We start from the raw sequence: 57,671 nt of genomic DNA, 5'->3' as shown, positions 1-57,671 counted from the left end.
TGGTGGACGAGGCGGCGGAAATCCTCGGCATCACGCACCTCTTGGACCGCAAGCCCAAGGCGCTGTCCGGCGGCCAGCGTCAGCGCGTGGCCCTGGGGCGCGCCATCGTGCGCAAGCCGGCGGTGTTCCTCTTCGACGAGCCGCTCTCCAACCTGGACGCGAAGCTGCGCGTGCAGATGCGCTCGGAGATCAAGAAGCTCCAGCACCGGCTCCAGGTCACGTCCGTCTACGTCACGCACGATCAGATTGAAGCGATGACCATGGGCCACCGCATCGCGGTGATGAAGGACGGCAAGCTCCAGCAGTTGGGCACCCCGCTGGAGGTCTACGAGAAGCCGGTCAACGTGTTCGTGGCGCAGTTCATCGGCACGCCGCCCATCAACATGCTCACCGCCACGCTGGACGCGGACGGCGCGTCGCTCACCGGTGACGGCTTCAAGCTGCCGGTGGCGCAGAAGCTGCGCGCGGCCACGGCGGGCAAGGGCGGCCGCAAGGTGAAGGTGGGCCTGCGCCCGGACAACGTCCTGCCCGCGGGCACCACCGCGCGCGGCGAGTCCTCGCCCGCGGAGGCGCGCGTGGAGCTGGTGGAGCCGCTGGGCAACGAGCTCATCGTGCACGCCCGCCTGGGAGACAACCCGCTGGTCTTCCGCCTGCCGCCCCAGGCCACCCCGGAGCCCGGCGCCGCCCTTCCCCTGACGGTGGAGCTGGAGTCCCTGCACCTCTTCGACGCTGAATCCGAGCTGCGGCTTTCCGTTTGATATCCCGGAGGATTTTCTCAATGACCCACCTGCGAACGTTGCTCGCGGCCCTCTGTCTGTGCGCAGTCGGCCTGTTGCCCGTCCCGTCCTTCGCCGCCACGGAGCTGGTGCTCTGGCACGCCTACCGCGCGGAGGAGAAGGCCGCGCTGGAGAAGGTGGTCGCCGAGTACAACAAGGCCAACGAGGGCAAGGTCAAGGTCACCACGCTGGCGGTGCCGTACGACGCCTACGCGGACAAAATCAGCGCCACCGTGCCGCGCGGCAAGGGCCCGGACCTCTTCATCTTCGCGCAGGACCGCCTGGGCGGCTGGATTGAAGCGGGCAACACGGTGGAGCCCATCGACTTCTTCCTGGATGACGCGACGAAGAAGCGCTTCATCCCCACGACGATGGAGGCGATGACCTACCGCGGGACGGCGTACGGCCTGCCGCTGAACTACAAGGTCATCACGCTCATCTACAACAAGAAGCTGGTCCCCACGCCGCCCAAGACGTCCGGCGAGATGGTGACGATGGCCAAGAAGCTCACCGACGCGAAGGCGGGCCGCTTCGGTCTGGCGTACGCGTACAACGACTTCTACTACCACGCGGCCGTGATGAACGGCTTCGGCGGCGGCGTGTTCGACGCGAAGAACACCCCCACGATGAACTCGCCCGCCAACGTGAAGTCGGTGGAGCAGGTCCTCAAGTGGAAGAACAAGGACGGCATCCTCCCCGCGGAGCCCTCCAGCGCGCTCATCACCTCGCTCTTCAACGAGGGCAAGGCCGCGATGGTGTTCTCCGGCCCGTGGTTCCTGGGCGAGGTCTCCAAGGACGTGGAGTACGGCCTGGCCCGGCTGCCCACGCTGGATGAGAACAAGGGCACGCCGCTGAAGCCCTGGATGACGGTGGAGGGCGTGTACGTGGCCGCCCCGTCGAAGAACAAGGAAGCGGCGTACGACTTCGCGAAGTTCCTCACCGACGCGGGCCCCGGCAAGACGCTGGCCCTGGAGGGCCGCCAGAGCCCCGCGAACCAGGCGGTGTACCAGGACGCGAAGGTGGCGGCGGATCCGCTGCTCAAGGCGATGAAGGACCAGGTGGACGTGGCGGTGCCCATGCCCAACCTGCCGGAGATGTCCATGGTCTGGACCCCGGCCACCAGCGCGATGAACACCGTGTTCAAGAACACCGCCACCCCCAAGGCGGCCCTGGACTCGGCCCAGAAGAGCGTGGCGAAGGACGTCGCCGGCCTGCGCAAGAAGTAAGTGAGGAGCTGAAGTGAGCCAGAACGCCCCCCAGCAGCCCCCTTCCGCGGCCGGTGCCCCCACGCCGGTCAGCACCTCCCCGAGCGATTCCGTGAAGGACCCTTCGACTCCGGGGCCTTCCGGCCGTGCGGGCGGATACCGGGGGCGCGTGCTGGTGGGGCTCGCCCTGGCGCTGGGCGTGTCCCTGTTCCTGGCGCACGGCCTGCTCGCGCGCGCCAACCAGGAGCGCGCGGCGGAGCGCGAGCAGCGCACGGCCACCGTGTCCCTGCTGGGGTTGACGGACCTGGTGCAGCGCGCGGGCGGCACCGGCGACGGCGTGAAGGCCGTGGTGACGGGCTGGCCGGGCGTGCCGGGAAGCTCCGTGCGCGTCATCGCCTTCAGCGGCATCAAGCTGGAGGCGTCCACCTTCCCGGATGACACCGGGGACAAGGCGGCGCCGCGCCGGCTGTCTCGCGAAGAGAAGCCGCTGTACGACCGCGGCCAGCGCCTGCGCGCCGCGGTGGAGACGAACCGCGAGGAGGGCAGCGCGCGCAAGGCGGAGGTGGAGTCGGAGCTGCTCGACAACGGCGCGAGCCGCCTGTTGTCCGTGCCCGTGGAGGTGGACGGGCAGGTGGTGGGCTCCGTGGAGTCCCTCACCCCGGCGGTGGTGAAGGGTGAAACGCCTTCGTGGACGCCGGTGCTGCTGGCGTTCCTGCTGCCGCTGGCGGCGTGCGCGGCGGCGGTGTTCGCGCTGTCGCGCCAGGGCGCGCGCGTGGCCGTGGCTGCGGCGTTGTTCCTGGCGGGGCTGGGTGGCTACACCGTCTATTCGCTGCGCGCGCTGGACGCGGAGCTGCGGCAGACGGAGGACGCGGTCAGCGCGGAGCTGCGCACGCGCGGCGAGAAGGCCCAGGCGCTCATCGCCGCGAACACTCTCAACGCGGAGCCCGCGCTGAAGCCCGGCGCGTGGGACGCGGACGCCATGCGCCGTCCGCTGGGCAAGCTGACGGAGTCCGGCGCGCCGGATGAGGCCAAACTCTCGGCGGCGGGCGCGCAGGTGCGCGGCAACGCGAGCAAGGCGCTGGGCGCGCTGGGCGTGGTGGGGCTGGCGGTGCTGCTGTTCATAGGCCTGGGTGCGCTGCACCGGGCGGTGGCCACGGCGGTCGAGTTCCGGCAGGCCTACGCGTACATCATGCCCGCCATGGTGGGCATGGTGGTGCTGGTGTTCTTCCCCTTCGCCTACGGCATCACGCTGTCGTTCACGGACGCCAACCTCTACAACAGCAGCCAGCCGCTGTCGGAGTTGTGGGTGGGCTTCCGCAACTACGTGGACATCCTGGGCGACTTCAGCTTCGCGAAGACGGCGGCGGACGGCTCGCTGGTCTTCAACTACCTGAACTTCTACTACACGCTCCTGTTCACCATCGTGTGGACGGTGACGAACGTGACCATCGGTGTGACGGTGGGCCTGCTGCTCGCGCTGGCGCTCAACGTGCCCAATCTGAGGATGCGGCCGGTGTACCGCGTGCTGCTCATCCTGCCGTGGGCCATGCCCAACTACATCACCGCGCTCATCTGGAAGGGCATGTTCCACCAGCAGTTCGGCGTGGTGAACCACGTCATCCGGATGTTCGGTGGGGACGGCCTGGCGTGGTTCGACTCGCCGCTCACGTCGTTCTTCACGGCGCTGGCCACCAACGGCTGGCTGTCCTTCCCGTTCATGATGGTGGTGTCGCTGGGCGCGCTCCAGTCCATCCCGGGTGAGCTCTATGAAGCGGCGCGCGTGGACGGCGCCAACCGGTGGCAGCAGTTCACCGCCATCACGCTGCCGGCGCTGAAGCCCGCGCTGGTGCCCGCGGTCATCCTGTCGGTGGTGTGGACCTTCAACATGTTCAACATCATCTTCCTGGTGACGGGCGGCGACCCGGGCGGCTCCACCGAAATCCTGGTCACCCAGGCGTACAAGTTCGCCTTCGAGCGCTACCGCCACGGCTACGCGGCGGCGTACTCCACCGTCATCTTCGGCATCCTGTTGCTCTACAGCATGGTGCAGAACCGCATGAGCCGGGCCACGGAGGCCGCGTAACCCATGGCGCTCTTCTCTGAACGTCGCGAGGGCATCTCCCACCTGCCGCTGCACGTGGTGCTGGTGACCTTCACCCTCTTCACCATCTACCCCATCCTCTGGGTGGTGAGCCTGGCCTTCTCCGGCAAGCAGAGCCTGGCCATCGCCACGCTGCCGGAGAACCCCACCTTCTGGGACCGGCTGCGCGCGGTGACGCCGTGGCCTGAGACCTTCAGCGTCTCCAACTTCGCGTCGGTGATGGCGGATCAGCCGTTCGCCAAGTGGATGCTCAACAGCGCCATCGTGGCCATTGGCACCACGGTGCTGGGCGTCTTCATGGCGTGCACGGCGGCGTATGCCTTCAGCCGCTTCAAGTTCCCGGGCCAGCGCGCGGGCATGATGGCGTTCCTCGTGTCCCAGATGTTCCCGGGCACGCTGATGCTGATTCCCCTCTACATCATCCTGGTGCAGTGGCTGGGCCTGGGCAGCAGCCGGCTGGGCCTCATCATCGTGTACGCCACCACGTCCATCCCGTTCAGCGTGTGGATGCTCAAGGGCTACTTCGACACCATCCCCAAGGACCTGGAGGAGGCGGCGCTGATGGACGGCGCGTCCCCGGGGCGCATCTTCTGGAGCATCATCCTGCCGCTGGCCAAGCCCGCGGTGGCGGTGACGGCGCTGTTCAGCTTCATGACGGCGTGGAACGAGTTCATCCTCGCGGCGACGTTCATGGACCAGGAAGCCATGTACACGGCGCCGGTGGGCCTGCGCTTCTTCGTGGGCGGCTTCAGCCAGCAGTGGGGCTACTTCGCGGCCGGCTCCATCATCGTGTCCGTGCCCGTCGTGTTCCTCTTCCTCTTCCTGCAGAAGTACCTCGTCTCCGGGCTCACCGCCGGTGGCGTGAAGGGTTAGTCCCGCGGTCGTTCTTCGCAGTCCTTTCGTCTGTCGTTGCAAGGAGCAAGCACCCCCATGATCAACCCCCGCATCGCAGTCCTCACCCTGGCCGCTTCCCTGTCCGCGGCGCCGGCCCTGGCCGACAAGGTGCAGTTCAAGGATCCCACCGGCGACGACAAGGGCCCGGGCAAGTACACCTACCCGACGGACCCCGTGTACAAGGCGGGCTCGTTCGACCTGACCGGCTTCAAGCTGGACCAGGGCGGCAACAAGACGGACGTGGAAATCACGCTGAAGGCGTCGCTGGAGAACCCCTGGAAGATGGCGGACGGCTTCTCCGTGCAGGAGGTCTTCATCTTCATCGACACGGACCACAAGGTCGGCAGCGGCTTCACGGACAGCCCCCCGGGCCTGAACGTCTCCTTCGCGCCGGAAGACGCGTGGGACAAGGTCATCATCATCTCGCCGCAGGGCTCGTCGCGCGTGCGCGCGGAGGCCAACAACAAGGCCGGCGCGATGAAGGGCGCCGTCGTGGTGCCCACCAAGGTGCGCGCCTCCGGCAACAAGATTACCGCCACGGTCATGAACTCCGACCTGGGCGCCGGTGCCCCCTCCACGTGGGGCTACCAGGTCGTGATGCAGTCCAACGAGGGCTTCCCCGCGGACAACGACCTGCTCACCCGCCGCGTCAACGAGTACGAGGGCCAGCACCGCTTCGGCGGCGGCTCCGACTTCAACTGCGATCCGCACGTGATTGACGTGCTCGCGGGCCAGGGCAAGGGCGACAGCTCTGAAATCAAGGCTCAGTACGAAATGCTCTCGTACGAGTGCGCGGGTGACGGTTCCGCGACGAAGAAGGCCACGCTGAAGATGGTCTCCGGCGAGAAGCGCCCGGCGGCGCAGGGTGGCGCGGCGGCGGCGGCTCCGGCTCCCGCGGCTCCGGCTCCCGAGGCGGCTCCCGCCCCGGCTCCGGCGCCCACGCCGGCCGCTCCGGCTGGAACGACGGTCGCTCCGGCGCCGACGACGGCCACGCCGACGAAGTAGCCGGCGGCGGACTGTTCAAAACAGTCTGTTTCAAGGTTTGATGCAGCACGGGGAGGGCTGCCGCGGAGGTCCCGCGGCGGCCCGGGAGAGGGGATGACCCCCCTCTGGTTCAAAGCTTTCGAGAAGGGTTTTCCGGACATCATGAAGAATCGCAAGAACGTGGTGCGGGGAGCGTGTGCGCTCACCGTGGCGGCCGGCCTGATTCCTGGGGCGGCCATGGCGCAGGACAGCGGCCCCAAGCTCACCATTGGTGGCACGACCTATACGAAGTACCTCTGGGGCACGCAGCGCGACCAGGGCGCGCTGTACAACTTCACCACGGTGCCCGGTGAGGGCTACGGCGACAACGGCATCGGCACGGAGCTGGAGCTCCTGCTGAACGCGAAGATCTCCCCGCAGGTGGAGGTCAACGGCCGCATCCACAGCCGCTTCAACCAGAACTTCTGGACGAACTTCGGCGGCTTCGGCGGCAGGAACCCGCCGACGCCGGACTGCACCGCGGGCGACTGCGGCGAGTTCGACCCGCGCTCCAACCAGTACATCAAGCTGCGTGGCATGTCCGTGACGCTGCGTCCGGGCTACCTCATCGACTCGGCGCTCATCGGCGCGACGGACCTGGGCCAGTTCGACCCGTTCGTCATCGGCCGCGTCCGTTACATCGACCGCGACAACGCGGCGGCCATCATGCTGCAGGGCTCCAACTTCGACCGGAAGCTCACGTGGGACGCGGCGCGCATCTCGCTGCCCCGCCTCTGGGCCGGCCCGAACTTCAGCACGGGCGCCTTCCACGCGCGTGACGCGGCGTACGGCTTCCAGGCGAAGGTCACCCCGAATGAGATCTTCGACGTGGGCGGCATCTTCCAGTACGCGAACGACCAGGAGATCAACCCGGAAGACACCAACCTGGACAACGGTCGCGACCTGACGCCGCGCTACCGCAACGGCGTGGGCGGTCTGAAGGCGGCCCTGCACATGGGCTCGTGGCTGGACGTGCGCGGCGCCGCGTACACGTCGTACTCCAACGCGGACCCGGTGCTGTCGCCGAAGAGCTTCGGCGTGGGCGGCTACAGCCCGGTGCTGGCCGGCCATCACACCGACCAGACGTACATGCTGAACGCGTCCCTCAACGACCCGCTGGACATGGGCCTGTCGCTGAACCTGCAGCTGTTCAGCATTGGCGCGGAGTACATGGCGGTCATGGCCAGCCGCCGCGAGGCGGACGTGCTCCTCACGGAAGGCCACGACGGCAGCTTCGCGTTCCCCGGCCCGTCCAACGCGTCCTATGGCGTCTACAAGGGCAACCCCACCCGCATCGGCTATGGCGGCTGGACGAGCGAGGCCCAGCAGGTCGCCACGCTCAACGTGGACAACGACTTCACGGACTTCGACGAGCCCATGGCGGAGACGGCCATCGGTTGGAAGGGCGTGACGGCGAACCCGGTCTACGCGAACGGCGCGCTGGAGGTGGGTGGCGAGTACTCGTTCATCACCTACAACACCAACTGGCAGGCGTACGGGAATGATCAGGCGTCGCTGGGTGACAGCCAGTTCCCCGGCACGGAGTTGGACTCCGGCGTGGGCCACAACTTCCGCACGGCCTACCAGCCCTTCCAGGACAAGAAGACGCACCTGGTCGCGCTGCGCGCCAAGTACGTCATCGACGTGCTGAAGGGCATCGATGTGTTCGGCAAGTTCAAGTACATCCACGAGACGGACAAGCGCATGAACGATCCGCGCTTCCTGCCGTACGCGTCCGGCTCGTGCGCGGGCGGCGGCGCGGCGTGCGACAACTCGCTCCGCCAGGAGTACAGCCCGGGCAACAGCACCGCGGATCTCTACCGCAACCCGGACGTCATCACGAACAGCCAGGGTGACACGGGCTACCAGTTCAAGCCGTTCGACAACATCGCGGACGACGACCGCCTGCTGGACTACACGACGTTCACGGCTGGCGCGGGCTACCAGTTCACGGACGACCTGTACGTGTCCGCCAGCTACTCCAAGTTCTTCGCGGACCTGCTGGACGGCAACACGGCGTTCCAGGCGTACAACAACCACGAGATGGCGTCCGGCAAGCACAACAAGAACCAGGTGCTGGTGAAGGCGCGCTACATCCTGTCTGGCGTGGAGTTCGGCCTGGAGGGCCAGTACGCGTTCGGCTCGTTCCGTCCGGACTTCGGCGACGGCTTCGTGGTGCAGTACGCGGACGACACCATCGCGGCCGACCACAACGTGGCGGTGGGTTCGCGCGGTTTCGTCAACCGCAACACGGGCTGGAACAGCCTGGAAGAGCGCAACTTCGAGCAGATGCGCGTCAAGGCGTTCATGAAGGCGCAGTTCTAGTCACCGCGCGCTCCGCTTCGGGCGGGGCACGGGGTTGATGCAGAGGGAGCCCGGGGCGCCTGTGACAGGCACTCCGGGCTCCTTGCGTTTGGGGCACCGCGCGGTACACCTGACGGGCCGTCCCATCGTGCATGAGGTGCCCTTCCATGTTCGTGCGTTCCCGCGTGTCCGCGCTCCTGCTCGCCTCCACCCTGGCCGCGTGTTCCGGCGGCAAGACGCGCGAGGACGCGCTGCTGTTCCGGCTGACGGATCCGGTGGGGGATGACCACGGCGACGGCGAGCTGCTGTATCCGCGCCGCACGGACCTGGGGCGTGGCGATCTGGACGTGGTGTCGGTGGCGGCGTTCGCGGACGACGAGGCGACGCGGTTCGAGGTGACGTTCGCGCACCCCATCGCGAAGCCCTCGCGCGCGCAGGCGGTGGACCTGGAGGGCGCGACGGTCGCGGAGCGGGCCCGGCACGGCTTCTACACGTTCAACGTGGACCTGTACGTGGACCAGGACCGGGTGCCCGGCTCCGGGCGCACGGACACGCTGCCGGGGCGTGGGCTCACGCTGGCGGAGGACTCAGGGTGGGAGAAGGCGGTGGTGCTGACGCCGCGTCCCTATGAGGCGCGTGAGGCACTGCGCAAGACCTGGCGGCAGGCGGCGCTGGATGCGTACGAGAAGAAGTCCGGCGGGATTGGCGGCAAGGTGGAGTCGGACCTGAACGCGGCCACGGAGCAGGAGCTGGAGGCGCGGGTGTTCTTCCCCACCCTCATCCAGGTGAGCGGGCGCACGGTGGTGTTCCGGGTGCCGGACCGCTTCCTGGGCGGACACGCGAGCGCGGACTGGGGCTACGGCGTGGCGGTGACGGGCGCGACCATCGAGCGGCGCGTGGCGCTGGGCGGGATGTTCGGTGGGGACACGAACGCGAACCCGCGGCTGATGGCGATGGGCATCGTGCCCGGGGAGCCGCCGTCGGGTGACCGCTTCGGTGGTGGGCGCAAGGGAGACCCCTCGCAGTCTCCGGTGGTGGACCTGCTGGTGGCTCAGGGGTCGACGCAGGAGGAGGTGCTGGGGGCCTCGAAGCTGGCGTGGAGCGCGGTGGTGCCGTCGGGGAAGGCCGTGGCTCCGGCGACGGCGGGCACGGTGGAGGACGCCGGTGTGACGGTGGACGCGCCGGATGCGGGGGCCGTGGTCGAGGACGCCGGGGTCGTGGGTCCTTCGTCGCCCGCCCCGTGACGGCCGGTTCCCGCGCTGTGCGCGGGAGGTCCTGGTCGCGGTGAGTCCGCGCGGCCGAGGATGGGTGCTTGGGAGGCATCCATGTCTTCGTGCCGGAGCTGGGTGGTCGCGGTGCTGCTGTTGCTGCTGGGCACGGGGTGTTCAGCGACGCGTGGCGTCCGGCTGAAGACGGAGCAGGGTGCGCCGGTCATCCATGTGCCTCGGGCGGAGGTGGAGCCCGTGGAGTTGGACGGGGACGCGTTCACGGAGGCGGTGCGGACGCTGGTGGAGGATGCGCCGGTGGCTTCGCGTCCTCGTGAGGACGCGTATCGGCTGTTCGCGGGCACGTTCTCCTCGAAGGCCTATGCCCATGTTCGTGGGCGACTGGGGTTGGTCTCCGTGGAGGAGCCTCCTCGTGCCCGGCTGCTGGTGGAGGACGACGGCCGGGAGCTGGCGAGCGCATATGGGCGGTGGTGCCAGCGCAAGCAGACACCGGGGGACTGTCTTCAATTGCTGGAGGCGGGTTCCACGCTGGATGAGGACGGGCGGCGTTCGCTGGCGTTCGCCATCGCGCTGGACTCGGTGTGGGAGGAGACGTCGGAGGCGCTGGTGGGGATGACGGACCCGCGCGCGGTGCTCACCACCATCGTCGCGACGAGCACCGTGTACCTGGCGCTGTGGTTGCTGCCCGAGCCCGTGTCGAAGGGCATCGCGGCGACGATGACGGTGGTGCTCATCGCCTACCTGGGCATCGACACGGTGTGGAACCTCATCCAGGGATGGATCGAGTTGTCTGAACAGGCGCGTGTCGCCCGGACATTCGATGAGCTTCGAGATGCAGGGGAGGAGTACGGCGAGGTGATGGGGAAGAACGCGGCGCGGGCGTTCGTGATGCTGGCGCTGGCGGCCGTAGGGAGCACTGCGGAGACGTTCGCGGCGAAGGTCGCCACGCTCCCGGGTTCAGGGCAGGCCTCGCTGGTGGCTGCGGAGATGGGTGGCTTCCGGCTGGGTGCGGCGGCGCAGGTGGAGTCCGCGGCTGTGTCCTCCGAGGGCGTCGTCACCCTGGTGCTGGCTCCGAACGCTGTGGCCATGTCCGCTCGGGATGAGAAGAGTCCCGTCGCGAGTGGGGCGGATGTGGATGGACCGGAGCACCACATCGCATCCAACAAGTTCTGGACCGCCTCGAATCGCGGTGGCCCGTGGTCACCAAAGTTCCAGAGGATCTTCGACAAGGCTGGGATGTCGCTCGACGATCCCGCGAATAAGGTCCGCGTGCCGGGACACAGAGGGCCTCATCCGGAGGCGTACCACCAGAAGGTGTTTGATGCTCTGGAGAGGGTGTCGAAGCGATGCAGGTCCATGCAAGACTGCAGGGCTGCATTGACGAGAGAACTGCGGAACCTCGCGAAAGTGATCAACGAGAGAGGGACAGACCTGAATCGATGGGTGACCGGCCTTGAGTGATGCACGAGGTTCACTGTGGCGATGAGATACTTCAACCTTTCCGAGAACGTCGCAGAGGGGTTCTGGTGCCTGGGGCATCCTCTTGATGGTCAAAGGCGAGAACTCGACGACCCCTGGCAGTTCACGGTTGGAGAACCCGCGCACTTCAAGGACCCGATTCGGCTCCCGTTGGACCTGGAGGGGGAATCCCGTGACTATTCACATGCAGCGTTCGGTACCCCGGTCGTCAATGCGAAGCTAGCGGCTCTTTTCCGAGAGTTGGCCCCGAATGACATCGAGTTGATCTCCGTTGAGATCGACTCCCACGCAGGGCCTTATTTCATCCTCAATGCCCTCCGCACCATTCCGTGCGTCGACACCGAGGCGTCTTCGGATGTGGTGTATTGGACCGAAGAGGATGGGATTCCGGAGAAGGTCGGCACCCTCAGTTTCATCTCCGAGATGCGCATCGACACGTCGAAAGTGGGCGATGCGAAGGTGTTCCGTCCCTCGGAATGGGATGTCGTCCTCATCGTCTCCGAAGACATCAAGGATGCAATGGAGCGCGCGGGCATCACGGGCGCGGTGTTCGAAGCGGTCACAGGGCCGCCGACCGTCGATCCTGTTCGGCGTGCGCAGACGAAGAGGCGAGGCGAGTTGTGGGACCAGGCTCGCATCGCCCGTCATTCCGTATGGCGAGGGCTTGGCGACATGGCGGATGACCTCTACATCCCTCCTGTCGTGGGCGGGCCTTGGCCCGGAAAACGGCAAGGCTGGAAGGCCATGAGGCACGCTGAAGGACGCATGCTCATCGTCACAGACGGCCTGTCCGATCCGTTCAACGACATCCTGGACCGGCCCACGGCTGGCTTCGGGTTGGAACTCGCCATCGAGACGCCGGAGCCGCTCGGGGAGGTGTGGAAGAGCTGGCCTGCGCATCTCCTCGAACGTGTCGCCTACGAGGTCGCTGAGTTCGAGAAGCTCCGTGTCTCCCTGGCCAACGGCACGCTGTCCATGGAGGTCGACGGCGTGGGCATGCCCGAAACCCTCGTCACGCCCGAGGGCCGTGTGGCCGTGCTCATCGGCATGGAGACGGACTCGCTGCCCTCGCGCTTCACGCTTCCCGGGGGTGAGGTCCGGCTCCTCACCGTGAAGGTGCTGATGCCCGCGGAGCTGAAATGGCTGCTCCGCCAGGGCAAGGGCGCGGCGGCGGAGCTCATCCGCCGCTTCAAGGCCGCGGGAGAAACCCATTTCTCCCGCTCGTGGCGTCAGCCTGTCGTCAGCTAGCGCAGCCGCCAGATGCCCGTGGAACGCCCGGGCTGACGCTGGCGGCGGACTCAGGGATGGGCGTCACGCGCTGCCCCCTTGCGTGGACCGGAGGAAAGACGCGTCCCGGCTGGGCGCCACGACGCTCGCGAGGACGCGCCGGATGCGGGGGCCGTGGTCGAGGACGCCGGGGTCGTGGGTCCTTCGTCGCCCGCCCCGTGACGGTCGGTTCCCGCGCTGTGCGCGGGAGGTCCTGGTTGCGGTGAGTCCGCGCGGCCGAGGATGGGTGCTTGGGAGGCATCCATGTCTTCGTGCCGGAGCTGGGTGGTCGCGGTGCTGCTGTTGCTGCTGGGCACGGGGTGTTCAGCGACGCGTGGCGTCCGGCTGAAGACGGGGCAGGGTGCGCCGGTCGTCCATGTGCCTCGGGCGGAGGTCGAGCCCGTGGAGCTGGACGGGGACGCGTTCACGGAGGCGGTGCGGACGCTGGCGGAGGATGCGCCGGTGGCTTCGCGTCCTCGTGAGGACGCGTATCGGCTGTTCGCGGGCACGTTCTCCTCGAAGGCCTATGCCCATGTTCGTGGGCGACTGGGGTTGGTCTCCGTGGAGGAGACTCCTCGTGCCCGGCTGCTGGTGGAGGACGACGGCCGGGAGCTGGCGAGCGCTTATGGGCGGTGGTGCCAGCGCAAGCAGACACCGGGGGACTGTCTTCAATTGCTGGAGGCGGGTTCCACGCTGGATGAGGACGGGCGGCGTTCGCTGGCGTTCGCCATCGCGCTGGACTCGGTGTGGGAGGAGACGTCGGAGGCGCTGGTGGGGCTGACGGACCCGCGCGCGGTGCTCACCACCATCGTCGCGACGAGCACCGTGTACCTGGCGCTGTGGTTGCTGCCCGAGCCCGTGTCGAAGGGCATCGCGGCGACGATGACGGTGTGTCTCATCGCCTACCTGGGCATCGACACGGTGTGGAACCTCATCCAGGGATGGATTGAGTTGTCTGAACAGGCGCGTGTCGCCCGGACATTCGATGAGCTTCGAGATGCAGGGGAGGAGTACGGCGAGGTGATGGGGAAGAACGCGGCGCGGGCGTTCGTGATGCTGGCGCTGGCGGCCGTAGGGAGCACTGCGGAGACGTTCGCGGCGAAGGTCGCCACGCTCCCGGGTTCAGGGCAGGCCTCGCTGGTGGCCGCGGAGATGGGTGGCTTCCGGCTGGGTGCGGCGGCGCAGGTGGAGTCCGCGGCTGTGTCCTCCGAGGGCGTCGTCACCCTGGTGCTGGCTCCGAACGCTGTGGCCATGTCCGCGCGGGATGAGAAGAGTCCCGTCGCGAGTGGCGCGGATGCGGGAGGGCATGAGCACCACATTGCGTCTAATAAGTGGTGGAGTGCCACGAACCGGGGTGGCCCGTGGTCTCCCCAGTTCCAGAAGATCTTCGACAAGGCGGGGATGTCGCTTGATGATCCCGCGAACAAGGTTCGTGTGCCGGGACACCGAGGACCTCATCCGAGGCAATACCACGATCATGTCTTGGAGACGCTGGCCCGGTCGACTCGTACATGCAGCTCTCTGGCGAGCTGTCGGGCGCAGTTGATAAAGGCGTTGAGGGAACTCGCTGGAGAGATCGTCCAGAAAGGGTCGAGGCTGAATCGGATGGTCACGGGCCTGGAGTGACGAGCGGACACGATGGCAACGAACTATTTCACGCTCTCCGAGGATGTCGCTGAAGGGTTCTGGTGCCTGGGGCATCCGCTCGACCTGCAAGGGCGCGAACTTGATGACCCCTGGCAGTTCACGGGTGGAGAACCCGTGCATTTCAAGGACCCGATTCGGCTTCCATTGGACCTGGAGGGAGAATCTCGTGACTACTCACATGCGGCGTTCGGTACCCCGGTCGTCAATGCGAAGCTGGCAGCTCTCTTTCAGGAATTGGCTCCGACTGAAGTGGAGTTGATCCCCGTCGAAGTCGACTCTCGTGCAGGGCCGTACTTCATCCTCAATGCCCTTCGCACCATCCCGTGCGTAGATACCGAGGCTTCGGAAGAGGTTCACTCTTGGACCGAAGAGGATGAGATTCCGGAGAAGGTGGGCACACTCCGTTCCATCTACGGCATGCGCATCGACCCGTCGAAGGTGGGCGATGCGAAAGTATTCCGCCCCTCAGAGTGGGAGGTCTCCCTAATCGTCTCCGAGGAGATCAAGGACGCGCTGGAGCGCGCGGGCATTACGGGCGCCAAGTTCGAAGCGGTCACCGGGCCGCCGACCTTCGACCCCGTTCGCCGCGCGGAGACGAAGCGGCGAGGCGAATTGTGGGACCAGGCTCGCCATGCCCGTAGAGCCGTGTGGCGTGGGCTCGGCACCATGTCGGACGACTTCTACATCCCTCCCGTCGTGGGTGGCCCGTGGCCGGGTGAACGACAGTGGTGGACGGCCATGCGACGCCCTGATGGCGGCATGCTCATCGTCACCGACGGCCTGTCCGATCCGTTCAACGACATCCTGGACCGCCCCACCGCCGGCTTCGGACTCGAACTCGCCATCGAGACCCCAGAGCTGCTCGGGGAGGTGTGGAAGAGCTGGCCTGCGCATCTCCTCGAACGTGTCGCCTACGAGGTCGCTGAGTTCGAGAAGCTCCGTGTCTCCCTGGCCAACGGCACGCTGTCCATGGAGGTCGACGGCGTGGGCATGCCCGAAACCCTCGTCACGCCCGAGGGCCGTGTGGCCGTGCTCATCGGCATGGAGACGGACTCGCTGCCCTCTCGCTTCACGCTTCCCGGGGGCGAGGTCCGGCTCCTCACCGTGAAGGTGCTGATGCCCGCGGAGCTGAATTGGCTGCTTCAGCAGGGCAAGGGCGCGGCGGCGGAGCTCATCCGCCGCTTCAAGGCCGCGGGAGAAACCCATTTCTCCCGCTCGTGGCGTCAGCCTGTCGTCAGCTAGCGCAGCCGCCAGATGCCCGTGGAACGCCCGGGCAGGCTCGTCTTCCAGGCTCCCGTGCCACCCGAGAGCTGCGTCACGCCGGTGTCCACGAACAGCGGCTCCGCCGTCGTGGCCTCCACGTCGAACGGTCCCACCGACTCCTGCGAGGTGGAGAAGTTGTGGACCACCAGCACCTGCTCGTCGTCCAGCGTCCTCACGAACGCGAGCGTGCGCGACATACCCGTCGTCGCCGTGAACAGCCGCAGGCCTCCGTTGCGCAGCGCCTCCGAACCCTGGCGCGCGTGGATGAGTGACCGGTAGCGCGACAGCAGCGACCCCGGATTGCTCCGCTGCGCCTCCACGTTCGCCGTCTCCCTGCCGCTGGAGAACGCGTACCACGGTGAGCCCGTCGTGAAGCCCGCGCCCGCAGCGCCGCTCCACGGCATCGGCGTGCGCTTGGACTCGTCGTTGTTGGCGTTGCCGTTCCCCAGGCCCACCTCCTCGCCGTAGTAGAGGAACGGCGCTCCCGGCAGCGTCAGCAGCACCGCCGCCGCCAGCCCCAGCTTCGCCCCGTCGTTGGAGAACTGCGTCGCCAGCCGCACCTGGTCATGGTTGGTGAGGAAGGGCGCGTCCGCCACACCGGCCGGATAGTTGTTCTTCATCTCCAGCAGCTTCGCCGCCACGCCCCCGCTGTTGCCCGCGTTGATGCCCTCGAGCACTCGCGTGGACATGGGGAAGTTGAAGTTGAGCGGCAGTTCGTCCCCGCCCGGCACCGTCGCCGTGGAGCCGTAGTACTTCGCCACCGATGGGGTCTCGCTCCAGTTCTCGCCCACCAGCACCGCGTCCGGCTTCACCGAACGCACGTGCGCGGAGAACTCCTTCCAGAAGGCGTGCGTCTCCGGCGTGTCCGCCTGCCCCGCGCCGCCGCCCGTCTCGATGAGGTAGCGCGCGGCGTCCAGCCGGAAGCCGTCCACGCCGCGCTGGAGCCACAGCGTCGCCAGGCGCTTCACCTCTTCGCGCACCGCGGGCGTCTGCAGGTTCAGGTCCGGCATGCCGCCCCAGAAGGCGCCGTAGTACCAACCGCTGTCCTGCCGGTGCCACGTGCTGGTCTGCGAGTAGATGTCCCAGGGCTGCTTCCAGCCCGGGTCGCTCGCTCGCCACTGATACCAATCGCGCTTCGCCGACTGCGCCGAGGACGACGAGTCCACGAACCACGGATGCGTCGAACCGGTGTGGTTGATGACGAAGTCGAGGATGACGCGCATGCCCCGGCGGTGCGCCTCGTCACACAGCCGTTGCAGGTCCTCCAGCGAGCCGTACGCCGTCTGGATGCGCTCGTAATCCGTCACGTCGTAGCCGTGGTAGCTGGGCGACGCGAACACCGGCATCAACCACAGCGCGTCCACTCCCAGGTCGTCCGTCGTCGCCGGGTTGCCGTCGTTCAGGTAGTCCAGCCGCGAGATGAGCCCCGGCAGGTCTCCCACTCCGTCTCCGTTGGAGTCCTGGAAGCTGCGGACGAACACCTCGTAGAACACCGCGCCCCGGTACCACGCGTCTCCCGCGGGCGCGGCGAGCGTGATGCTTCCAGGCGCGGAGGGCGTCGGCCCGGGCGTAGGCGAGGAACCGGCGCAGGCCGACAGCAGGGCCGCGCTGCAGAGGGAAAGTCCGCGGAGGGGTCGCATGGCTTCTTCCTCTAACAGCGAACGTTCCACGCGGGCCAGCGCACCGCCCGGATGAAGCGCGCTCACCCGGACGGTAGGCTTGTGGCCAACATGTCTCACCCTGCTCGCCGCCTTCATTCCCTGCATATCCGGCAGGGGCACCCGGACTTCCTCGACCTTCCTTGGGAGCTGCCGCTGGAGGCGTGGACGGAGCGTTCACCGCGCGTGGTGGAGGTGCCGCGCGGTCTGTCCCGGCACGTGGTGGTGTTCGTCAGCTACGGCGCCACCATCTACGCCTTCAAGGAGACGCCCGCGCGCGTGGCGCAGCGCGAGTACGACCTGCTGCGCGGCCTGGAGGAGCGCCGGTTGCCGTCGGTGTGTCCCGTGGGGCTGGCGGTCCAGACGGAGGAGGGGCTGGAGGCCTCGCCCGGGGACAGGCCTGGATTGCTGATCACCCAGTACCTCGCGTCGTCGCTGCCGTACCGCGCGCTGTTCATGCAGCAGGGATTGGAGCGCTACCGGTCGCGGCTCCTGGACGCGATGGCGGGCCTGCTGGTGCGGCTGCACCTGGGCGGGTTCTTCTGGGGCGACTGCTCGCTGTCCAACGTGCTCTTCCGCCGCGACGCGGGCGAGTTGCAGGCATACGCGGTGGACGCGGAGACGTCCGAGCTGCATGAGCAGCTCTCCGCCGGCCAGCGGGAGATGGACCTGCAAATCATGGAGGAGAACATCGCTGGTGGCCTGGCGGACCTGGCCGCTCGCGTGGAGTTGGCGGAGGAGCTGCCCCAGGAGCTGGAGGCGTGGCAGGAGACGGCCGCGAGCATCCGCCAGCGCTATGAGCGGCTGTGGGCCGAAATCAACCGCGAGCTCATCCTCCAGCCCCACGAGAGCTACCGCATCCACGAGCGGATCCGCACGCTCAACGACCTGGGCTTCTCCGTGGGCGAGGTGGAGCTGCTGGCGAGCGGGCAGGGCAGCCAGCTGCGCATGCGCACCATCGTCACGGACCGCGAGTACCACCGGCACCAGCTGCACTCGCTCACCGGCATCGTCGCGGAGGAGCGCCAGGCGAGCCTGCTGCTCAACGAGATGCAGGAGATGAAGGCCACGCTCACGCGCAAGATGGACCGCAGCGTGCCCCTGAGCGTGGCCGCGTTCCGCTGGCTGGACGAGCGCTACCACCCCACGCTGTCACGCCTCCAGAAGGACCTGGGCCGCGCGGCCGACACCGCGGAGCTCTACTGCCAGGTGCTGGAGCACAAGTGGTTCCTGTCCGAGCGCGCGAAGCGCGACGTGGGCCTGGACGCGGCCGTACAGGACTACGCGACGCTCACCCTCAAGCAGCCCGGCATCGCGCCCTTGCTTGAGGACGCCTCACGGGCCGCGAGTTCCAGCTCGGAGGTGGAGGACGATGCTCCGGGCGCGTCTCCCGCCACGCGCTCGGCCGGGTAGCGTCAACGGCAGACGCGGATGGGTGGTTCGATGAGGAACGGCTCCGTGGCGTTCGGGTCGTCCGGGTCGAACGCGGGCGACATGGGCCCCGCTCCGGTGGGCTTCCACTTGCGCGGCACGCGCTCCAGGCCCACGGGGTAGATGGTCAGCGCCCCGTCCTTGCCAATGCGCATGCGCAGGAAGTTCTTGAAGTCCGGCAGCGCGAGCGATCCGAAGGCCTCGTTGGAGTGCGCGCCGAAGAAGTTCACGCTCAGCCAGAGGTACAGGCCCGTGATGAACGGGCCCACGAGGAAGCCGCCCACGAAGGTGAACGTGCAGGAGAAGAAGAACTTGCCCGCCAGGTGCAGCCAGCCGTCCGCGCAGTGCGCGCCATCCGGTGACAGCACCGGACACACGCCCAGCTTGCTCACCGTGAAGTACGTGGCGCCCCAGGCGATGAAGAACGCCGCCACGATGTGCGCCACGCCGTGCAGGCCGCCCAGCAGCGCGCGCCATTTCCCCAGCGCCGCGTCCGCCAGCCCCACGAGTCCTCCCACCGTCACCATCCCGAGGATGAGCGTCCACGGCCGGTTGACCATGCTGTTGGCCACCGCCGTCACCACCTCCGGCAGGCGGGAGAGGCCCAGCGAGCCCACCTCCGCGTAGGCCGCCAGCGCGAGCAGCAGGTACCACAGGCCGGTGATGAGCCCGAACAGCGGGCTGTAGCGGATGAGGAACAGGTTCTTGCGCGCGAGCTTCCGGGACGTGGCCTCGGTCGGGAAGCTCTTGCGCAGCGTGGAGCCGTCTCGCAGCACGGGCGCCGCGGGCGCGTGCGTGGGGTGCATGAAGGCGCCGCCTCCGCCCGCGGTGATGCGGTGCTGGCCGGTGTCGTCCTCGTGCCGGCGGTAGTGGTGCAGGTCGCCCGCGAGGAACACGGCGATGCGCCGCCCGAGCACCTTCTCCTCCAGGTACTCCAGGTTGTTCTCCAGGTAGCTGCCCTTGTGGCGCCGCGCGGCCGCGGCCAGCACCCACGCGGGCTCCGCGTTGCAGAGGATGACGCGGTCGTCGGGGCCCATCTGCTCCGCGACCTGGCGGAAGTACTCCACCTGGGGCACGTCGATGTCGCTGTTGAGCTGCACGTCCGTGCCGATGAGCCACCAGTTCTTCGGCAGCTTCAGCGCGAAGTAGCTGCGGCTCTGCCGCGTGCGACGCCCGGCCAGCCACCGCTGCGCGCAGAACAGCCGCATGAAGGCGGACAGGCCGTCGTACCAGTCGTGGTTGCCCGGGATGACGAACAGGTCCGGATGGGGCGCCTGCGAGCGGCGCATGGCGGCCTCATAGGGCTGCACCGTGCGCTCCTCGTACGTCTCGCGGCTGGCGCCCGGGTAGACCTCGTCGCCGCCGAACACCAGCACGCGGCCTCGCGGCGTGATGTGCGCTGTCTTGCCGTCCTCTTCTGGGAGCCGCAGCTCCGGCAGCGCCAGCAGGCGCGCCACCGCGTAGGTGGAGTCCCAGCCGTCGCCGATGTCGGAGACGTAGTCGAGCCAGAAGTCGCCGTCCGCGCCGGACTCCTCCGAATAGTCGAAGTAGGGCTGCTGCGGCCGCACCACCGCTTCGATGAGCCGGTGGTCCGCGCGCGCGCCGAACACCGTGGCCACCACCGCGTCCAGGCCCGTGCGCAGCACCTGCCCGGGGTGCAGCCAGCGCACCATGTCCGCGTGCTTCTGGGGCCGGGTGGCGGTGGCGGTGCCCCGCTCGCGCACCAGGTGCGGCGGGGGCGTGGGGCCCGGCTCCTCCCAGGGCGCGGGCGGGTCGTAGCGGCTGTCCTCCTGCGGCCGCGTGGGCTCACCGGCCATCGCGAGGACCCCGGACGGCGGAGGAAAGGGACGTGACGGCGGGCGGCGCCAGCGTGGACCGGAGAGCCATGGACCCCTGGCTTAGCACGCCTGCGCGGGACTCCTGGAGGGCAGGCAGGCGTGGTTTCCGTTCCCTGGCGGGATGGTCCCTGCGACCCTGGGGGCCATGTCGAACGCCGCCCTGAAGGACTTCCCCGTCGTCGTGCCCTTCCCCGTGCACTGGAGTGAGATGGATGCGTACGGGCACGTCAACAACGCCCGCACGTTCACCTGGTTCGAGTCCGCGCGCATCGCGTACATGGCTCGCGTTGGATTGGTGGGGCCGTCCGCCGCGGGCGCGGACACGACGATGGCGGACGGGGTGGGGCCCATCCTGGCGAACACGCACGCGGACTACCTCAAGCCGGTGGTGTTCCCGGTGAACCTGGTGGCGGGCGCGCGCGTCACGCGCGTGGGCAATTCCTCCATCACCTTCGAGCACGTGGTGGCGGGCGCGGACGACGGGGTGCTCTACACGCGCGGCGGTTCCATCATCGTGACGCTGCGCTACGCCACGCAGGAGAAGGTGCCGGTTCCACCCGCGGTGCGAGCGGCCATCGAGAAGCTGGAGGGACGGTTGGACTGAGCGTGCGGAGGGGCGGCCGTCGGGCCCGTCCCCGAGTCCAACAGCGTGACCTTCCGCGCGCACGGCGGTGCGGTGGACGGGGTGTCCACCGAGGAAGCGGGCACCACCTTCCGGGTGCACCGGCCTCGCGGCTGTTGATCAACCCGTGCCCAGCGGGTGCATCCGCACCGCGCAGAGCAGCTCCGCCACGCGCTCGGGTGCGGGTGGCACCGGGCCCACCTTCGCGAGCTTCCCGGCCGCGAAGGCCGTGCTCCTCCGGGCGCAGGTCTCCAGGTCGTAGCCTTCCAGCCTCGCCGCCAGCACTCCCGCGACCAGCGCGTCGCCCGCGCCCACGGTGCTCGCCACCTCCACGGGCGGCGGCAGGGCCCGCCACGCGCCGTCGTCCGACACGAACAGGGCGCCGTCCGCTCCCAGCGACACCACCACCAACCCGATGCCTGTCGCGTGCAGTTCGCGTGCGGCTCGCGCGATTTCGCCAGCGTTCCCCAGGGGGCGTCCAACCAGCTCTTCCAGTTCGTGCGCGTTCGGCTTCACGAAGTCCGGCTTCGCGGCCACCGCGTGGCGCAGCGGCGCTCCGCTCGTGTCCACCGCCACCACCGCGCCCCTGGCTCGCAGGCGCTCCGTCAGCGTGGCGTAGATGGACGCGGGCACTCCCGCCGGCACGCTGCCGGACATCACGAAGCAGCCGTTCTCCTCCGCGAGCGCATCCAGCGTCTCCATCAGCGCGGCCAATGCCTCCTCCGGCACGCGCAGGCCTGGCAGGTTCAGGTCCGTCACCGCGCCGCTCGTGCGGTCCACGACCTTGATGTTCACGCGGCTGGAGCCCGGCAGCCGGAGGCAGCGGTCCTGGATGCCTCGCTCGCGGAACAGCGTCTCGAACAACGGCACCGAGTCCTCGCCCAGGAAGCCCGTGGCCGTCACCGGCCTCGTGCCTCCCGCGAGGAACGCCGCCACGTTGATGCCCTTGCCTCCCGGCGTGCGCGTCTCCGCCACCACTCGGTTCACCGCGCCCGCCGTGAACCCCGGACACTCCAGCGTCTGGTCGATGGCCGCGTTCAACGTGACCGTCACCACGCCCGGCTTCGTCGGCCTCATGCCTTCGCTCCCTTCCGGGCCAGCAGGCCGCGCACCAGTCCCCGCACCTCGGCGGCGTTGCCGCACTCCAGCGCGGCCCGGGCCACGTCTTCCGCGTCCGCCAGGGAGATGCCCCTCAGCAGCGCCTTCACCGCCGGGATGCTGGGGATGGCCACGCTCAGCTCCGTGACGCCCAGGCCGGACAGCACCACCGCGCCGGACGGGTCTCCCGCGATGCCGCCGCACGCGCCCACCCAGATGCCCGCCTTCCTCGCCGCCTTCACCGTGAGGTCCACCATGCGCAACACCGCTGGATGCAGGCCGTCCGCCTGGGACGCGAGCACCGGATGCTGCCGGTCCATGGCCAGCAGGTACTGCGTCAGGTCGTTGGTCCCGATGGAGAAGAACGACACGTCCCGCGCCAGCTGCTCCGCCATCATCACCGCCGAGGGCACCTCCACCATGATGCCCGTCTCCACCGGATCCGCGCCCACCTCGCGGCGCACGGACTCGGTGATGGCGCGCGCCTTCGCCAGCTCCTCGGGCATCGCCACCATGGGATACATGATGCGGACCGGGCCCTCCATCGACGCGCGCAGGATGGCGCGCAGCTGCGTGCGGAACAGGTCCTCCCGTTCGAAGCACAGCCGGATGCCGCGCACGCCCAGGAACGGGTTCGCCTCCGCCGGCAGCGACAGGTACGGCACGCGCTTGTCCCCGCCGATGTCCAGCGTGCGCAGGATGAGCGGCAGGCCGTTCAGTGCGCGCACCATGGTGAGGTAGGCGTGGAGCTGCTCCTCCTCGCCGGGCGGTTCGTCGCGATGGAGGAAGAGGAACTCCGTGCGCATCAGGCCCACGCCCTCGCCGCCCGCGTCCACGGCCTTGATGGCTTCCGCGGCCTCGCTGATGTTCGCGGCCACCTCCACGCGCCGACCGTCGAGCGTGATGGCGGGCCGGTAGCGCTCCAGGTGCTCCTGCTCGCGCCGTAGGCGGATCCGCTCGCGCTGGTGCGCGGCCTTGGCCCGGTCCCGCGCCGAAGGCCGCACGACGAGCACGCCCGCGTCGCCGTCCAGGATGCAGTGCTGCCCGTTGCGCAGGTCCAGCACGGACGGCCCCACCGCCACCACCGCTGGCAGGTCCAACGAGCGCGCGATGATGGCCGTGTGCGACGTGGTGCCTCCGCCCGCCGTGCACAGGCCCAGCACCATGGCGGGGTCCAGCTTCGCGGTGTCCGACGGCGCCAGGTCCTCCGCCAGCAGCACCACCGGATGATCCGGGAAGGTGGGCTCGCCCTCCAGCACCCGGGCCAGGGGCCGCAGCACGCGCCGGCCCACGTCCCGCAGGTCGGCGGCCCGCGAGGCCAGCACCGGTTCGTCCATCACGGCCAGCGCCTCCGCGCGGCTCTCGAAGACGCGGAGCCAGGACGCGCCCGCGCTCAGGCCGGTGTCGATGAGGCCGTGCGAATCCCTCAACATCTCCGGGTCGTCGAGCAGCTCCAGGTGCGCCTTGAAGATGGCGGCCCGCTGCGCTCCGGCCTTCTGGAGGAAACCTTCGTGCAGCTGGCGCAGCTCCGCCGCCGCTCCGGCCAGGGCCGTCTCCAGCAGCTGGTGTTCCCGCGCGGCGTCCACGGCCCGCTCCTCCACCTCCAGCCGTTCGCGTTGGAAGGCCCACACGGGCCCGGCCGCGATGCCCGGCGACGCGGACAGGCCCGCGACCAGGGTCCCCTCGTAGTCGAGCACGGCGGCGGGCATGGGCTCCAGTGCCAGCGCGCGAGCAGCGGGAGGCTCCTCTCCCAGGCCGACCTCGAAGGCCTCTTGCAACGCGAGGAGCACCGCCGCCGCGTCGTCCCCCGCCGCGGTGAGCGTCAGCGTGGAGCCGCCCCGGGCGCCCAGGCGCAGCAGCGACAGGAGGCTGCGGGCGTTCGCCTGCCGCCCCTCGTGGTGGATGGTGACGTCCGCGCGGAAGCGGCGCACCACCTCCACCACCGTGGTGGCGGGACGCGCGTGCAGGCCGTGCGGGGAAGGGGACAGGACCTGGAGCGAGAGGCCTTCGAACGCGGAAGCGCCTTGCTGCTCCCTCGGGGCGCCGGAGCCCTGGAGCGCCTGGATGATGACGGCCGCGTCCAGGGTGGAGGCCAGGGCCACGGCCCGGGCCTCATCGTCCAGCACGCCGGTGAGGTTGGCGAGCACCTGGAGGTGTTCGTCGGACCTCGCGGCGATGCCGACCACGAGGTGCGCATGGCCGTCCTCGCTCCAGACGACCCCGGCGGGGAACTGCACCACGACGACGCCCGTCTGGAGCACGAGGTGGCGCGCCTCCGGCAGGCCGTGCGGAATGGCGATGCCGTGGCCGAGGAACGTGCCGGACACCTGCTCGCGCTTGAGCATGCTGTCGACGTAGCCGGGCGAGATGAAGCCCGACTCCACCATCACCTGTCCGACCAGGCGGATGGCCTCCGCCTTGTTCGTGGCGGACCATCCCAGGCGGACCTGTGACGGCGTCAACGACATCATCGGTGCTCCTTGCCTCGGGTGCGCGCGAGATTCACGCGGGGAATGACGGTGCATCCTGCCCGGTGTCCGCCCCTGCCCGCGCGGGCTTCCCGAGCCCCGTCTTCCGGGTAACAACCCACACAGGAGAAGACCTCCCGGCTCCAACGTGGCTCCGACATGACGGACAGGCGACGTCCGGCATCCATGCGCGTGACGGCCCGCATGGGGGTGTTAAGGAGGAAGCCGTCATGTCTGACAGCGTCCTGGACTTCTACGAAGGGCTGGCCGAGGAGTACCACCTGCTCTTCGCGGACTGGGAGCAGTCGGTGGACCGGCAGGGCGCGGTGCTGGACGCGCTCCTGCGCCGCTCAGGCGCGCCGCCGCCGCGCCGGGTGCTGGACTGCGCGTGCGGCATCGGCACGCAGGCGCTGGGGCTGGCGGCGCGGGGCTATTCCGTGCACGCCACGGACCTGAGCCCCTCCGCGGTGGCGAGAGCGGAGCGGGAAGCCCGCGCCATGCACGTGAGCATCACCACCGGCGTGGCGGACATGCGGATGCTGGACTGGCAGGTGCCGGGCACCTTCCACGTAGTGATGTCCTGCGACAACGCGATGGCGCACCTGTTGGAGGACTCGGACCTGGACGACGCCGCGACCGCGATGGCGTCGCGCCTGGTGCCCGGGGGCCTGCTGGTGGCGAGTCTGCGCGACCACTCGGCGCTGCTGGAGAAGCGGCCGCGCTTCACGGCGGAGCGCGTGCTGGACACGCCGCTGGGCCGCCGCGTGCTGTTCCAGGTCTGGGATTGGGCGGTGGATGAAAGGCAGTACACGGTGCGCCAGTTCATCCTGCGCCAGGAGTCCGGCATCTGGCACACCACCGAGCACACCGGCGTCTACCGCCTGCTGCAACCCGTGGAGCTGGAGCAGGCGCTCACCCGGGCGGGGCTGGTGGATCCGCGCTGGTACACGCCGGAGGAGACGGGCTTCAACCAGCCGCTCATCACCGCGCGGAAGCCCTGATCATCGCGGGGAGGAGCGGCGCCCCGTGACGGCGCACGGTGTCCGCGGCCTTCCACCACACGCGGGCCTTGTGGGCTCCGGCTTGCAGCGTCTCCCTCAGGTGCAGGGAGGGCATCAACGCGAGCAGGAGGTGCAGGGCCAACAGCCAGCCCAGCGCTTCCCGGACGAACGACGGGACTTCGGAACCTGGTCTGGCCACGGCAGCCCTCCTGACGACAGTTGTAGTCAGGAGCGATACGCCATGGCTACAGTTGTAGTCAAGGGGCCGTGGCGGACTTGTCGCGGGGCAGGGCCCAGACGTCCTCGGCGGGCCGGTAGGCGCGGGCGTCCTTGCCGGCGGTGCCGTGGGCCTTGGTGTCGAGCAGGCCCGCGTGCCAGAGGTTCTGTTTGAGTTTGAAGACGGTGGACGGGTTGATGTCCGGCCCCCGCAGCCCGGGCTTCAGCGTTCCGGAGGGGTCCGCGAGGAAGAGGGCTGTCGCCAGCGCCGGGTCGTCATGGCCCGCCGCCACGGCCAGCTCCGGCAGCGTGAGGCTTCCGCCGTGGTCCGTGAGGGTCCGGTGGATGAGGCGCACCGCGGGCTGACGGATGAGGACGAAGCGCGCCACGGCGGCGAAGGCCGTGTGCACGTCCAGCAGGCGCTTGCGCTTGTCGTAGCGGGTGTCGGGGTCGAACTGGAGCGCGGCCAGGAGGTCCGCCACGGTGCGGCCTTCGAGCGTGGGCTTCCAGTCCAGGTCCAGCAGCCCGAGCGTGTTGGCGCCCGTGGCCGCGTGGCGCCGGGAGCTGTCGCTCCCCAGGTCCTTCCAGTGCGCGGCGAGCGACTTCAGCAGCGCTCCGGAAGGAGCGCCCCGGTCCGCGAGGAACGCGGCCGCGAGGTAGTTGAGGGGATGGTTGAGCTGGAGGCTGCGCGCGGCGGGGACGCCTTCGAGCAGCGAGGAGGCCTGGCTGACGGCGCGGGGCAGCGGGGTGGGGTCCGCGGGTGCAACGACCTCCACCCAGTGCTTCGCGTCCCGGGCGAGGATGCCGACCCCGATGCTCCGCGCCTGCGCCAGGGTGGGGGCGCGGAGGTCGGCGGCGGAGGCCGGCAGCGCGAGGTACGCGTGATGGACGCCCGCGCGGTAGCTGTGCGCCTGGCCCAGGCCCTGGACCCAATCCCTTTCAGAGGCCTTCACCTCGATGCCCGTGACGAGGACGCCCTCGGGCCGCGCCACGCTGCACAGGATGTCCGGCCGGGTGCCCTCCAACGTGAGCCGCGTCATGGGCTCCAGGTCCCGGGCGAACGGGCTGCGGACATACGAGGGATGCGCATCCACCAGCAGGTGCAGGACGCGCGACCTGCGCAGCCCGTGCTTGAGCAGGTGGTGCTTCAACTCGCGGACGACCCTGGCTTCGGCGTGGGGCATGAGGCTCAGGCGCGCTTCGCGTCCGCGGGGGCGTTGGGGTGGCGCGCGAGCATCATGCGCAGCTGGGGCTGACGGCGGACCAGCTCCTGCTTGAGCAGGTGCGCGATGAGCGCGGGCGGCGCGGCGCTCCAGCGCGCGATGTTCTGCACCAGCATGGGCGAGCGGTACGTGCGCCCGCACAGGAGCGACGTCGTCTTTCCGTCCACCGGCATGCCCACGAGCGCGCCCAGGGCCCGGCCTTCCGTGTTGAGGATGAGCTCCACCTTCTCCTCGGACGGGCCGGTGGAGAAGCGCTGGCGCAACAGCTCGCGCGCGGTGCGGCGGGTCTGCTCCGGTACGTCCCGGTCCACCGTGAGCTTGTGGTGCTCCATCAGGCGGCGCATCGCCCACAGGCGGCGGAAGAGGGCGGCCGGCAGCTGTGGATTGCGCACGAGGAAGCGGCGCACGCCGGTGTCCGCGGCGAAGGCGGCTCGGGCCACCAGCGCCTCCAGGCCCACGGGGTTGCGGTGGTGCCTCGCGATGAGCCGTGCGTGCGCGAGGCCCACTCGCGAGTTCTCCAGCACGGCCTTGATGACGGCGGGCACCGGGTCGAAGCACAGCGCGGACAGCTCCGGGTCCTCCGCCCCATGCGCGAGCGCTACCCGCTGGTCCTCCGGCAGCGCGTGCAGCCGCGTCTCGAAGAGCTTGCGGTAGTCGCCCAGCACCGCTTCGGGCACGTCGTCCGTGGCACCGGCGTCATCGTCGGAGCCGTCCGAGGACTCCGCTTCCGGCAGCGGTTCGGTGTCGCTCGCGTCGAGCGACGGCGCGGGATGATCCGCGAACGGGGCTGGAGCTTCCGGCGGACGCACCGTGTTCACGGGACTCGCGGCCTCCGTGCCCGGCAGCAGGGCTCCCTGGGACACCAGCCTCGCGAGGATGTCCCGCAGCTTGTCTGGCGGGAACCCCGTCAGCGCGGGCAGGTCCTTCTCGCGCGTGTGGCCGTCCAGCCGCGACAGCACGAAGCCCTCCTCCGCGTTCAGCGGGAGCCGCCGCAGGTCCACCGTGGGGTTCAGCTTGGGCGTCCAGTCACTCATGCGCGCCCCCGAGTCTTTCACGACACGCGCGGTTCGCGCCTCCTCACGTCCGGGCCGTTCGCACCGGATTGTTCCCGGCCCGTCCAAAAACGACGGGCCGCGTCGAGGACCGCCTGGCTGCTCTCCTGCCCACGGTCCGGAGCCGACCGGTGTAGCAGCCGGCACGAAGGGGGCCCGCATGGGTTGACGAGAGGCGGGCAGCTGGACACAACTTCACTTCATGTCCGACCGCATCCAGACCTATGCCGAGTTCTGGCCGTTCTACCTGCGCGAGCACAAGCATGCGTCGACACGCTGGCTGCACTTCGCCGGCACCAGCCTGGGAGTGAGCCTGGGAGTCACCGCCGCCGTCACCGGACGCGGCGCGCTGATTCCCGCCGCCCTGGTGTGCGCCTACGGCTTCGCGTGGGCCAGCCACTTCAAGATCGAGCACAACCGCCCCGCGACCTTCAAGTACCCGCTCTGGTCCTTCATCTCCGACTTCCGCATGGCCGGGCTGATGCTGATGGGCCAGCTGGGTCCGCACCTGGAGCGCGCGAACTCCGGCGTGACGGCCGCCGCCACCCTGGCGCCGGCCCCCGTCGAAAGCCGCTGACGTTCGCGAAGCCTCGGTCCACTACCTCTGCGGTGGCGGACCGAAGCGGCCCGCACGGTATCCCGCGAAGGACCTCAGGATGTCCTCCTGGGTGTCCCCGATGAACGGCCCGTGGCTCACCAGCGGCTCGCGCTGCGGTTGTCCGGCGTACAGCAGCACGCGCGCCCGCGTCGTCCCGGTGACGCGGACCTTGCTGTCACCTCCCGACACCGGCCGGTCCAGCCAGCCCACCTGCCCGGGCTTCAGCGCCTGGCGGTCCGGCCCCACCGCGACCTCTCCCTCCAGCACGTAGAAGAAGCCGTTGTACGAAGCGGGCAGCTCCTGCGCGATGGACGCGCCCGGCTCCAACTGGAGCTCCGCCAGCGTGACGGGCACGTAGTTCTTCGTCGCCGACCGCACCGTTCCCGACGTGCCGCTGTAGAGCCGCACCTCCACGCCCGGCTCGCGCCGCACCGGCAGCTCCGCGTACGGCAGGTCCTGGTAGCCCGCGGGCACCCAGCGCTGCGCCTTGGGCAGGGTCAGCCAGAGCTGGAGGATGCGCGCCTGGCCCAGGTCGCCCTCCAGTCCCTCGCCGTGGATGACGCCGCTGCCAGCCGTCATCCACTGCACGTCGCCTTCACCCAGGCTGCCGCTGTCGTGGGTCATCCCGCCCTTCACCACGAGGGTCACCGTCTCGAAGCCCGCGTGCGGATGCGGCCCGCCGATGGGCTTGCCGTCGATGCGGTCGTCCATCAACAAGATGAACGGATCCGACCGCGCGTAGTCCTCCGGTGAGATGACCGGCACCACCGTGTGCGCGGGCCCGAACTGCCCCTGTGTGGGCTCGGGCAGGTCGATGATCCGCGCCAGCCTTCGCTCCAGGACGTCCATTCGCTGCGTGCTCATGACGGTTCCCCCTTTCGGTTCAGCTCAGCGCCGGGTAGCTCGTGAAGCCCTGCTCCTCGCCCTGGAAGAAGGTCGACGCGTCCGGCGTGTTGAGCGGGGCGGACCGGCGGAAGCGCTCCGGCAGGTCCGGGTTCGCGAGGAACGGCACGCCGTACGCCACGAGGTCCGCTTCGCCGCGCTCGATGACCGCTTCACCGGCCTGCGCGTCGTAGCCCCCGTTGGCGATGATGACGCCCGGGAAGGCCTTGCGGATCGCCGGAGTGATGCGCTGCTCGGGCGCCGGAGCGGCGGGGCCCGTGACGAGCTCCGTCACGTGCAGGTAGCCCAGGCCCAGCTTGCCCAGCTCGCGGGCCAGGTACGTGAAGGTCTCCGTGGGCGTGGAGTCGTGCATGCCCGTGTACGGGAAGTTCTGCGGGAAGAGCCGGTAGCCCACGCGGTCCGCGCCGAACACCTCCGCCACCGCCCGCGCCGCCTCCAGCGGGAGACGCGCCCGGTTCTCGATGCTGCCGCCGTACGCGTCCGTGCGCTGGTTGGAGCCGTCCCGCAGGAACTGGTCCAGCAGGTAGCCATTGCTGCCATGCAGCTCCGCGCCGTCGAAGCCAGCCTCCTTCGCGTTGCGAGCGGCCTGGCGGAACTGCTCGACGACGCCGGGAATCTCCTGCGTCTCCAGGGCCCGGGGCGTCACCGCGGGCTTCTTCCCCTGGAACGTGAAGACCTCCTGCTGGACGGCAATCGCGGACGGCGCCACCGGCAACTCGCCACCATGGAAGTCCGGGTGCGACACGCGCCCCACGTGCCACAGCTGCGCGAAGATGAGCCCGCCCACCGCGTGGACCGCGTCCGTCACCTTCTTCCAGCCCGCCACCTGCTCCGGCGAGTGGATGCCCGGCGTGCGGATGTACCCGACGCCCTGGGGGCTGACCTGGGTGCCCTCGGTGACGATGAGGCCCGCGGACGCCCGCTGCTCGTAATAGGTCACCGCCAGCGGGTTGGGGACGTTGCCGTCCACCAGCGCCCGGCTGCGGGTCATGGGGGCCATCACCAGCCGGTTCTTCAGTTCGAGCCGGCCCAGGCGCAAGGGGGAGAGGAGCTTGAGTGTATTTGCCATGGCCGTTGAATGCTCCAGGCGCTATGGACGTGCCATGGCATCCAGTCCAAATAAATTGACCGATCGTCCAGATTCGCTGGAGGCCCAGGGGGCGGATGTCCTGGCGGACGTCCTGGACACCCTGCGCCTGTCCACCCGGATGCACGGCCGCTTCGAGCTGTTCGCCCCGTGGGGGCTCCAGTTCGGGACGTCCCCCGGCGCGCACATCATCCTCGTCGCGCGCGGTGGGGCCCGTTTGGAGGTGGAGGGCGTTCCGGGAGCCCTGGTGCTGTGCGCGGGAGACCTGGCGGTGCTGCCGCATGGCGGAGGGCACACGCTGCGCGACAAGGAGGACAGCCCCGTTCATGTCCTGGCGCACGGGGCCTGCGCGAGCGCCCGAGGAAAGGGTTCCATCCGGCTGGGCGGCGACGGCGAGCGGACCACGCTGGTCGCGGCGTCGTTCCAGCTGGGCGTCGCGCCGCGCACGCTCCTCTTCAAGGAACTGCCCCGCGTCATCCACCTGGCCGCGGACGACGCGGCGACGGCGCCGTCACTGGCGTCCACGGTGCAGTTGCTGCTGACGGAGAGCGCGTCGTCCCACCCGGGCGCCACCGTCATCATGAGCCGGCTCGCGGACATCCTGCTGGTGCAGGCCCTGCGGGCGCACATCATGAAGTCGGAGGAGTCGTGCCGGGAGAGCGGGCTGCGGGCGTTGGCGGATCCGCAGATTGGCAAAGCGCTCGCGCTCATCCACGAGCGCCCCGAGGAACCCTGGACGGTGGAGAGCCTCGCGTCCGCCGTGGCCCTGTCGCGGTCCGGGTTCGCCGCGCGCTTCAGCGAACTCGTGGGGGAACCGCCGCTGGAGTACCTGGTGGGATGGCGGATGATCAAGGCCGCCCAGCTCCTGCGCGAAAGCGAGCTGCCCCTGAGCGAGGTCGCTCCGGCCATCGGCTACCAGAGCGAGGCGTCCTTCAACCGGGCCTTCAAGCGTTGGGACGGGACCGCTCCCGGCGCGTATCGGCGCAGCCATCGCCGGGCGTGAGTAGGGAGTGAGAGGTCCGTTGGAGGCGCGATGCCTCAACCTGACCGACAGTCGAACAGGTCTTCCAAGGCCGCATCGGCCACGCTCTTCTCAGTGCATTCCCCTCGGAACTCGCAGGTGGAGCATCCCGGAGCGGCTGGAGGCGGTGGTTGCCCGCTGTTCGGCTTCACGAGGAGGTCCTCGGGTGCCGTGTCCTGCTCCCCGGTCGACACGAGGTCGTCGAATCGATGCTCCTCCACGCAGTGGCGTGTCTCCAACGACTCGTCCTGCCCAGGGGCTGACGTAGGAGCGCCGGGGTCACGTGCTTCCGTGCAGGGGTGTGTCTTTGGCGCAGAGTCCTGCGTGGCTGATGTCACGGGGGGAACGTGGGCCTCGGGTGAAGCCTGCTCCTGGGAAGCAGGGGCAAAGGCATTCAGTACGCGCTCATCGCGAGCCTTCAGCAGCGCTGGCAGCTCATGCTGAAGGGCCTGCACGTCGCGCTCGTTCAGAATCGCCATCACGCGGAAGGCCCACTCGCGCAGCGCCTCTCCACCCATGAGCGGCAGCAGTTGAGCGGCTCCTCCCAGGAAGGCCCGCTGCAGGGACTGAACGAGGAGCACGTGCCCCGGACGCGCCGCCACCCGCGCCGCATGCCGCAGCAACTCGAATTCCGCCCACGCGCAGACTTCCCCCGACTCCCAGCGCGCTGCATCCTGGAGCTGGAAGCACGTGCTCCCCAGTCGGTCCAGGTCGAGGTCCGAGGCCCTCGCGCAGCAGTCGGCCAGAAGCTCCAACAGCACCTGTCGCTTGAGGCTGAAGTAGCCCTCCAGAAGCCACCGGGCATCCGGGTTGCTCGCGTCATGCAGCGCCAGCCCCAGGTTCTCCAGTGTCAGCGACTCATCCAGCGGCACCGCGCGCGTCTTGCGTCCGGGGCGCTGCACCACCAGGCCTCGCGCCGCCAGCCGCCGTAGCGCCTCGCGGATGGTGCCCCGACACACCTCATAGCGACGCGCCAGCTTTGCTTCGGAGCCGAATTGTCCGCTCGGGTGCAGCCGCCCCAGCGCGATATCGCGCTCGATTTGCGCCTCCACATAGGCCACGAGTCCTCGCCGTTCCATCCCCATCCCCCTCCTCGTCCCAGCATCGCCATCCAACCACAGGGGTCTGACATTGGACGTGCGGGTCCACCCTCCGCGTCGCTTGCCGGGCCAGCGCGCCCCCGGGCCGCATGGGCTGAAAACCTGTCCGACTGTCGGACAGCTTTTCTGGCAACCGGCCCCGGGCGGGCGCCTCCATCCGTGGCCCATGTTGGCGTTCGCGCACGCACGACGTCGCGCCCCTGCCGAACGAACCAGCGCGGCCACAGGCCCCCATGCGGCGGAAGTCGGTCCGACTGTCGGACAGGTTTGGATGCAACCGTGCCCGGGCGGATGCCTCTGCCCGTTTCCTCGCTTTGCCGTCCGTGCACGCACCCCATCGCAGCGTTCCGTGAGGCGTTCGTCCTCGCGGAGAACTTCGGGGCGCAGGGCCTGGTCACGGACCGCTGGTGGCCTGCATGGGGCTCAGCCTTCTTCTTTGGGAGGCGGGCCGCGGAAGGCATCCAGCTTCTTCGCGGCCTCCTGCTTCACCGCCTTGCCCTCCTGTGCGGAGCGGTAGAGCGCTTCGATGATACGCACGTCCGCGAGGCCCTCCTCGCCCGGCGTGTGAGGAATGACGTTCTCCTGCACGCAGCGCGAGAAGTGGTCCATCTCCCGAGCGAACTGGCTCGGCTGGCTGAAGCTTCGCTCCACCGTGTCATCTGCTTTGGGGAACGTCTTGGACTTCATTCCCACGCGCAGGCGCAGCCCGCTGTAGGCGAAGCCCGGGTCCATGGACGCCCAGCCGTCCGTGCCCATCAGCCGCAGGTCTTTGGTCTCGTGCGTGCCGTAGTGGCTGGTGCAGTGCGCCTGGAAGCCGGAGGGGAAGCGCAGGTGGAAGGCGAAGGACTCCTCCACTTCCTTGAAGCGTGGATCGCCGGGCGTGCTTTGGCTGAAGCCCTGCACTTCCGTGGGCTCCTCGCCGCTGAAGTAGCGCGCGGCGGAGAGGCAATAGATGCCCACGTCCGGCAGCGCGCCGCCGCCCGCCAGTGCCTTCTTGTGACGCCACTGGTTGGGCTCGCCCTGGTTCTGGCCGTTGTTCGCGGTGAAGAGCTTGAGCGTGCCCAGTTCCTTGTTGCGCGCCATCTGGATGACCGCGCGGTGGTGCGGCTCGTACTGGAGCCGGTACGCGATGCCCAGCTTGCGGTCGGCCTTCTTGCACGCGTCGATCATCTGCTGGCACTCGGCCGAGGTGTTGGCCATGGGCTTCTCGCAGAAGACGTGCTTGCCCGCCTGCGCCGCGCGCACGGTGAATTCCGCGTGCATGCTGTTGGGCAGGACGATGTAGACGGCCTGCACCTCCGGGTTGTCCTTGAGCTGATCAAACGACTTGTAGTCGTAGAGGCCCTTGTCCGGCACGCCGTACTGCTTCGCGATGGCCTGCGACTTCTCGCGGTTGCCGCTTACCAGCGCCACCAGCCTGCCGCGCTTCATCTGTCCGAAGGCGGGGAGGATTTCCTCGAGCGACAGGTGGCCCAGGCCGACGACGGCCCAGCCCACGCGCTCGGATTCGGGCTGTGGGTTGGGTGGACCGGTACGCTCGCGCTCCGTCTTGGCGAAGGTGTCGGGCAGCTTCACCTGTGGCGCGGCGGCGAGCACCGGAGGCATCCACGCGCTCGCGGTGAGGAGGCCCCCCGTGGCCTCCAGCATGCGCCTGCGGGTCCACAGCTGGGATGCGTCGTCCATCATGCGCGGGCCTCCTGGGGCCTGGTGTCGGTGCGTGATGCGGCTGGAATCCAAGCGTCGGATGGGACGAGAGGGGTGGGCTTCGCTCGTCAGACGTGGGGGGCTGTTGGAAACAGAATCGAGGCGGCGTGTGCTCCCTCCCATGACGACCTCTCCTGAACAGCGCGGTGATGCCGCGTCCTTCGCTTCCTATTTCGCCCACCGCGCTGTCTCCGAGCGCGGCTTCGTGTGGGGCGCCCCCGACGGAGCCCAGGCCCTGGCGGACGCCTCGGACGTGGTGGTGCACCGGTGGGACGCACGTGGGCTGAAACTGGCGTGCATGGTGGACCGCGCGCGGGACCCCAAGCGGTGTTTCGCCCTGACGCGCGAAGAGGTGACGGCGCTGGCTTCACGCTGCCTGGATGCCGGTGCGGCGCGCTCCCCTGCGCGGCGCGCGTCCATCGAGGTGTTCGAGCTGGGAAATCCGCCCACGCCCGAGGACCGGGCGCGGCTGGGACCGCTGCGCAGGGCCTCGGGCGCGGAGGGTGTCGACATCACGCCGTGGATCCTCGATCCGTCCACTGGAGCCCTCTGGTCAGGTGCTCCGCTGGGCGGCTTCTTTGTCGGACGGCGCTTCTTCCAGGAGGTGATGCGCGGCCATGCCGCCGCGCACCGGCCTCCCGCGTAGCACGCGTCAGGCGGAGGCGGGCCGGCTCCGGTCGTGGCTGGAGAAGCGCCACGTGCCGGGGAAGCCCCGCTCCGCGAGGAGCGCCTGGCACTTCGACAGTCGCGCCTCCACGTCGGACGTGCGCGGGTCGAAGAGCAGCCCCGCCACCGTTCCGCTGTGCGCCACCTGGAGGCCCACCGCGCCGGAGGACTCCATCACCTCCAGCAGCAGGTCGAAGTGGGGCTTGGGCAGGAAGCGCTGGTTGATGCGCGCGCTGGCCGTGGCTACCTCACCCAGCAGCCGGTAGTCCCCTGTCGCGAGCGCCCGCTCCAGCGATGCACGCAGGCGCTGGAACTGCTCTATCTCCTCGCTGTCGTAGCGGGCGGGCGCGTGGGCCAGGGTGTCCACGCCCTTGCCGCCGGGGTCCAGGTTGATGCTCACCACCCGCAGGTCGAGCACCTCGCCGCTGAAGCGGTGGAGCACCACGCCCTCGCGATGCCCGAAGATCAGCGCGCTGTTGCCGAAGATGGTGGAGTCCGATGCCGTCTCCGCCTTCACCGCCAGCCGTGCGGTGTCCTCCGGCGTCAGCGGCCGGTCCAGCGCCGCGGATACGGCGCGGATGGTGGCCACCACGTCGCTCGTGGAGGAACCCAGCCCCCAGCCCACGGGGATGTTGCTGTGCACCACCAGGTGCGCGCCGCGTGGCTCCACGCCCGCCCATTCCAGGGTGAGCGCCGCGGCCCGGGCCGCCTTGGTCTTCCACGCGGGCTCCACGGTGAGCCCCGCGCCAGACGTGAGCTGGAAGCGCGCGTCCGAACGAAGCATGCCGCAGGGCAGCGACAGCAGGCCCCGGTGCAAGCTCCCGTCCGCGTCGCGGAACACGCCCTGGAGCAGCTCCCCGTGGTGGCCCACGGCGTCACCCCGGCCCTCGGGGGAGAGCGCAGGGGCCGCTTCCAACACGGGCACTGCTGTAACGGATGCTTCGTGAGATACGGCCGCGTCCGGGATCGTGGCCCGCGTGGCCAGGGCCTCGCCGACGAGCTTCTCCAGGCGGTGGATGGTGCGGTGCTTGAGCAGTTGCCGCAGGCCCAGCGTCACGCCGAACTGATCGGTCATGCGCGCCAGCAGCTGGAGGGCGCGCATGGAGTGCCCTCCCAATTCGAAGAAGTCCGCGTGGATGCCCACGTTGGGCAGGCCCAGCACGTCCTTCCAGAGCTCCGCCAGCCGCTCCTGGAGCGGCGTCTGGGGTGCGACCGGCGGTGCGGCGGGCCCTTCGTCACCAAAGGCCGGGGGCAGGGCGCGCTCATCCACCTTGCCGCTGAGATTGCGGCGCAGGCGCGAGACGAACTGGTAGCGCTCCGGCAGCATGTAGTCCGGCAGCGTCTTCGCCAGGAAGTCCTGGAGCCGTGCGCCGTCCAGGAGCCGCCAGGCGGAGGGCTCGCCTTCCGTGTGCGGGTGCTCCATCCACACGCTCGGGTCGTGGTACTCGGCGAAGCCCCGCTCCACGTCCACCGTCACCGGCTGCATGGTGCCCGGGAGCGCGTACTCGCCGGACGCGGCGAGCCGCTGGCCGCTCCACTGTTCCCACGAAGCCAGGTCCGCGCGGATGTACTGCGAGCGCGACTCCACGTGGAGCATCCGGCCGCCCACGCGCTCGTGGATGCGCAGCCATGGGTCCTGGAGCTGTCCGTCCTCGCGGCGCGCGTGGCACCACTGTTCGAAGGACAGGTCGGGACGCGACGCCTTGCCGGTGGGCCGCACCGGGACGACCACCCGGCCCAGTCCGTGCGCGCGCCCCAGGGCTTTGAAGCCCCGCAGGATGAGCGTGGCGAGCCCCCGGCCCAGGGCGTCCTCGGCCACCACGCCGGTGAGGATCATCAGCGTGTCGGCGGGCACGCCGCGCGCCGCGTCCTCGAAGCCCTGCCGCAGCCCCGCGTCCCAGCCCGCGGGCAGGCCCTCGCGCGTGCCGTCCCAACGGATGGGCAGCGCGTTGCCGGCGGCCACCACCGCGTCGTCCTCGTCGACGAGCGCGAACTGGTGCGCGGCGAACTCCTCCGCGAGCCGCGGCCAGAACTCGCGCAGGACGGTGTCCCCCGCGAAGAAGTCCGGCCACGCGCCCACGTGCAGGTCGTCCATGGCCCGCTTCAGCTCCGGGCGCTGGGCGAGCGTGAACATGCGGTAGCGCAGGCCCTCGCCCTGGAGCGTGCTCGCGGCCTCGTGCAGCTCCACGGTGGCCACCAGGCCGTCGCCGCCGCCGGGCTTGCGCGCGTGCCGCACGATGCAGCCTGCCACCGCCGGGTGCGCGGCGAGCCGGGACTCAATCTCCTCCAGCTCCACGCGGTTGCCGCGGACCTTCACCTGCTTGTCCACGCGGCCGATGAACTCGACGTCGCCCGCCTCGGTGTACCGGCCCAGGTCCCCGGTGCGGTACATCCGCGCGCCCGGCTCCGGGTGGAAGGGGTCCGGCAGGAAGGCACGAGCGGTGCGCGCCGGGTCGCCCAGGTAGCCGCGCGCGAGCCCCGGCGTGCTCACGTACAGCTCGCCGGTGACGCCGAAGGGCACGGGGCGCAGCGCTTCATCCAACAGGTAGAGGCGCGTGTTGGCGATGGGCCGGCCCAGCGGAACGATGTCGCCCTCCACCGGCCGCGCGCAGTCGAAGCGGCTGGCATCCACGGTGACCTCCGTGGGGCCGTAGTGGTTCGCCAGGCGGGTGGGGAACGTCGCGAGGAACGCGTCGCGCAGCTCGCGCGGCAGGTACGCGCCTCCGGAGAGGACCCGCCGCAGCGACGGCAGCTCCGGGATGCGCCCTGCACGCCGCGCGTCCACCAGCTCCCCCAGCATCAGGGGCACGCACTGGAACAGGGTGATGGCTTCGCGGCGCACGACCTCCGCCAGGTGCTGGGGCGAGCGGGCCGCGGCCTGGGGAGGAATCACCACCCGCGCGCCCACCGTCAGCGGCCAGTAGAGGTCCAGCACGAACGGGTCGAACGTGAACGAGGTGAGCAGCAGCACCGCGTCGCTCGCGTCCAGCGCGTAGTCCCGCTGGGTGGAGGCGACGACGTTGGCGATGCCCCGGTGCTCGATTTCGATGCCCTTCGGCACGCCCGTGGTGCCCGACGTGAACAGCACGTAGGCCAGGGCCCGGCCACCCAGCGAGCCCGCCGGGGAGGTGGAGGGCCGGGCCGCCACGGCGGCGCGCTCCGCGTCCATGGAGAGCACCGTCAGCCCCAGGCGCTGGAGGCTCTGGGCCAGCGGCCCCGCGGTGATGAGCAGCCGGGCTCCGGCGGCGTCCAGCACCTGGGCCTGGCGCTCCTCGGGATGCTCCGGGCTGACGGGCACGTACGCGGCGCCCGCCTTGAGCACGGCCAGCAGCGCGAGCACCAGCTCCGGTGACGGCTCCAGGCGCACGCCGACCCGGTCCTCCGGGCCCACGCCGTGCGCCAGCAGGTGGTGGGCCCAGCGGTTGGCCTCGCGGTCCAGCTGCCGGTACGTGAGGTGTCCGCCTTCCCACGAGAGCGCCACCGCGTCCGGCGTGCGCTCCACCTGCGCTTCCACCAGGCGGTGCACGCCGGTGTCCGCGTCGAAGGGCAGGGCCGTGTCGTTGAACGCGTGCAGCAGCCGCTGCTCCGACGTCGTGGACAGCATCCGGTAGTCCGCGAGCGCGCGGGTGGGGTCCGCCACCAGCTGTTCGACGAGCGAGAGGTACTGCTCCAGCATCCGCTCCGCGGTCGCGGCCTTGAACAGGTCGGTGTTGTAGTTGAGCCGGACGATGACGCCGCTGGCGACGTGGTCCACGATGTACGTGAGGTCGAACTTGGACGTCTCGCTCTCGGCGACCTCGATGCCGCGCAGGAACTCCAGCTGGAGCCCTTCGAAGCGGACCTCGTCGGCGAGCCGCAGCTTGTTGTTCTGCAACCCGTACATCACGGAGAAGAGGCGGTTGCGGGACAGGTCCGTGTCCGGGTTCAGCTCCTGGATGGCCAGCACGCTGGGGTAGACGTGGTGGTCATACGCCTCCGCCGCCGTCTGGCGCGTGTCCTCCAACAGCTGCTGGAAGGTCATGCCCGGCCGCACGGTGCAGCGCATGGGCAGCGCGGTGGCGAAGAGCCCCAGGAGCGGCGCCACGCGCTCGTCGTCGCGGTTGGCGATGGGCGTGCCCACCACGAAGTCCCGCTGTCCACTCAGCCGGTGCAGCTGCGCGTGCAGCGCGGAGAGGAAGACGATGTTGAGCGTGGTGTGGTGCCGGCGGGCGAAGGCGTCAATGGAGGCGCTCCGTTCCTTCGGGATGACGCGGTGGACCTCCGCGCCGTTGAACGTCTGGAAGGCGGGGCGCGGGAAGTCGAGCGGCAACTCCAGGGGCGGTGGGAGCGTGGCGAACTTCTGGAGCCAGTAGCGGCGCTGGGGCTCCAGGCCGCCAGAGGCCACGGCGTCGTGGATCCACGCGGCGTAGTCCACGTAGCCCAGCCGCAGCTCCGGCAGGCGCGGGGCGCGCGCCGCGCGGAAGGCGTTGTAGAGCTCGCTCAGCTCCCGCGCCAGGTTCATGGTGGAGGTCTCGTCCCAGATGATGTGGTGGACGAGGAAGAGGACCAGGAAGCGGCCGCCGGAGAAGTGCGCGAGCTTCACGTGGAACATCGGGCCGTTCTCGAAGTCGAGCGACATCCCGCTGTGCCGCCGCGCCAGTCGCTGCACCTCCGCGTGGAAGTCCGCGTCCGGCACGTCGCGCCGGTCCAGGTACAGCGACTCGCGGGTGACGGCCACGTGCGGACGGACGCGCTGCATGGGCTGGCCGTCCACGTAGCCGAAGTGCAGCCGGAAGATGTCGTGGCGGTCCACCAGCGCCTGCCAGGCGCGCGTGAAGGCGTCCAGGTCCAGGTCGCCGGTGAGCACCAGGTCGCCGATGCACACGTTGTAGAACGGGCTGTCCGGCTCCAGCTCGTGCATGTACCACTCGGGGAACTGGTACGTGGCCAGCGGGTAGTGCGCGCGGGGCTCCAGCCTGCGCAGGGGCGGCAGCACCACCGCCGGCGCGGCACCGTCAGCGGGGCCGCTTTGGAGCGCCTCGATGCGCTGCGCGATGCGCGCCACCGTCTGGCCCTCGAAGAGGTCGCGCACGGACAGCTCCACGCCGGTGAGGGCGCGCAGCTTCGCGTTGGACTGGATGGCCACCAGCGAGTGCCCGCCGAGCGCGAAGAAGTTGTCCTCCGCGCCCACGCGGGGCAGGCCCAGCAGGTCCGCCCAGACGTCCGCGACCCGCTGCTCCAGCGGCGTGCGGGGCGCCACGTAGGCGGTGAGCGACCCGAGGTCACCCTCGCCCGGCGCGGGGAGCGCGTTGCGGTCCACCTTGCCGTTGGTCAGGAGCGGCAGCGCGTCCATCAGCACGAAGGCGGACGGCACCATGTAGTCCGCCAGCCGGCTGGACAGGTACTCCGCGAGCGCGGCCGGGGTGACGGCCTCCGCCTCCTTGAGGACGGCGTAGGCCACCAGCCGCTTCGCGTGGCCCATGTCCCCGCGCGCGATGACGACCGAGTCCCGCAGGCCCGGGTGCTGGGCGAGCGCGGCCTCCACTTCGCCAATCTCGATGCGGAAGCCGCGGATCTTCACCTGATGGTCGATGCGGCCCAGCACTTCAATACTGCCGTCCTCCAGGAAGCGCACCAGGTCGCCGGTGCGGTACAGCCGCTGGCCGGGCTCCGTGGCGAATGGATCCGGCACGAAGGAGCGGGCCGTCTTGAAGGGGTCCCCCAGGTAGCCGCGCCCCACGCCGACGCCGCCGATGTACATCTCCCCCGCGACGCCGATGGGCACCGGCTGGAGGGCGGTGTCCAGGATGTACGCCTGGAGGTTGGGCAGCGTGCCGTTGATGGGCAGGCTGGCCCAGTGCATGGAGGGCGCGGACACCAGGGGGTAGTGCGCGCTGTCGTCGGAGACCTCCGTGGCGCCGTAGGCGTTCACCATGGGCACGCCCGGCCAGTGCTTGAACCAGCGCGCGCACAGCTCTGGCAGCAGCGGCTCACCGTTCACGATGAACCAGCGCATGGCGGAGAGGTCGTAGCGGCCGGGGTTGGCCTCCAGCTCCTCCAGCATGATGCGCATGTGCGTGGGCACCGTCTCCAGGACGGTGACCCGTTCGTCCCGCATCCTGGCCAGCAGCTGGACGGGCTCCCACGCGGACTCGTCCTTGAAGATGGCCGTGCGCGCGCCCACGAGCAGCGCGCAGACGAACTGCCACACCGACACGTCGAAGCTGGGCGTGGCGATCTCCGCCACCACGTCCCGGTCGGTGATGCCCAGCGTGTGCTGCTTCGCCCGCAGGTGGTTGAGCATGCCGACGTGTTCGATCATCACGCCCTTGGGCAGGCCGGTGGAGCCCGACGTGAAGATGACGTAGGCGAGGCTCTCCGGCGGCACGTGCACGTCCGGGCGAGTCCAGGGCGCGTCCTGTTCCAGCAGCTCCGTCACCCGCGTGACGGGGCGGCCGGAGGCGATGTCCCGGGCGTCCGCGAGGTGGCGCTCCTCCGTGAGCAGCATCACGCACCGGCTCTGCTCCACGACGGATTGCAGCCGGTGCCGGGGCAGGGCCGGGTCGATGGGCACGTACGCCCCGCCCGCCTTCCACACAGCGAGCATGGCGACGAGGAACTCCAGCTCCCGGTCCAGGAAGAGCGCGACGATGCGGTCCGTGGACACGCCCGCGGCCAGCAGGTGGTGCGCCAGCCGGTTGGCCCGCGCGTCCAGCTCCCGGTACGTGAGGGAGCGGCCTTCACACACGGCGGCGAGCGCGTCCGGCGTGCGGTCCACCTGGGCCTCGAACACCTCGTGGAAGCACTCGTCGCGCCGCCAGGGCACGTCCGTGCGGTTCCAGTCCAGCAGCTGGCGCTGGTGTTCCGCGGGGGTGAGCAGCGGCAGCCGGGAGAGGCGCTGGCGCGGGTCTCGCGCGGCGCCCTCCAGCAGCGTCTGGTAGTGGCCCGCGAGCCGCTGGACGGTGGCCGCGTCGAAGAGGTCGGTGTTGTATTCGAACCAGGCGACCAGGCCGTCCTTGTCCTCGGTGAGGCTCAGGGTCAGGTCGAACTGCGCGGAGCCGGTCTCCACGTCGACCGGCGTCAGCGTCAGGCCGTCCAGCTCCAGGCGAGGCGGAGGCATGTTCTGCAGCGCGAACATGACCTGGAAGAGGGGCGGGCGGCTCAGGTCGCGCGGCAGTTGCAGCGCCTCCACCAGCTTCTCGAAGGGGACGTCCTGGTGGGCGTAGGCGCCCAGCGTCGTCTGGCGCACGCGGCCCAGCAGCTCCACGAAGCGCGGGTCGCCGGAGAGGTCCGTGCGCAGCGCCAACGTGTTGACGAAGAAGCCGATGAGCCCTTCGGTCTCCACGTGGCCGCGGTTGGCGATGGCGCTGCCGATGACGACGTCGTCCGTGCGCGCGTAGCGGCCCAACAGCGCGTTGAAGCCCGCCAGCAGCGTCATGAAGAGGGTCACGTCCTGGCGGCGCGACAGCTGCTGGAGCGCGTCCGTCAGCGCCCTTCCCAGCTTCCAGGCGTGGCGCGCGCCCCGGTAGCGCTGCGCGGCCGGGCGGGGCCGGTCCGTGGGCAGCTCCAGCGAGGGCGGCGCTCCGGACAGCTGCTGCTTCCAGTACGACAGCTGCGCGTCCAGCCGCTCGCCGCGCATCCACTGGCGCTGCCACACGGAGAAGTCCCCGTACTGCACGGCCAGGGGCGCGAGCGGGGCGGCCTGACCGGAGGTGAAGGCGCCGTAGAAGGCGGCCAGCTCGCGCACGAAGACGCTGATGGACCAGCCGTCGGAGATGATGTGGTGCATCGTGACGAGCAGCACGTGCTCCATGCCGCCCAGGTCCAGCAGGCGCGCGCGCAAGAGCGGACCCGTGGCCAGGTCGAAGGGCCTGCGCGCCTCCTCCTCCACGCGCTGGCGCACGGCGTCCTCACTGGCGCCGGACAGGGCCTCCACGTGCACCGGCACCTCCACCGTGGGGTGCACCCGCTGCACGGGCTGTCCGTCCACCAGCGCGAAGGTGGTGCGCAGCGTTTCATGGCGCTGCACGAGTGCCTGGAGGCTCTTCGCCATGGCCTGGACGTCCAGCGGACCCAACAGCCGCACCGCGCCCGCGACGTTGTAGGCGGTGAGGCCGGGCTCCAGCTGGTCGAGGAACCACAGCCGCTGCTGGGCGAAGGACAGCGGCAGGGGCGCATCCCGTGGCGCGGGGACCAGCGGCGGCAGGGCGTCCCCCGAAGCCTCGGCGCGCGCGCTGTCCACGCGGGTGGCGAGCCCCGCCACCGTGGCCGACTCGAAGAGGATGCGCAGCGGCAGCTCGGTGCCCAGCGCGGAGTTGAGGCGGGACATCACCTGGGTGGCCAGGAGCGAGTGGCCGCCCAGCTCGAAGAAGTTGTCGTGCCGTCCCACGCGGGGCACGCGCAGCAGGCTGGCCCAGGTGCCGGCGATGAGCTCCTCCGTCGCGCCCTGGGGTGGCAGGAAGGCCTGCGCCGCCTGGGGGCGCAGGGGCGCGGGCAGCGCGCGCAGGTCCACCTTTCCGTTGATGGTGAGGGGCAGGGACTCCAGCAGCATCCACGCCTGGGGGATGAGCGACTCCGGGAGTCGCTCCTTGAGGAAGCCGCGCAGCTCCTCGACGGTGGGCGCCGTCTGGCCCTGGCGCGGGACGACGTAGGCCACCAGCTCCCGGGAGGACGCGGCGGGGGCGTCCTCCCGCGCCAGGTTTCGGGCCGGCGGTTCACGCTGTTCGGAAGGGGATTCGGAGAGCCGGCGGTGCGTGGACGACATGTTGGAGCGGTCCTCGGGAGGGTTGTCGGCGGAAAGGGGGATGCAGCGCGCATGCGCGCAGGCGCAGCCTTGGCTCAGAAGTAGGACTGGAGGACGCCACGGCGGCGCACGTCGAGCGTGGCGCAGTGGAACGAGCCTCCCAGCCGGTAGAAGTTCGTGAAGTTGCAGGTGATGGGCTTGAAGCCCCAGTCCTTGAACGCGCGGATCAGCGTGTGCTCGTTCTTGTCCACGACGAGGCGCTGCTCATCGAGCATGAGGATGTTCATGCTCAGCCACTTGCCGCTGAAGTAGAGGATGAGGTCGTCCGAGGCGCAGGGCGGCGGCGCGCGGAGGATGTCCCACGACTTGAACATCCGCGGCAGCTCGTCCACGCGCTCCGGGTTCACCAGAAGCTTGCCGGGCGCCAGCGGCATGAACGTCGTGTCGATGTGCATGGGCTTGGTGTCCCGGCACTTCAGCTCGTGGATGCGGTACTCGCTGCCCAGGTGCCGCCGCAGCCACTCCACGCCGAACGCGTTCGTCACGTGGCTGCGGATGTAGAAGAGGTCCCGGCCGCAGCGCACGAAGTCCGCCGCGTCGAAGAGCGGCTCGAACTCCGTGAGGGCGTAGCGCATGGGCTCGTCGTCACCCGGCACCTCCCAGGAGTCGTCGAACGACTCGTCCGTCAGCTGCGGCTTGGGCGCGGAGGTCCACCGCGCGCCCGCCTGGAAGTACTCTTTCAATAGCTTCCGGTAGGGATGTACTTCGAAATAGCGGGAGCGCCACGGCATGGGCGTCTCGATGAGCTGGTCGCCCACGACGAGCAGCAGGTCCCGGGGCATGGCCGTGTAGAGGCCGCCCGGCGACTGCCAGTCCGGCGTGGAGAAGGGCTTCGTGTGCGAGACGCGCTCGGGGCGGCGGACGCGGATGCCCTCGGCCTCCAGGATGTGAGCGAACTCGTCCAGGTCGCGGTTGGCCGCGTCCACCATGTCCTGGGGGAAGGGCTTGCCGCCGTGCTCCTGGAAGAAGCCCCAGTGCTTGCGGGGCATGGTCGACTTGAGGGTCACGTGCCACGAGGGCACCGTGGCGCCGTCCGCGACGCCGACGATGACCTCCTCGAGCGGATCCCATTCGGTGTGCGAGGAGACCACCGGAAGCGACTGGGACTGCGGGACCAGCGACGGGTGCTGCGAGGCCAGTTGGAGGTTGGTGCGTTGCATGGCGTGTCTTCTCCGCGGGGGGTGAGGGTCAGGGCAGGGGATGAGGGGACGGGCCGCGCGGAGGCGGCTCCAGCGGGAGCAGGCGCGGGTCCAGCGCGGGGGGCTCGGGTTCCACGGCCTGCTCGCGCGCGAGCACCACCACGTCCTGGATGGCGGGGTGCTGACGGAGCGCCGCTTCAATCTCGCCCAGCTCCACGCGGACGCCGCGGATCTTCACCTGGTGGTCGCCGCGCCCCAGGAACTCCAGCTCGCCGTCCGGCAGCTGGCGGGCCAGGTCGCCGGTGCGGAACAGGCGCGAGCCCGGAGGGCCGAAGGGGTCCGGCACGAAGCGCTCCGCGCTCAGGTCCGGCCGCAGGAAGTAGCCCCGCGCCAGGCCCGGTCCGCCCAGGTACACCTCGCCGGGCGCGCCCGGGGGAACGGGCTGTCCGCGCATGTCCAGCACGTGCATCTTCATGTTGCCCAGCGGCTGGCCCAGCGGCACCGCCTTGCGCGCCATGCCGGGCGCGCAGGTGAACCACGTGGCGTCGATGGACACCTCCGTCTGGCCGTAGAAGTTGAAGAGCGTCGCGGAGGAGTGCTCCGCCAGCCGGTCCACCAGGTCCGTCGTCAGCGCCTCGCCTCCGCAGACCACCGTGCGCAGCGCGCGGCAGTCCGCCATGCGGGGCTCCTCCAGCACCACGCGCAGCAGCGACGGCACCACGTTCATCTGCGTGACGCCGCGCCGGGCCATGAGGTCCGCGATGTAGCGGCTGTCCTGGTGCGCGCCGTCGCGCACCATCACCGCGCGGGCCCCCGCGAGCAGCGCGCGGAAGAACTCCCAGATGGAGGCGTCGAAGCCGAACGAGGCCACCTGGAGGACTCGGTCCTCCGGCCCGATGGGCAGCGCGTGCTGTTCCCAGAGCATCCGGTTGGCGATGCCCGCGTGGGAGATCATCACGCCCTTGGGCACGCCGGTGGAGCCGGAGGTGTGCACCACGTAGGCCAGTTGCTCCAGGTGGACGGTCCGCGCGGGAGGCGTCTCCAGCAGGCCTTCCTGTCGCCACGCGCCGGGCTCCAGGCGCGCCTCCGGCGGCACCGGCAGCTTGACCGCGAGCGAGGCGGGCGCGAGCACATAGCGGGCGCGGCACTCCGCGACCATCAGGGCCAGCCGCTGCGTGGGGGCTCCGGCGTCCATTGGCACGAAGGCGCCGCCGGCCTTCATGACCGCGAGCATCGCCACCAGCACCTCCGTCGAGCGGGGCAGGCACAACGCCACGCGCTCCTCGGGCTCCAGGCCGGATGCGAGCAGCAGGTGCGCGAGCCGGTTGGCCCGGCGCTCCAGCTCCGCGTACGTGAGGAGGTCGTCCTCGCACTCCACCGCGATGGCCTCCGGCGTGCGCCGTGCCTGCTCCTCGAAGAGGACGTGCAGGGCGCGCGGAGACAGCGGCACCGCGGGCGGGTGGAAGGACTCCAGCGCCTGCTGGCGGCCGGCCGCGTCCAGCAGCGGCAGCGCGGAGACGCGGCGCTCCGGATCCGCCGCGATGCCCTCCAGCAGGCGCTCGTAGGCCCGCGCCAGCCGGTGGGCGGTGGAGGCGTCGAAGAGGTCCGTGTTGTATTCGAGCCAGCCCGTCAGCGCGCCCGAGGTCTCGACCAGCGTGAGGGTGAGCTCGAACTTGGCGGTGTCCGTCTCCAGGTCCAGGTTCGTCAGCGTGAGCCCCGGGAGCGCCAGCGGCTGGAGCGGCGCGTTCTGGAGGACGAACATCGTCTGGAAGAGCGGCGAGCGGCTCAGGTCCCGCTTCACGCGCAGGTCCATCACCAGCTTCTCGAAGGGGACGTCCTGGTGGGCGAAGCCGCCCAGGGCCGTCTCGCGCACGCGGCCCATCAGGTCCGTGAAGCGCGGGTCGCCGGAGAGGTTCGTGCGCAGGGGCAGCGTGTTGACGAAGAAGCCGATGAGGCCCTCGGTCTCCGCGCGGTTGCGGTTGGCGATGGGCGTGCCGACGACGAGGTCGTCCTGGCGCGTGTAGCGCTGGAGCAGCACCAGCCACGCGGCCAGCAGGGTCATGAACAGCGTGGCCCCCTCCTGGCGGGACAGGACGTTCAGCGCGGCGGTGACGGCCGAGGACACGCCCAGGGGCAGCTGCGTGCCGCGGAAGGTCTGGGCCGGAGGACGCGGCCGGTCCGTGGGCAGGCCCAGCGCGGTGGGCGCGTCCGCCAGGTGCGCGCGCCAGTACGCGAGCTGCTCCTCCAGCACGTCGCCCTGGAGCCAGTCGCGCTGCCAGCGGGCGAAGTCGGAGTACTGCACCGTGAGCGGCGGGAGCGGCGAGGGCGCGCCCTGGAGGAAGGCCGCGTACAGCGCGGCCAGCTCGCGCACGAACACGCCAATGGACCAGCCGTCGGAGACGATGTGGTGCATCGACAGCAGCAGGATGTGCTCGGCGTCCGACAGGCGCAGCAGCTTCCAGCGGATCAACGGACCGCGCTCCAGGTCGAAGGGCGCGGCCACGTCCTCGGCGGTCAGCTCCCGCACGCGGCGCGCGGTCTCTTGCGCGTCCAGCCCGCCCAGGTCCACCACGTGCAGCGGCAGCTCCGGCGCGGGCCCCACGACCTGCACGGCCTCGCCCTCGCGGGCCTGGAAGGTCGTGCGCAGGGATTCGTGGCGCTGGACGATCTCCTGGAAGCTCTTCTCCAGGGCGCTTCTCTCCAGCGTTCCGCTGAGGCGCACGGCGAAGGGGATGCCGTAGTGGTGGCTGCCCGGCTCCAGCCGGTCCAGGAACCACAGCCGCTGCTGGGCGAAGGAGGGCGGCAAGGCCCGGGGCTTCGCCGCGCGCTGCTGGATGAGGGCCCGGGCGCGGGCGCGCTTCTCCTCCAACGCGGAGGACTGCTTCTCGTCACTCATGATTCGATTTCTCCGCTTTCGAGCTCAGCGATGAGTGCGTCCAGCTCCGCCTCGGACAGCCCATCCACCCGGGGCAGCGCCTCATCTGGCGCGCGCGCCGTGAGGAGGGGCTGCTTCCGGACTTCCGCCTGCCGTGAGACGACCTGCGCGAGCGCGGCCACGGTGCGCGCCTCGAAGGCGCTGCGCAGGGGCACGTCCACGCCGAAGGATTCGCGCACGCGCGAGATGACCTGGGTGGCGAGCAGCGAGTTGCCGCCCAGCTCGAAGAAGTCGTCGTGGACGCCCACCCGGGGAGCCCCGAGCAGCTCCGTCCAGATGTCCGCCAGCCGCTGCTCCGTGGCGTCGCGGGGGGCCACGCCGTCCGCGCGGGGCGTGGCATCCGGCGCGGGCAGCGCGCGACGGTCCACCTTCCCGTTGAGGGTGAGCGGGAGCGCGTCCAGGAACAGGATGGCGGACGGGACCAGGGACTCCGGCAGCCGGCGGCGCAGGTGGGCCTTGAGGTCGCCTTCCGTGCACGCCTGTCCCGGCGCCACCACCGCGTGGAGCACCAGCCGCTTGCCGCCGGGCCCATCCTCGCGGACCGTCGCGATGGCCTGCCGCACGGCGGGGTGCTCCAGCGCGAGCGACTCCACCTCTCCCAGTTCGAGGCGCAGGCCGCGCAGCTTCACCTGAGCGTCGGTGCGGCCCAGGAACTCGAGCGCCCCGTCCGGCAGGAAGCGGACCCGGTCGCCGGTGCGGTAGATGCGGGCGCCGTCGCGCGCGTCGAAGGGGTGCGGCACGAAGGCGTGCGCGGTGAGCTCCGGACGGTTCAGGTAGCCGCGCGCGAGCCCCAGGCCGCCCAACCACAGCTCGCCAGGGACGCCCACGGGGACGGGCTGCTGGCGCGCGTCCAGGACGTAGGCCTGGGTGTTCGCGATGGGGCGCCCGATGGGCGGGTTCACGGCGCCCGCGGAGACGGGCCCGCTGGTGGCGACGACCGTGCACTCCGTGGGGCCGTAGTGGTTGATCAACTGGAACGGTGTGCCTTCGGGCGCGCCCCGGTGCAGCCGGTCTCCGCCGGTGAGCAGCGTCCGCAGCGCCGCGTTCGCGGGCCACGGCTGCGTGAGCACCGCCTCCGCGAGCGGCGTGGGCAGGAAGCAGCGGGTGATGCGCTCATCGGTGAGCCACGCGACGAGCCGCGAGGGCACGCCGCGCACCTCGTCCTCCACGATGTGGAGGCTGGCGCCCGCAGTGAGGGTGGGCCACAGCTCCCACACCGCGGCGTCGAACGCGGGCCCGGCGGCCTGGGTCGTGCGGTCCTCCGGCGTCAGCGCGTAGGTCCGCTGATGCCAGTCCACCAGGTGGGCCAGTCCCGCGTGCTCCAGCTCCACGCCCTTGGGGCGGCCGGTGGAGCCCGACGTGTAGATGACGTACGCCAGGTGGCGCGGACCCGTGAGCTCCGGCGGGGCGTGCGCGGGCGCACCGGTGGCGCCGAAGCCGTCCTCCGCGAGCAGACACCGGCAGTCCGGTGGAAGCGCCAGCGCGGCGGTGTTCCGCGAGGCCAGGAGCACCGGCGCGCGGACGTCCTCCAGGATGGACTGGAGCCGCTCCGGGGGCGCGGATGGGTCCAACGGAACGTAGGCGCCGCCCGCCTTGAGCACGCCCAGCGCCGCTTCGACGAACGCGGTCGAGCGCTCCAGGCAGAGCGCCACGGGCACGTCAGGCCCCACGCCCAGGCCGCGCAGGTGCCAGGCCAGCCGGTTCGCGCGGGCTTCGAGCTGACCGTAGGTGAGCGTGTCACCGGCGAAGGCCACCGCGAGCGCGTCCGGCGTGCGCTGTGCCCAGGCTTCGAAGCGCGCGTGCACGGGGACGTGGGACGGCGGGGTCACCGGGGGCGGGTTCCACCCGTGGAGCAGCGTGTGCCGCTCCTCCGCCGTCATCAGGGACAGGTCGCCCACGCGGCCATCGGGATCCGCCGCGATGCTGGACAGCAGCTCCTGGAAGTGCCCCGCGAGGCGCGCGATGGAGGCCGCGTCGAAGAGGTCCGCGTCGTATTCGAAGCGCGCGGTCAGCCCGCCGTCCTCGCCGCGCTCCAGCGCGAGGTCCAGGTCGAACTTCGCCGGAGCGGATTCGGACTCCAGGAGCGTCAGGCGCAGCCCCTGGAGGGCGCGGGAGGGCAGGGGCGCGTCCTGGTAGGAGAACGCGACCTGGAAGAGCGGCGTGCGGCCCAGGTCGCGCTCCACCGCGAGCGCTTCGACCAGCTTCTCGAAGGGCACGTCCTGGTGCTCGTGCGCCGCGAGCACGGACTCGCGCACCCGGCCCAGCAGCTGGCGGAAGGAGGGGTTGCCAGAGGCGTCCGTGCGCAGGGGCAGCGTGTTGACGAAGAAGCCGATGAGCCCTTCGGTCTCCACGCGCGTGCGGTTGGACAGCGGGCAGCCCACGACGAGGTCGTCCTGGCCCGTGTAGCGCAGCAGCAGCGTTTGGAACGCCGCCAGCAGCGTCATGAACGGCGTGGCGCCTTCGCGCCGGCCCAGCTCCGCGAGTCCACCGGCGAGCGCCGCCGGGAGATGGACCGCGTGACGGCCGCCCGCGAGTGTCCGCACCGCGGGCCGGGGCCGGTCCGTGGGCAGCTCCAGGACTCCGGGGGCGCCCGCCAGCCGCTGCTTCCAGTGCGCGAGCTGCCGCTCCAGCACGCCGTTCGCCAGCCACTCCCGCTGCCATAGCGCGAAGTCGATGTACTGGAGCGGCAGCGGAGCGAGCGCCGGAGGGACGCCCGTGGAGAACGCCGCGTACAGCGCGCCCAGCTCCCGCAGCAGCACGGCGATGGACTCGCCATCCGCGACGATGTGGTGGAGCGTCAGCAGCAGCACGTGCTCGTCAGGGCCCAGCCGCAGCAGCTGCCCGCGCAGCAGGGGGCCTTGGGCGAGCGGGAACGGAGCGCGGGCCTCATGCTTCGCGAGCCGGTGCGCCTCCGCGTCGCGCGCCTCCGGGGACAGGCTGCCCAGGTCCACTTCGGGCAGTTCGAAGGGGACGTGTGCATGGACGCGCTGAACGGCGCGGCCCTGGTGCTGGGAGAAGGTGGTGCGCAGCGCCTCGTGGCGGCGGACCACTTCATCCAGGCCTCGGCGCAGCGCCGCGACATCCAGCGGACCCAGGAGGCGCACCGCCGCGGGCAGGTGGTAGCGCGCGTCGCCGGGCTCCAACTGGTCCAGGAACCACAGCCGCTCCTGCGCGTAGGACAGCGGCGCTTCCGGCGCGCGGTCCGTCCGGTGCGTCAGCGTGGGTCCTCGCGCCGGAGCGCGCACGCCCCCGTCGATGCGCGCGGCGAGCGAGGCCACCGTGGGCGCCTCGAACAGCGTGCGCAGGGGCAGCTCCACCCCGAACACCTCGCGCACTCGAGCGAGCAGCCGCGCGGCCAGCAGCGAGTGGCCGCCCATCGCGAACCAGTCCTCGTGCAGGCCCACGGCCCCGCCGAGCAGCTCCGCCCAGAGGCCCGCGAGCGACTGCTCCGTGGCGGTGCGCGGCGCCGCGTCCTCCGGGGACGTGGAGCGCTCCAGCTCGGGCGCGGGCAGGGCCTGACGGTCCACCTTGCCCGTGGGGGTCAGCGGCAGCGCGGGCAGGAGCACGAAGGCCGCGGGGCACATCACCTCCGGCAGCTCGCGGCGCACGTGCTCGCGCAGCGCGGCTCCGGCGAGCGCCGTGTCCAGTGCGGAGACGACGTAGGCGACGAGGCGCTTGCCCGCGGGAGGCTCGTCGCGCACCGCGACCACGCACTGCCGCACGTCCGGGTGACGCTGGAGGACGGATTCAATCTCCCCCAGTTCGATGCGGAAGCCGCGCAGCTTCACCTGATGGTCGAGACGGCCCAGGAACTGGAGCTCGCCCTCCGGCAACAGGCGCGCGAGGTCTCCGGTCCGGTACAGGCGCGCGCCGGGGACCGCGCTGAAGGGATCCGGCACGAAGGCACGGGCGGTGAGGTCGGGGCGGTCCAGGTAGCCCCGAGCCACGCCCGGCCCGCCGATGCACAGCTCGCCCGCGACCCCCAGCGGCTGGGGCCGCAGCTCCGCGTCGAGCACGTGCACGCGCACGCCGTCCAGCGGCCGGCCGATGGTGGGCAGGCCGGACGCCACGTCCCCGGGCTCGACCGGGGCGAAGGTGGCGGCCACGGTGCCTTCGGTGGGACCGTAGAGGTTGGTGACGCGGAAGGGAGTGCGCGTGGAGGGCCGCCGGTGCAGGCGGTCACCGCCGGTGGTCAGCTCGCGCAGCGCGAGCGACTGGGGCCACGCCTGTCCGAGCACGCCCTCCGCCAGGGCCGTGGTGAGGAAGGTGTGGGTGATGCGCTCGGCGGCGAGCCACGCGACCAGCCGCTCCGGCATGGCGCGCACGTCATCGCCGGGCAGGTGCAGGCTGGCGCCCGCGATGAGCGCGGGCCACACCTCCAGCACGGACGCGTCGAAGACCGGCGTGGACAGGTGCGTGGCGCGCGCCGAGGGCGACAGCCCGAAGGTCCGCTGGTACCAGCCCGCGAAGTGGGCCAGTCCGCCGTGCGTGAGCTGCACGCCCTTGGGCCGCCCGGTGGAGCCGGACGTATAGATGACGTAGGCGAGGTGATCCTCGTCGGGCGTGACGTCCAGCGAGGTGTCCGGCACGTCGTGGGCCGCGACCGTCACGTCGTCCAGCACCCGCGCGGACGCGGGCAGAAGTGAGCGCAGCTCCGGCGTCGTGAGCACCACCGCCGCGCCCACGTCCTCCAGCAGTGCTTCCAACCGCGCTCGCGGTGCATCCGGATCCAGCGGCACGTACGCGCCGCCCGCCTTGAGGACGCCCAGCAGCGCCAGCACCTGCTCGGGCGAGCGGTGCATCAGCACGCCGACGCGCACGTCCGGCCCCACGCCCAACTGGCGCAGCCTTCGCGCGAGCACGCGGGCCTGGCGCTCCAGCATTCCGTACGTCCACTGTCGCCCGTCCGATGCGATGGCCAGCGTGTCGGGCGCGAGCGCGGCGTGGGACGCGATGGCGTGGTGAACGGGGGTGAAGGACGCGGGCGCCAGAGCCCCCGCGCTGAACGTGCGCACGCGCTCCTGCTCCGAGTCTGGCAGCAGCGGTAGGGCCGACACGCGCTGGTCCGCGTCCGCCGCGATGCCCGCGAGCAGGCACGTGAAGCGCGCCACCATGCGCCCGGCGGTGTCCGCGTCGAAGAGGTCCGTGTCGTAGCGGAGCGCGCCGTCCAACCCGCTCGGCGCATCCGCCATCTGGAGCGCGAGGTCGAACTGCGCGGTGCCCAGCTCCACCGGCACGCTCTCCGCCTCCAGCCCCGCGAAGCGCACGCGCACGCCAGGAAGGCCCAGCACCAGCGGGGTGAGCTCCTCGCGCCGGTGCGGCTGCTCCCATGCGAACACCGCCTGGAACAACGGAGACCGGCTCGCGTCGCGCGGACGCCGCAACCGTTCCACGAGCAGGGAGAAGGGGTACTCCTGGTGCTCCAGCGCCTCCAGCACCGTGCGCCGGACCCGGCCCAGGTGCGCGCGGAAGGACGGGTCCCCGGACAGGTCCGCCACCAGCGCCACGGGATTGACGTGGTAGCCGACGACGTCCTCCAGCCCCGCGCGCGTGCGCCCCGCCGCGGGCGAGCCGACCGCGAAGCGCTCCTGTCCCGCGTGCCGGGCGAGGAGCACCTGCCACGCGGCGAGCAGCAGCGAGAACAGCGTCGTGCCCTCTTCACGCGCCAGCGAGCGCAGCCGCCGGGTCAGGTCCGCGTCCAGCCGGAAGGTGCACGCGGCGCCCCGGAACGCGCGCACCGCGGGACGGGCGCGGTCGGTGGGCAGCTCCAGCACGTCCGGCACGCCGTCCAGCCGTTGGCGCCAGTACGCGAACAGCCGCTCGCCCTCGGGGCCCTCCAGGAACGGGCGCTGCCAGCGGGCGAAGTCCGAGGGCCGCAGGGCCGGGGCGGGAGACGCGGAGTCCCGTCCCTCCATCAACGCGGGGTAGATCCCGTGCAGCTCCTCCGCGAGCAGCGCCAGCGACCACAGGTCCAGGATGAGGTGGTGCGCCGCGAGCAGCAGCACCTGGCCGCCGCCAGCGTGGGCGTACAGCGAGGCGCGCAAGAGCGGCCCCTGCTCCAGCGAGAACGGGCGTGACGCGTCCGCAGCCAGTGCGCGCCGCAGCGGAGCGTCCTCCAGCGGAAGCGAGGTCGCGTCCTCCAGCAGGCCCCCGCCAATGGCCGCATCCGCCCGCTGCACCAGCCCACCGTGGGTGGTGCGCGGGGCCGCGTCCGCCCGCTGCACGAGCTCACCCGTGGTGCGCGAGGCCGGGTGCACCTGCTGCACGAGCTCACCCGAGTGCTCCAGGTGGAAGGTGGTGCGCAGGGCCGGGTGCCGCGCCACCAGCCGCGCCAGCGCCTCGCGCAGCGTCGGCACGTCCGCGGGCGTGTGGAAGCGCACCGCGAAGGCCAGGTGGTTCGCGGTGCTGTCCGGCGCCAGGCGCTGCGCCAGCCAGAGCGCCTTCTGTCCCTCGGACACCGGGTGGCGTCCCAGCGCGTCCCCCGACGCCGCGGGCGCGAGCTGCCGCTGTCCCAGCGTGCCCACCAGCTCCAGCGCCAGGGCCCGGAGGCTCACCGCGTCCATCAGCCGCGCCAGGGACGTGTCCGTGCCCAGCCACGCGTCCAGGTCGCTCTTGAGCTCCACCGTCGCCAGCGAGTCCAGCCCCAGGCTGATGAGCGTCCGCTCCGCGTCGATGTGCGCGCGCGGAAGGCGCAGCCTCGCCGCCACCGCGTCCACCAGCGACGCCTCCAAGAGCGCCGCGCGCTCCGGCTCCGGAAGCGCGAGCAGCTGCTCCGGACGCAGCGTGGGCACGGGCGGAACGGAGGCCTGGAGCGTGCTCTGGCCCAGCACCTCCAGCTCCCCGGCGAGCCACGCCTGCCGGCACGCGTACCGCTGCACCTTGCCGCTGGACGTCTTCGGCAGGGAGCCGCCCTGGATGAGCACCACGTCATGGGCCTGGGCGTCGTGCGCCAGCGCCACGGCCTCGCGGATGCTCCGGGCCAGCGCCTCCAGGTCCGTGCCGGCGTGGCGCGCGTCCACCTCCTGCACGATGACCAGCCGCTCCTCGCCCTCCAGCTCCACGGAGAACGCCGCGGTGCAGCCCGGCCTCAGCGCGGGGTGCACGCGCACCGTGGTGGACTCCACGTCCTGCGGGTACAGGTTGCGCCCGCGCAGGATGATGAGGTCCTTGATGCGCCCGGTGACGAACAGCTCGCCGCCGCGCAGCACGCCCAGGTCGCCGGTGCGCAGGTAGCGCGCGTCATCCGAGCCCCCGCCCTCCACCCGCGCGTGGAAGACGCGCGCGCTCTCCTCCGGCCGCTCCCAATAGCCCTGGCCCACGCTGGCGCCCGCCACCCAGATTTCGCCCTCCTCGCCGGGCGCGCACTCGCGGGCGGTGCGCGCGTCCACCAGCCGCACCGTGTTCCCCTCCAGCACCCGGCCGGAGCCCACCAGGTTCACGCCGTCCGTCACCGGCGCGGTGCCCAGCGCGTGCCCGGTGACGATGAGCGTCGACTCGGCCAGCCCGTAGCAGGGGTAGAAGGCCTCCTTGCGGAAGCCCTGCGGCGCGAAGGCTTCGTGGAAGCGCTCCAGCGTCTCCGGCCGGATGGGCTCCGCGCCGTTGAAGGCCACCTTCCAGCGGCTCAGGTCCAGCGTCGCGCGCTCCTCGGCGCTGACCTTCCGGACGCACAGGTCGTAGGCGAAGTTGGGCCCGCCGCTCGTCGTGGCCCCGTAGCGCGACACCGCCTGGAGCCAGCGGAAGGGCCGCTGCAGGAACGCGATGGGCGACATCAGCACGACGGGGAAGCCGCCGTAGAGCGGCTGGAGCAGCCCGCCGATGAGCCCCATGTCGTGGTACGGCGGCAGCCAGATGACGCCCCGGCTGTCGCGCGAGTGGCCGAACGCGCGGTGGATGAGCGCCAGGTTCGCCAGCAGGTTGCGATGCGTCAGCATCACGCCCTTGGGGCTGCCCGTGGAGCCGGACGTGTACTGGAGGAACGCCAGCGCGTCCCCCGTGACGCCCGGGTCCTTCCAGCCGTCCTCCAGCCCCGGCGCCAGCGCGTCCGTGGCCACCCAGGTGAGCCCCGCCAATTCCGGCGCCTGCTCGAAGAGCATCCCGGCCATGCCGTGGATCATCTCCGTGGTGAGCACGAAGCGCGCCCGCGCGTCGCGCACCATCGCCTCCAGGCGCGGCAGGCTGCGGTTGAGGCGCGTCACGTCCGGCGGATACGCCGGCACCGCCACCACGCCCGCGTACAGGCACCCGAAGAAGGCCGTCAGGTATTCGTTGCCCGGCGGGAACAGCAACAGCGCCCGCTCCCCCCGCGCCCCGTTCGCCTGGAGCCAGGCGCCAATGGCACGCGCCTGCCGGTCGAACTCTCCATAGGTGAGCGCCGCTTCTTCTGATTCACCATCCACCAGGAAGGTGTAGCCCTGATGTCCTGGCGCTTCCGTGGCACGAATGCGCAGGAGTTCAATCAGGCTGGCCGGCGACATGTCGTTGGGCTCCAGGCGATGTATGGCTTGGAAAACACCATTCATGTGTCACGGCCAAGTCGTGTATGTCAAATCTTGCATTGATATGCTTGAAGCCTGTAAATTCCTTGAGAACTGGTTGTTTTCAGCCCAAAGACAACCATGCGGGTCGCAATCCCAACACCGGGTCCCTCTAGGAGAGCGGATGTACGAGAACATCGAGCGCATCAAGGCCCCTACTCGCGAAGTCTTCCTCGACGAGTACGTGCGGAAGCAGAAGCCCGTCATCATCACGAACCTGTTCGAGGGGCAGCCCATCAGCCGGCTGTCCAGCCTGGAAATCGCCCGCAAGGAGCTGGGGGACATGCCCGTCGTGGTGCAGGAGGGCCACGAGGAATACTTCACCCGCATGCTGTCGATGCTCATCTCCAAGGACTTCACCTTCTCCGACATCGGGAAGAACCAGAGCACGGTGAACGGCTACCTGGAGATGGTGGCAAAGGACCCTGACAGCCGTCTGGTCTGCGCGGAGGTCCCCCGGTCGATGATCCAGAAGGTGGAGGCTGGATACACCATCCCCGAGTACTGTCAGCCGGACCCGGGGGAACCCGACGAGTACATGTCGATGCTGTGGTTGGGTAACACGGGCAACTTCACCCACATGCACTTCGACGCGGACTACAAGAACATCTTCCAGTACCAGCTCTGGGGGGAGAAACGCGTGGTGCTGGTGCCGCCCACGTCGTCGCGGAAGATCCTGCCCATGCGTAACAACAGCGCGCTCAGCCCGGAAGGACTCAGCCAGGAGGAGAACGACAACTTCGTGCGTTACGTGGGGGGTTATCAGGCGGTGGTGCGCACCGGCGAGACGCTCTTCATGCCCGCCCTGATGTGGCACTACTTCGAGTACATGGACACCAGCATGGCGCTGACCATGCGCTTCCGCCGCAACCGGTACCTGCGCTTCCTGGCGGACCACTTCCACACCGACTACCGCCTCCAGCACATCGCCTGGAAGCTGGCGAACGAGCGGGGCGTGGACGAGCAGGGCCGCCAGGCCTTCGCGCGGCTGGAGGCGGAGTTCCTCAAGCCCATGGACAACCCCGTGGAGAAGGCCAACCACCTCCAGCGGGTGGTCAATGACATCTACGCCAGCTTCTGCACGGACGGCCTGAAGGGAGACCTGAGCCGTCCCTTCCTGGAAGAGATTCGCGGGGCCATCCGGAGCATGGATGTCCTGGCGGGTTCCCTGTATTCAGACGAGCGCCCCACGGCTTGAGTTGGCTTTGAGGGCTGGCGCCCGCCCAATCCCTTGCATCGGCGGGGGACGGGGTGGGCGCCGGACCTGATACGTCTCAAAGCCCCGTATCCGTCCGGCGAGCGACGTGACCGAGCCTATTGCAGAGGGACGGGGACCGTGCTCGGCGATGGTCGCGAGCCTGTGCGAGAGCGGGCTGACGGGGCGGACCTGAGCAGGGGGCTCAGGACGAAT

The 57,671-nt window shown here is 70.3% G+C and carries 33 protein-coding genes (1 of these 33 running past the window's edge); 18 read left to right on the top strand and 15 right to left on the bottom strand.

The genetic code is table 11. From position 1 onward, the window contains the following. From D7X99_RS18015 to D7X99_RS17965, 11 genes are all read left to right on the top strand, one after another. Positions 1-758 carry the 3' portion of an ABC transporter ATP-binding protein gene (locus D7X99_RS18015; protein ID WP_121778848.1) on the top strand. Its footprint begins 337 nt before the window's first position, so 758 of the gene's 1,095 nt are visible here — the last part of the coding sequence; its start codon lies beyond the left edge, outside the window; it ends in the stop codon at positions 756-758. 20 nt (positions 759-778) lie between these two features. After that, positions 779-2,002, top strand: coding sequence for an extracellular solute-binding protein (locus tag D7X99_RS18010; protein ID WP_121778847.1), 1,224 nt, complete (start codon positions 779-781; stop codon positions 2,000-2,002). Between the two features lie 13 nt (positions 2,003-2,015). Next, positions 2,016-4,064 carry a carbohydrate ABC transporter permease gene (locus D7X99_RS18005; RefSeq protein ID WP_121778846.1) on the top strand — a complete coding sequence of 683 codons (2,049 nt, stop codon included), beginning with the start codon at positions 2,016-2,018 and terminating at the stop codon, positions 4,062-4,064. A gap of 3 nt (positions 4,065-4,067) precedes the next feature. Continuing rightward, a complete protein-coding gene (locus D7X99_RS18000) occupies positions 4,068-4,955 on the top strand; it encodes a sugar ABC transporter permease (protein WP_121758058.1) in 888 nt (295 codons plus the stop codon). 57 nt (positions 4,956-5,012) lie between these two features. Beyond that, positions 5,013-5,981: a glucodextranase DOMON-like domain-containing protein gene (locus tag D7X99_RS17995; protein ID WP_121778845.1), complete on the top strand. Its 969-nt coding sequence runs from the start codon at positions 5,013-5,015 to the stop codon at positions 5,979-5,981. A 141-nt stretch (positions 5,982-6,122) separates the two neighbouring features. Next, positions 6,123-8,324: a hypothetical protein gene (locus tag D7X99_RS17990; protein ID WP_147476176.1), complete on the top strand. Its 2,202-nt coding sequence runs from the start codon at positions 6,123-6,125 to the stop codon at positions 8,322-8,324. A 146-nt stretch (positions 8,325-8,470) separates the two neighbouring features. Then, positions 8,471-9,547 carry a glucodextranase DOMON-like domain-containing protein gene (locus tag D7X99_RS17985; RefSeq protein ID WP_158627026.1) on the top strand — a complete coding sequence of 359 codons (1,077 nt, stop codon included), beginning with the start codon at positions 8,471-8,473 and terminating at the stop codon, positions 9,545-9,547. 81 nt (positions 9,548-9,628) lie between these two features. Next, positions 9,629-10,990, top strand: coding sequence for an AHH domain-containing protein (locus tag D7X99_RS17980; RefSeq protein WP_121778842.1), 1,362 nt, complete (start codon positions 9,629-9,631; stop codon positions 10,988-10,990). Between the two features lie 21 nt (positions 10,991-11,011). After that, the gene (locus D7X99_RS17975) at positions 11,012-12,256 is read left to right on the top strand and encodes a DUF1629 domain-containing protein (protein ID WP_216671836.1); all 1,245 of its coding nucleotides are present in this window, start codon (positions 11,012-11,014) and stop codon (positions 12,254-12,256) included. Between the two features lie 282 nt (positions 12,257-12,538). Next, positions 12,539-13,900, top strand: a complete 1,362-nt coding sequence (locus tag D7X99_RS17970) for an AHH domain-containing protein (protein ID WP_121778840.1) — start codon at positions 12,539-12,541, stop codon at positions 13,898-13,900. A 12-nt stretch (positions 13,901-13,912) separates the two neighbouring features. Continuing rightward, positions 13,913-15,163, top strand: coding sequence for a DUF1629 domain-containing protein (locus D7X99_RS17965; RefSeq protein WP_121778839.1), 1,251 nt, complete (start codon positions 13,913-13,915; stop codon positions 15,161-15,163). Here D7X99_RS17965 and D7X99_RS17960 read toward each other — a convergent pair. Then, positions 15,160-16,824, bottom strand: coding sequence for an alpha-amylase family glycosyl hydrolase (locus D7X99_RS17960; protein WP_121778838.1), 1,665 nt, complete (start codon positions 16,822-16,824; stop codon positions 15,160-15,162). The genes D7X99_RS17965 and D7X99_RS17960 overlap by 4 nt on opposite strands. 90 nt (positions 16,825-16,914) lie before the next feature. Here D7X99_RS17960 and D7X99_RS17955 point away from each other — a divergent pair, with 90 nt between their 5' ends. Beyond that, positions 16,915-18,255, top strand: a complete 1,341-nt coding sequence (locus D7X99_RS17955; RefSeq protein ID WP_121778871.1) for a DUF4032 domain-containing protein — start codon at positions 16,915-16,917, stop codon at positions 18,253-18,255. A 2-nt stretch (positions 18,256-18,257) separates the two neighbouring features. Here D7X99_RS17955 and D7X99_RS17950 read toward each other — a convergent pair whose 3' ends face one another. Beyond that, a complete protein-coding gene (locus D7X99_RS17950) occupies positions 18,258-19,946 on the bottom strand; it encodes a metallophosphoesterase (protein WP_121778870.1) in 1,689 nt (562 codons plus the stop codon). A 310-nt stretch (positions 19,947-20,256) separates the two neighbouring features. Between D7X99_RS17950 and D7X99_RS17945 the strand changes: the two genes are divergently transcribed. Beyond that, positions 20,257-20,715, top strand: a complete 459-nt coding sequence (locus D7X99_RS17945) for a thioesterase family protein (protein ID WP_121778869.1) — start codon at positions 20,257-20,259, stop codon at positions 20,713-20,715. 138 nt (positions 20,716-20,853) lie between these two features. On the opposite strand, the gene pfkB is transcribed toward D7X99_RS17945, so the two are convergent. Further along, positions 20,854-21,810, bottom strand: a complete 957-nt coding sequence (gene pfkB / locus D7X99_RS17940) for a 1-phosphofructokinase (RefSeq protein WP_121778837.1) — start codon at positions 21,808-21,810, stop codon at positions 20,854-20,856. Next, entirely contained in the window at positions 21,807-24,302 is a 2,496-nt protein-coding gene (ptsP, locus tag D7X99_RS17935; protein ID WP_121778836.1) for a phosphoenolpyruvate--protein phosphotransferase, read from the bottom strand. Before ptsP ends, pfkB begins: the two co-directional genes overlap by 4 nt. Before the next feature lie 227 nt (positions 24,303-24,529). Between ptsP and D7X99_RS17930 the strand changes: the two genes are divergently transcribed. Continuing rightward, positions 24,530-25,300, top strand: a complete 771-nt coding sequence (locus D7X99_RS17930) for a bifunctional 2-polyprenyl-6-hydroxyphenol methylase/3-demethylubiquinol 3-O-methyltransferase UbiG (RefSeq protein ID WP_120578983.1) — start codon at positions 24,530-24,532, stop codon at positions 25,298-25,300. Here D7X99_RS17930 and D7X99_RS17925 read toward each other — a convergent pair. Genes D7X99_RS17925 through D7X99_RS17915 form a run of 3 tightly spaced genes read right to left on the bottom strand, consistent with a single transcriptional unit; the run spans position 25,281 to position 27,773 of the window. Further along, positions 25,281-25,499, bottom strand: a complete 219-nt coding sequence (locus D7X99_RS17925) for a hypothetical protein (RefSeq protein WP_121778835.1) — start codon at positions 25,497-25,499, stop codon at positions 25,281-25,283. The two genes, D7X99_RS17930 and D7X99_RS17925, sit on opposite strands and share 20 nt — an antisense overlap. Positions 25,500-25,557: 58 nt before the next feature. After that, on the bottom strand, positions 25,558-26,700 hold the full coding sequence (locus tag D7X99_RS17920; RefSeq protein ID WP_121778834.1) for a hypothetical protein: 1,143 nt from the start codon (positions 26,698-26,700) through the stop codon (positions 25,558-25,560). Between the two features lie 5 nt (positions 26,701-26,705). Beyond that, the gene (locus tag D7X99_RS17915) at positions 26,706-27,773 is read right to left on the bottom strand and encodes a hypothetical protein (RefSeq protein ID WP_169826924.1); all 1,068 of its coding nucleotides are present in this window, start codon (positions 27,771-27,773) and stop codon (positions 26,706-26,708) included. A gap of 220 nt (positions 27,774-27,993) precedes the next feature. On the opposite strand from D7X99_RS17915, the gene D7X99_RS17910 reads away from it, so the two are divergent. Continuing rightward, complete coding sequence (locus D7X99_RS17910; protein WP_121778833.1) at positions 27,994-28,368, top strand: DUF962 domain-containing protein; 375 nt, start codon at positions 27,994-27,996, stop codon at positions 28,366-28,368. 21 nt (positions 28,369-28,389) lie between these two features. Here the strand turns inward: D7X99_RS17910 and D7X99_RS17905 are convergent, their stop codons facing one another. Both D7X99_RS17905 and D7X99_RS17900 read right to left on the bottom strand, forming a co-directional pair. Further along, positions 28,390-29,253, bottom strand: a complete 864-nt coding sequence (locus tag D7X99_RS17905; RefSeq protein WP_121778832.1) for a pirin family protein — start codon at positions 29,251-29,253, stop codon at positions 28,390-28,392. Positions 29,254-29,272: 19 nt separating this feature from the next. After that, positions 29,273-30,361, bottom strand: a complete 1,089-nt coding sequence (locus D7X99_RS17900; RefSeq protein ID WP_121778831.1) for an alkene reductase — start codon at positions 30,359-30,361, stop codon at positions 29,273-29,275. Positions 30,362-30,416: 55 nt separating this feature from the next. Here D7X99_RS17900 and D7X99_RS17895 point away from each other — a divergent pair, with 55 nt between their 5' ends. Continuing rightward, complete coding sequence (locus tag D7X99_RS17895) at positions 30,417-31,382, top strand: AraC family transcriptional regulator (protein ID WP_233613486.1); 966 nt, start codon at positions 30,417-30,419, stop codon at positions 31,380-31,382. Positions 31,383-31,417: 35 nt separating this feature from the next. Here the strand turns inward: D7X99_RS17895 and D7X99_RS17890 are convergent, their stop codons facing one another. Then, positions 31,418-32,485 (bottom strand): FadR/GntR family transcriptional regulator, encoded by a 1,068-nt coding sequence (locus D7X99_RS17890; protein WP_121778829.1) that lies wholly within the window; start codon positions 32,483-32,485, stop codon positions 31,418-31,420. A gap of 438 nt (positions 32,486-32,923) precedes the next feature. Further along, positions 32,924-34,186, bottom strand: a complete 1,263-nt coding sequence (locus D7X99_RS17885; protein ID WP_121778828.1) for a Gfo/Idh/MocA family protein — start codon at positions 34,184-34,186, stop codon at positions 32,924-32,926. A gap of 139 nt (positions 34,187-34,325) precedes the next feature. On the opposite strand from D7X99_RS17885, the gene D7X99_RS17880 reads away from it, so the two are divergent. Then, on the top strand, positions 34,326-34,850 hold the full coding sequence (locus D7X99_RS17880; protein WP_120594722.1) for a hypothetical protein: 525 nt from the start codon (positions 34,326-34,328) through the stop codon (positions 34,848-34,850). Between the two features lie 6 nt (positions 34,851-34,856). Here the strand turns inward: D7X99_RS17880 and D7X99_RS17875 are convergent, their stop codons facing one another. From D7X99_RS17875 to D7X99_RS17860, 4 genes are all read right to left on the bottom strand, one after another. Next, the gene (locus D7X99_RS17875) at positions 34,857-43,613 is read right to left on the bottom strand and encodes a non-ribosomal peptide synthetase (RefSeq protein ID WP_121778827.1); all 8,757 of its coding nucleotides are present in this window, start codon (positions 43,611-43,613) and stop codon (positions 34,857-34,859) included. Positions 43,614-43,687: 74 nt separating this feature from the next. Next, the gene (locus D7X99_RS17870; protein WP_171805204.1) at positions 43,688-44,812 is read right to left on the bottom strand and encodes an amidinotransferase; all 1,125 of its coding nucleotides are present in this window, start codon (positions 44,810-44,812) and stop codon (positions 43,688-43,690) included. A 28-nt stretch (positions 44,813-44,840) separates the two neighbouring features. Further along, positions 44,841-47,687: an amino acid adenylation domain-containing protein gene (locus tag D7X99_RS17865; protein ID WP_121778826.1), complete on the bottom strand. Its 2,847-nt coding sequence runs from the start codon at positions 47,685-47,687 to the stop codon at positions 44,841-44,843. Beyond that, entirely contained in the window at positions 47,684-56,200 is an 8,517-nt protein-coding gene (locus tag D7X99_RS17860) for a non-ribosomal peptide synthetase (protein WP_158627025.1), read from the bottom strand. Before D7X99_RS17860 ends, D7X99_RS17865 begins: the two co-directional genes overlap by 4 nt. Positions 56,201-56,384: 184 nt before the next feature. Here D7X99_RS17860 and D7X99_RS17855 point away from each other — a divergent pair, with 184 nt between their 5' ends. Further along, positions 56,385-57,458, top strand: a complete 1,074-nt coding sequence (locus tag D7X99_RS17855; RefSeq protein WP_158627024.1) for a cupin-like domain-containing protein — start codon at positions 56,385-56,387, stop codon at positions 57,456-57,458. Positions 57,459-57,671: the final 213 nt, after the last annotated feature.

The sequence above is a fragment of the Corallococcus sp. AB032C genome (genome assembly GCF_003668935.1).
Taxonomy (GTDB): domain Bacteria; phylum Myxococcota; class Myxococcia; order Myxococcales; family Myxococcaceae; genus Corallococcus; species Corallococcus exiguus.
This window is presented reverse-complemented; position numbering and strand designations above follow the sequence as displayed.

What these genes read in the sequence shown, in the direction of transcription:
- D7X99_RS18010 (WP_121778847.1), top strand. Translation starts at nt 779, where the DNA reads ATGACCCACCTGCGAACGTTGCTCGCGGCCCTCTGTCTGTGCGCAGTC.
- D7X99_RS18000 (WP_121758058.1), top strand. Translation starts at nt 4,068, where the DNA reads ATGGCGCTCTTCTCTGAACGTCGCGAGGGCATCTCCCACCTGCCGCTG.
- D7X99_RS17995 (WP_121778845.1), top strand. Translation starts at nt 5,013, where the DNA reads ATGATCAACCCCCGCATCGCAGTCCTCACCCTGGCCGCTTCCCTGTCC.
- D7X99_RS17990 (WP_147476176.1), top strand. Translation starts at nt 6,123, where the DNA reads ATGAAGAATCGCAAGAACGTGGTGCGGGGAGCGTGTGCGCTCACCGTG.
- D7X99_RS17985 (WP_158627026.1), top strand. Translation starts at nt 8,471, where the DNA reads ATGTTCGTGCGTTCCCGCGTGTCCGCGCTCCTGCTCGCCTCCACCCTG.
- D7X99_RS17980 (WP_121778842.1), top strand. Translation starts at nt 9,629, where the DNA reads ATGTCTTCGTGCCGGAGCTGGGTGGTCGCGGTGCTGCTGTTGCTGCTG.
- D7X99_RS17975 (WP_216671836.1), top strand. Translation starts at nt 11,012, where the DNA reads ATGAGATACTTCAACCTTTCCGAGAACGTCGCAGAGGGGTTCTGGTGC.
- D7X99_RS17970 (WP_121778840.1), top strand. Translation starts at nt 12,539, where the DNA reads ATGTCTTCGTGCCGGAGCTGGGTGGTCGCGGTGCTGCTGTTGCTGCTG.
- D7X99_RS17965 (WP_121778839.1), top strand. Translation starts at nt 13,913, where the DNA reads ATGGCAACGAACTATTTCACGCTCTCCGAGGATGTCGCTGAAGGGTTC.
- D7X99_RS17960 (WP_121778838.1), bottom strand. Translation starts at nt 16,824, where the DNA reads ATGCGACCCCTCCGCGGACTTTCCCTCTGCAGCGCGGCCCTGCTGTCG.
- D7X99_RS17955 (WP_121778871.1), top strand. Translation starts at nt 16,915, where the DNA reads ATGTCTCACCCTGCTCGCCGCCTTCATTCCCTGCATATCCGGCAGGGG.
- D7X99_RS17950 (WP_121778870.1), bottom strand. Translation starts at nt 19,946, where the DNA reads ATGGTGCGCTGGCTGCACCCCGGGCAGGTGCTGCGCACGGGCCTGGAC.
- D7X99_RS17945 (WP_121778869.1), top strand. Translation starts at nt 20,257, where the DNA reads ATGTCGAACGCCGCCCTGAAGGACTTCCCCGTCGTCGTGCCCTTCCCC.
- pfkB (WP_121778837.1), bottom strand. Translation starts at nt 21,810, where the DNA reads ATGAGGCCGACGAAGCCGGGCGTGGTGACGGTCACGTTGAACGCGGCC.
- ptsP (WP_121778836.1), bottom strand. Translation starts at nt 24,302, where the DNA reads ATGATGTCGTTGACGCCGTCACAGGTCCGCCTGGGATGGTCCGCCACG.
- D7X99_RS17930 (WP_120578983.1), top strand. Translation starts at nt 24,530, where the DNA reads ATGTCTGACAGCGTCCTGGACTTCTACGAAGGGCTGGCCGAGGAGTAC.
- D7X99_RS17920 (WP_121778834.1), bottom strand. Translation starts at nt 26,700, where the DNA reads ATGCCCCACGCCGAAGCCAGGGTCGTCCGCGAGTTGAAGCACCACCTG.
- D7X99_RS17915 (WP_169826924.1), bottom strand. Translation starts at nt 27,773, where the DNA reads ATGAGTGACTGGACGCCCAAGCTGAACCCCACGGTGGACCTGCGGCGG.
- D7X99_RS17910 (WP_121778833.1), top strand. Translation starts at nt 27,994, where the DNA reads ATGTCCGACCGCATCCAGACCTATGCCGAGTTCTGGCCGTTCTACCTG.
- D7X99_RS17905 (WP_121778832.1), bottom strand. Translation starts at nt 29,253, where the DNA reads ATGAGCACGCAGCGAATGGACGTCCTGGAGCGAAGGCTGGCGCGGATC.
- D7X99_RS17900 (WP_121778831.1), bottom strand. Translation starts at nt 30,361, where the DNA reads ATGGCAAATACACTCAAGCTCCTCTCCCCCTTGCGCCTGGGCCGGCTC.
- D7X99_RS17890 (WP_121778829.1), bottom strand. Translation starts at nt 32,485, where the DNA reads ATGGGGATGGAACGGCGAGGACTCGTGGCCTATGTGGAGGCGCAAATC.
- D7X99_RS17885 (WP_121778828.1), bottom strand. Translation starts at nt 34,186, where the DNA reads ATGATGGACGACGCATCCCAGCTGTGGACCCGCAGGCGCATGCTGGAG.
- D7X99_RS17880 (WP_120594722.1), top strand. Translation starts at nt 34,326, where the DNA reads ATGACGACCTCTCCTGAACAGCGCGGTGATGCCGCGTCCTTCGCTTCC.
- D7X99_RS17875 (WP_121778827.1), bottom strand. Translation starts at nt 43,613, where the DNA reads ATGTCGTCCACGCACCGCCGGCTCTCCGAATCCCCTTCCGAACAGCGT.
- D7X99_RS17870 (WP_171805204.1), bottom strand. Translation starts at nt 44,812, where the DNA reads ATGCAACGCACCAACCTCCAACTGGCCTCGCAGCACCCGTCGCTGGTC.
- D7X99_RS17865 (WP_121778826.1), bottom strand. Translation starts at nt 47,687, where the DNA reads ATGAGTGACGAGAAGCAGTCCTCCGCGTTGGAGGAGAAGCGCGCCCGC.
- D7X99_RS17860 (WP_158627025.1), bottom strand. Translation starts at nt 56,200, where the DNA reads ATGTCGCCGGCCAGCCTGATTGAACTCCTGCGCATTCGTGCCACGGAA.
- D7X99_RS17855 (WP_158627024.1), top strand. Translation starts at nt 56,385, where the DNA reads ATGTACGAGAACATCGAGCGCATCAAGGCCCCTACTCGCGAAGTCTTC.